Source organism: Propioniferax innocua (genome assembly GCF_006716235.1).
Taxonomy (GTDB): domain Bacteria; phylum Actinomycetota; class Actinomycetes; order Propionibacteriales; family Propionibacteriaceae; genus Propioniferax; species Propioniferax innocua.
On record NZ_VFOR01000001.1, the window covers coordinates 114623 to 172293 of the forward strand.

52 protein-coding genes (2 of these 52 running past the window's edge) are annotated in these 57671 nt (G+C 65.1%); 31 read left to right on the forward strand and 21 right to left on the reverse strand.

Going from position 1 to position 57671, the window contains the following annotated elements; genetic code table 11:
* The 4 genes from FB460_RS00550 to phoA form a co-directional block, all read right to left on the reverse strand.
* Positions 1 to 258, reverse strand: the start of a protein-coding gene (locus FB460_RS00550; RefSeq protein WP_170209888.1) for a sensor histidine kinase. Its footprint begins 1002 nt before the window's first position; only the first 258 of its 1260 coding nucleotides appear in the window; its start codon is at positions 256 to 258; its stop codon lies beyond the left edge, outside the window.
* Positions 259 to 298: 40 nt separating this feature from the next.
* Entirely contained in the window at positions 299 to 1093 is a 795-nt protein-coding gene (locus FB460_RS00555; RefSeq protein ID WP_142092204.1) for an ABC transporter permease, read from the reverse strand.
* 1 nt (position 1094) lies between these two features.
* A complete protein-coding gene (locus tag FB460_RS00560; protein WP_142092205.1) occupies positions 1095 to 2021 on the reverse strand; it encodes an ABC transporter ATP-binding protein in 927 nt (308 codons plus the stop codon).
* 573 nt (positions 2022 to 2594) lie between these two features.
* Positions 2595 to 6023, reverse strand: coding sequence for an alkaline phosphatase (gene phoA, locus FB460_RS00565; RefSeq protein ID WP_142092206.1), 3429 nt, complete (start codon positions 6021 to 6023; stop codon positions 2595 to 2597).
* A 281-nt stretch (positions 6024 to 6304) separates the two neighbouring features.
* On the opposite strand from phoA, the gene FB460_RS00570 reads away from it, so the two are divergent.
* The 4 genes from FB460_RS00570 (at position 6305) to FB460_RS00585 (ending at position 10591) form a co-directional block, all read left to right on the forward strand.
* Positions 6305 to 7447, forward strand: coding sequence for an ABC transporter ATP-binding protein (locus tag FB460_RS00570; protein WP_142092207.1), 1143 nt, complete (start codon positions 6305 to 6307; stop codon positions 7445 to 7447).
* Positions 7448 to 7492: 45 nt separating this feature from the next.
* A complete protein-coding gene (locus FB460_RS00575) occupies positions 7493 to 8776 on the forward strand; it encodes an ABC transporter substrate-binding protein (protein WP_142092208.1) in 1284 nt (427 codons plus the stop codon).
* Between the two features lie 92 nt (positions 8777 to 8868).
* Positions 8869 to 9687, forward strand: coding sequence for a carbohydrate ABC transporter permease (locus tag FB460_RS00580; protein WP_142092209.1), 819 nt, complete (start codon positions 8869 to 8871; stop codon positions 9685 to 9687).
* Positions 9688 to 9703: 16 nt separating this feature from the next.
* Positions 9704 to 10591, forward strand: coding sequence for a carbohydrate ABC transporter permease (locus tag FB460_RS00585; protein WP_211345767.1), 888 nt, complete (start codon positions 9704 to 9706; stop codon positions 10589 to 10591).
* A gap of 19 nt (positions 10592 to 10610) precedes the next feature.
* Here the strand turns inward: FB460_RS00585 and FB460_RS00590 are convergent, their stop codons facing one another.
* Positions 10611 to 11306, reverse strand: a complete 696-nt coding sequence (locus tag FB460_RS00590; protein ID WP_142092210.1) for a TetR/AcrR family transcriptional regulator — start codon at positions 11304 to 11306, stop codon at positions 10611 to 10613.
* A gap of 94 nt (positions 11307 to 11400) precedes the next feature.
* Here FB460_RS00590 and FB460_RS00595 point away from each other — a divergent pair, with 94 nt between their 5' ends.
* From FB460_RS00595 to thpR, 7 genes are all read left to right on the forward strand, one after another.
* Positions 11401 to 12615 (forward strand): MFS transporter, encoded by a 1215-nt coding sequence (locus FB460_RS00595; RefSeq protein ID WP_142092211.1) that lies wholly within the window; start codon positions 11401 to 11403, stop codon positions 12613 to 12615.
* Positions 12616 to 12829: 214 nt separating this feature from the next.
* Positions 12830 to 14239 carry a DEAD/DEAH box helicase gene (locus FB460_RS00600; RefSeq protein WP_246044184.1) on the forward strand — a complete coding sequence of 470 codons (1410 nt, stop codon included), beginning with the start codon at positions 12830 to 12832 and terminating at the stop codon, positions 14237 to 14239.
* A 213-nt stretch (positions 14240 to 14452) separates the two neighbouring features.
* Positions 14453 to 18331 (forward strand): Pls/PosA family non-ribosomal peptide synthetase, encoded by a 3879-nt coding sequence (locus FB460_RS00605; RefSeq protein WP_246044185.1) that lies wholly within the window; start codon positions 14453 to 14455, stop codon positions 18329 to 18331.
* Positions 18332 to 18381: 50 nt separating this feature from the next.
* A complete protein-coding gene (locus FB460_RS00610) occupies positions 18382 to 19698 on the forward strand; it encodes a M1 family metallopeptidase (RefSeq protein ID WP_142092213.1) in 1317 nt (438 codons plus the stop codon).
* A gap of 76 nt (positions 19699 to 19774) precedes the next feature.
* On the forward strand, positions 19775 to 20845 hold the full coding sequence (locus FB460_RS00615) for a ferredoxin reductase (protein ID WP_142092214.1): 1071 nt from the start codon (positions 19775 to 19777) through the stop codon (positions 20843 to 20845).
* Positions 20846 to 20873: 28 nt separating this feature from the next.
* Positions 20874 to 22070, forward strand: a complete 1197-nt coding sequence (locus tag FB460_RS00620) for a fatty acid desaturase family protein (RefSeq protein ID WP_142092215.1) — start codon at positions 20874 to 20876, stop codon at positions 22068 to 22070.
* Positions 22071 to 22141: 71 nt separating this feature from the next.
* Positions 22142 to 22723: an RNA 2',3'-cyclic phosphodiesterase gene (thpR, locus tag FB460_RS00625; protein WP_170209889.1), complete on the forward strand. Its 582-nt coding sequence runs from the start codon at positions 22142 to 22144 to the stop codon at positions 22721 to 22723.
* Positions 22724 to 22758: 35 nt separating this feature from the next.
* On the opposite strand, the gene FB460_RS00630 is transcribed toward thpR, so the two are convergent.
* Positions 22759 to 23646 carry a LysR family transcriptional regulator gene (locus tag FB460_RS00630; protein ID WP_142092217.1) on the reverse strand — a complete coding sequence of 296 codons (888 nt, stop codon included), beginning with the start codon at positions 23644 to 23646 and terminating at the stop codon, positions 22759 to 22761.
* A 97-nt stretch (positions 23647 to 23743) separates the two neighbouring features.
* Here FB460_RS00630 and FB460_RS00635 point away from each other — a divergent pair, with 97 nt between their 5' ends.
* From FB460_RS00635 to FB460_RS00675, 9 genes are all read left to right on the forward strand, one after another.
* The gene (locus tag FB460_RS00635; RefSeq protein ID WP_142093268.1) at positions 23744 to 24808 is read left to right on the forward strand and encodes a TDT family transporter; all 1065 of its coding nucleotides are present in this window, start codon (positions 23744 to 23746) and stop codon (positions 24806 to 24808) included.
* Between the two features lie 50 nt (positions 24809 to 24858).
* Positions 24859 to 25968 (forward strand): homoserine O-acetyltransferase MetX, encoded by a 1110-nt coding sequence (gene metX, locus FB460_RS00640; protein ID WP_142092218.1) that lies wholly within the window; start codon positions 24859 to 24861, stop codon positions 25966 to 25968.
* Complete coding sequence (metW, locus tag FB460_RS00645; protein ID WP_142092219.1) at positions 25961 to 26596, forward strand: methionine biosynthesis protein MetW; 636 nt, start codon at positions 25961 to 25963, stop codon at positions 26594 to 26596. The genes metX and metW overlap by 8 nt, the downstream gene beginning before the upstream one ends.
* 189 nt (positions 26597 to 26785) lie before the next feature.
* Entirely contained in the window at positions 26786 to 29239 is a 2454-nt protein-coding gene (locus FB460_RS00650) for a DMSO/selenate family reductase complex A subunit (protein ID WP_142092220.1), read from the forward strand.
* 3 nt (positions 29240 to 29242) lie between these two features.
* The gene (locus FB460_RS00655) at positions 29243 to 29854 is read left to right on the forward strand and encodes a DMSO/selenate family reductase complex B subunit (RefSeq protein WP_142092221.1); all 612 of its coding nucleotides are present in this window, start codon (positions 29243 to 29245) and stop codon (positions 29852 to 29854) included.
* A 2-nt stretch (positions 29855 to 29856) separates the two neighbouring features.
* The gene (locus FB460_RS00660; protein ID WP_142092222.1) at positions 29857 to 30801 is read left to right on the forward strand and encodes a dimethyl sulfoxide reductase anchor subunit family protein; all 945 of its coding nucleotides are present in this window, start codon (positions 29857 to 29859) and stop codon (positions 30799 to 30801) included.
* 5 nt (positions 30802 to 30806) lie between these two features.
* Complete coding sequence (locus FB460_RS00665) at positions 30807 to 31448, forward strand: TorD/DmsD family molecular chaperone (RefSeq protein WP_142092223.1); 642 nt, start codon at positions 30807 to 30809, stop codon at positions 31446 to 31448.
* Entirely contained in the window at positions 31445 to 32401 is a 957-nt protein-coding gene (locus tag FB460_RS00670) for a 4Fe-4S dicluster domain-containing protein (RefSeq protein ID WP_142092224.1), read from the forward strand. The genes FB460_RS00665 and FB460_RS00670 overlap by 4 nt, the downstream gene beginning before the upstream one ends.
* A 39-nt stretch (positions 32402 to 32440) precedes the next feature.
* Entirely contained in the window at positions 32441 to 33052 is a 612-nt protein-coding gene (locus FB460_RS00675) for a ThiF family adenylyltransferase (RefSeq protein WP_142092225.1), read from the forward strand.
* Positions 33053 to 33342: 290 nt separating this feature from the next.
* Here the strand turns inward: FB460_RS00675 and FB460_RS00680 are convergent, their stop codons facing one another.
* Together FB460_RS00680 and FB460_RS00685 are read right to left on the reverse strand one after the other, a co-directional pair.
* Entirely contained in the window at positions 33343 to 33786 is a 444-nt protein-coding gene (locus tag FB460_RS00680) for an HNH endonuclease (RefSeq protein ID WP_142092226.1), read from the reverse strand.
* Between the two features lie 537 nt (positions 33787 to 34323).
* Positions 34324 to 35256, reverse strand: coding sequence for a 5'-3' exonuclease (locus FB460_RS00685; RefSeq protein WP_211345769.1), 933 nt, complete (start codon positions 35254 to 35256; stop codon positions 34324 to 34326).
* A gap of 48 nt (positions 35257 to 35304) precedes the next feature.
* On the opposite strand from FB460_RS00685, the gene FB460_RS00690 reads away from it, so the two are divergent.
* The 5 genes from FB460_RS00690 (at position 35305) to FB460_RS00710 (ending at position 40421) form a co-directional block, all read left to right on the forward strand.
* A complete protein-coding gene (locus tag FB460_RS00690) occupies positions 35305 to 35865 on the forward strand; it encodes an Lrp/AsnC family transcriptional regulator (protein ID WP_142092227.1) in 561 nt (186 codons plus the stop codon).
* Positions 35862 to 37418, forward strand: a complete 1557-nt coding sequence (locus FB460_RS00695; protein WP_142092228.1) for an amidohydrolase — start codon at positions 35862 to 35864, stop codon at positions 37416 to 37418. The genes FB460_RS00690 and FB460_RS00695 overlap by 4 nt, the downstream gene beginning before the upstream one ends.
* On the forward strand, positions 37415 to 38998 hold the full coding sequence (gene lnt, locus FB460_RS00700) for an apolipoprotein N-acyltransferase (RefSeq protein WP_142092229.1): 1584 nt from the start codon (positions 37415 to 37417) through the stop codon (positions 38996 to 38998). The genes FB460_RS00695 and lnt overlap by 4 nt, the downstream gene beginning before the upstream one ends.
* A 92-nt stretch (positions 38999 to 39090) precedes the next feature.
* Positions 39091 to 39879 carry a polyprenol monophosphomannose synthase gene (locus tag FB460_RS00705; protein ID WP_425466942.1) on the forward strand — a complete coding sequence of 263 codons (789 nt, stop codon included), beginning with the start codon at positions 39091 to 39093 and terminating at the stop codon, positions 39877 to 39879.
* Entirely contained in the window at positions 39879 to 40421 is a 543-nt protein-coding gene (locus FB460_RS00710) for an FxsA family protein (protein WP_142092230.1), read from the forward strand. The genes FB460_RS00705 and FB460_RS00710 overlap by 1 nt, the downstream gene beginning before the upstream one ends.
* 84 nt (positions 40422 to 40505) lie before the next feature.
* On the opposite strand, the gene FB460_RS00715 is transcribed toward FB460_RS00710, so the two are convergent.
* The 3 genes from FB460_RS00715 to FB460_RS00725 all read right to left on the reverse strand — a co-directional run bounded on the left by FB460_RS00715 (position 40506) and on the right by FB460_RS00725 (position 42194).
* Positions 40506 to 40838 (reverse strand): RNA polymerase-binding protein RbpA, encoded by a 333-nt coding sequence (locus FB460_RS00715; protein WP_142092231.1) that lies wholly within the window; start codon positions 40836 to 40838, stop codon positions 40506 to 40508.
* 75 nt (positions 40839 to 40913) lie between these two features.
* Positions 40914 to 41735, reverse strand: coding sequence for a glycerophosphodiester phosphodiesterase family protein (locus tag FB460_RS00720; protein WP_142092232.1), 822 nt, complete (start codon positions 41733 to 41735; stop codon positions 40914 to 40916).
* 36 nt (positions 41736 to 41771) lie between these two features.
* Positions 41772 to 42194, reverse strand: a complete 423-nt coding sequence (locus FB460_RS00725) for a PGPGW domain-containing protein (RefSeq protein WP_142092233.1) — start codon at positions 42192 to 42194, stop codon at positions 41772 to 41774.
* Positions 42195 to 42244: 50 nt separating this feature from the next.
* Between FB460_RS00725 and pdxY the strand changes: the two genes are divergently transcribed.
* Entirely contained in the window at positions 42245 to 43096 is an 852-nt protein-coding gene (gene pdxY / locus FB460_RS00730) for a pyridoxal kinase PdxY (RefSeq protein WP_142092234.1), read from the forward strand.
* Positions 43097 to 43123: 27 nt separating this feature from the next.
* On the opposite strand, the gene FB460_RS00735 is transcribed toward pdxY, so the two are convergent.
* Complete coding sequence (locus tag FB460_RS00735) at positions 43124 to 44650, reverse strand: helix-turn-helix domain-containing protein (RefSeq protein WP_211345866.1); 1527 nt, start codon at positions 44648 to 44650, stop codon at positions 43124 to 43126.
* A gap of 128 nt (positions 44651 to 44778) precedes the next feature.
* Between FB460_RS00735 and lpdA the strand changes: the two genes are divergently transcribed.
* Both lpdA and FB460_RS00745 read left to right on the forward strand, forming a co-directional pair.
* A complete protein-coding gene (lpdA, locus tag FB460_RS00740; RefSeq protein WP_142092236.1) occupies positions 44779 to 46179 on the forward strand; it encodes a dihydrolipoyl dehydrogenase in 1401 nt (466 codons plus the stop codon).
* Positions 46180 to 46183: 4 nt separating this feature from the next.
* Complete coding sequence (locus tag FB460_RS00745; RefSeq protein ID WP_142092237.1) at positions 46184 to 46609, forward strand: NUDIX domain-containing protein; 426 nt, start codon at positions 46184 to 46186, stop codon at positions 46607 to 46609.
* A 4-nt stretch (positions 46610 to 46613) separates the two neighbouring features.
* Here the strand turns inward: FB460_RS00745 and FB460_RS00750 are convergent, their stop codons facing one another.
* From FB460_RS00750 to FB460_RS00770, 5 genes are all read right to left on the reverse strand, one after another.
* Entirely contained in the window at positions 46614 to 47387 is a 774-nt protein-coding gene (locus FB460_RS00750; RefSeq protein ID WP_246044268.1) for a pseudouridine synthase, read from the reverse strand.
* Between the two features lie 137 nt (positions 47388 to 47524).
* On the reverse strand, positions 47525 to 48130 hold the full coding sequence (locus FB460_RS00755; protein ID WP_142092239.1) for a response regulator transcription factor: 606 nt from the start codon (positions 48128 to 48130) through the stop codon (positions 47525 to 47527).
* Positions 48127 to 49197 carry a sensor histidine kinase gene (locus FB460_RS00760; protein WP_142092240.1) on the reverse strand — a complete coding sequence of 357 codons (1071 nt, stop codon included), beginning with the start codon at positions 49195 to 49197 and terminating at the stop codon, positions 48127 to 48129. Before FB460_RS00760 ends, FB460_RS00755 begins: the two co-directional genes overlap by 4 nt.
* 17 nt (positions 49198 to 49214) lie before the next feature.
* Positions 49215 to 49976 (reverse strand): ABC transporter permease, encoded by a 762-nt coding sequence (locus FB460_RS00765; RefSeq protein WP_142092241.1) that lies wholly within the window; start codon positions 49974 to 49976, stop codon positions 49215 to 49217.
* Positions 49973 to 50875: an ABC transporter ATP-binding protein gene (locus FB460_RS00770; RefSeq protein WP_142092242.1), complete on the reverse strand. Its 903-nt coding sequence runs from the start codon at positions 50873 to 50875 to the stop codon at positions 49973 to 49975. The genes FB460_RS00765 and FB460_RS00770 overlap by 4 nt, the downstream gene beginning before the upstream one ends.
* A 221-nt stretch (positions 50876 to 51096) precedes the next feature.
* Between FB460_RS00770 and FB460_RS00775 the strand changes: the two genes are divergently transcribed.
* Positions 51097 to 52716 (forward strand): Na+/H+ antiporter NhaC family protein, encoded by a 1620-nt coding sequence (locus tag FB460_RS00775; RefSeq protein WP_211345770.1) that lies wholly within the window; start codon positions 51097 to 51099, stop codon positions 52714 to 52716.
* 93 nt (positions 52717 to 52809) lie between these two features.
* Here FB460_RS00775 and FB460_RS00780 read toward each other — a convergent pair whose 3' ends face one another.
* The 3 genes from FB460_RS00780 to FB460_RS00790 all read right to left on the reverse strand — a co-directional run bounded on the left by FB460_RS00780 (position 52810) and on the right by FB460_RS00790 (position 55953).
* The gene (locus FB460_RS00780; RefSeq protein WP_142092243.1) at positions 52810 to 53910 is read right to left on the reverse strand and encodes an AAA family ATPase; all 1101 of its coding nucleotides are present in this window, start codon (positions 53908 to 53910) and stop codon (positions 52810 to 52812) included.
* A 63-nt stretch (positions 53911 to 53973) separates the two neighbouring features.
* On the reverse strand, positions 53974 to 54807 hold the full coding sequence (locus tag FB460_RS00785; RefSeq protein ID WP_142092244.1) for a M23 family metallopeptidase: 834 nt from the start codon (positions 54805 to 54807) through the stop codon (positions 53974 to 53976).
* A 453-nt stretch (positions 54808 to 55260) separates the two neighbouring features.
* On the reverse strand, positions 55261 to 55953 hold the full coding sequence (locus FB460_RS00790) for a hypothetical protein (RefSeq protein WP_142092245.1): 693 nt from the start codon (positions 55951 to 55953) through the stop codon (positions 55261 to 55263).
* 51 nt (positions 55954 to 56004) lie between these two features.
* Between FB460_RS00790 and FB460_RS00795 the strand changes: the two genes are divergently transcribed.
* Together FB460_RS00795 and FB460_RS00800 are read left to right on the forward strand one after the other, a co-directional pair.
* Entirely contained in the window at positions 56005 to 56682 is a 678-nt protein-coding gene (locus FB460_RS00795) for a TenA family protein (protein ID WP_142092246.1), read from the forward strand.
* A gap of 10 nt (positions 56683 to 56692) precedes the next feature.
* A complete protein-coding gene (locus FB460_RS00800; protein WP_142092247.1) occupies positions 56693 to 57211 on the forward strand; it encodes a ferritin in 519 nt (172 codons plus the stop codon).
* Positions 57212 to 57304: 93 nt separating this feature from the next.
* Here FB460_RS00800 and FB460_RS00805 read toward each other — a convergent pair whose 3' ends face one another.
* On the reverse strand, positions 57305 to 57671 hold the final stretch of the coding sequence (locus FB460_RS00805; RefSeq protein WP_142092248.1) for an NAD-dependent succinate-semialdehyde dehydrogenase. It continues 1100 nt past the right edge of the window; 367 of the gene's 1467 nt are visible here — the last part of the coding sequence; its start codon lies beyond the right edge, outside the window — the gene reads right to left on this strand; it ends in the stop codon at positions 57305 to 57307.

Genomic DNA, 57671 nt, shown 5'->3' on the forward strand with positions numbered 1-57671 from the left:
CCCGCGTCGGTGCAACTCGTTGCCCGCGTGGATCGCACAGAACACCCGGAGGGCGCCGAGGGCGAGCGTCAGGAGAGCGATCCAGGGGAGGGCATTGCGTGGAGACACCGGAACGCCGGCGAGGATGAGCCACACCGCTGCGCCGCAGGAGACGGCCAACAACGGCAGAGTGACCGTCAGACGCGTGCCGGGGCGCCGCGGTACCGAGCCGTCCACGGGAGCCACCGAGGTGCTCGTCATTCCCGCATGTGATGCCATGTCGCCATCATCTCCTGCGCCCGTGGTGAAACGGCGTGCCTCACTCCCATCGGAACAGTCTCGTGGCCAGAGCCGTCGAGCCGAGCGTCCACACCAGCAGCACCATGAACGGTTGCCATTCGACGCTGCCGGTGGTGCTGGCATCCAGCATGAGCTGTGCGGTGGCCCCTCCCGGGGTGAGGTCGGCGACCGTGCGCAACCAGTCCGGGAATCCGGCTCGTGGGAACCACATGCCGGAGGCCGCCCACATGACCACCGCGATCGCGTTTCCGATGCCGGGGGCGGCCTTCGCGTTCGACACGACCGACGCGATGAGAGCCCCCATGGCCACGAAGCAGACCGTGGAGGAGGTGGCGGCGAGTGCGAACCAGCCCAGATGAGTGGGTATCCCGGCCCCTGAGACCGCCGGTATGCCCATGATGAAGCCGGCCACGAGAAGGGCGAAGCCACTGATGATGGTGATGAGTGCGGTCAACAACGACAGGGGAGACGTCGGTGTGGTGCGGAGTCGACGCAGGACTCCGCTCTCCCGATAGGTGCCGAGGGTGCCGGGAATGATCGTGAGCCCGAGGATCGAGCTCGAGAACAGGATCAGCACCGGCGTGTAGGCGGTGATCACCGACACCCCGCCCATGGACGCCACTGGTTCACGGGCGGCTGGAAACACGCACATCACGATGATCGCGGTCACCGGGAGGATGGCACCGAAGATCAGTGCAGCCGGCTCCCGCGCGTGCAGACGGGTCTCGTTGAGAAGGTGGGCCCGGTAGGCATGCCATTGGCGTCCCTGGAGGAGTGAGTTTCCGGGCGTGGGGCCCACGGTGGTGGTGGTCATGTCACTGCTCCTCGGGTGCTTCTGGTTCGTGGTGGTTGTGTTGCGTCAGCGAGAGGAACGCGTCATCCAAGGTCGGGGTGGTGATGCGGAGTCGTTGTGTCGGGATGCCCCGCTGCGTCATCGCCGCGATCACCTGTTGCGGCGCCTCCTCACCCCCATGGACGATGACGCGACCGCGTGCGACGCTCACGTCGGTGACGGCGGGCAGCTCCTGCAACTCGGTGAGTGGGATATCGGTGCTGGCGTCGAACGAGATCTCCTGGGAGCCACCGGAACCAGCCACCTCGTCCGGGGCGCCTTCGGCGATGATGCGCCCCTCCGACAGGATCACCACGCGATCACACAGGTACTGGGCCTCCTCCATGAAGTGGGTCACCAGAATCATGGTGACGCCGTCGTTCCGGAGCAGTTCGAGGTAGGACCAGATGTCTCGACGGGCCGAGGGATCGAGCCCGGTGGTCAGCTCATCGAGGAATGCGACGCGTGGACGCCCGATCAGTGCGAGAGCCACCGACAACCGTTGTTGCTGACCTCCGGAGAGATTCACAAAACGCGTGCCTCGTTGATCGGCGAGATCGAAGCGTTCCAACAGCTCCTCGTTCGGTCGAGGATCGGTGTAGAACGAGGAGTAGAGTGCGAGCGCCTCACCCACCTTGATCCTGGCCGGCAGCCGACACTGTTGGAGCTGCATCCCCAACAGTTCACGGAGTTCTGCCCCGGCGCCCCGGGGGTCGTGGCCGGCGACGGCGATCTGTCCGGCGTCGGGGGTCCGCAGGCCGCCGATGCATTCGACCGCGGTGGTCTTGCCCGAACCATTGGGGCCCAGGATGCCGACGATCTCACCTTCGTCCACGGCGAGATCGATGCCGCGCAGAACCTGTTTGGGTCCGTAGGACTTGGTGAGCCCGGAGACTTGGATGAGCGCCATGGATCCAGCGTCCCGCCGTGGCGTTCCTCGTACATCGCTCAGGCGGCCGGTTCTGGTCTCCTCCGATCGGATGAGGCCAGAACGGTGCGCCGCCCGTCGACCGTTTCGCCGCGTCAGCCCAGCTGCACGCGCAGGAGCCCGCGGGGCGTTCGTGTGGCGAGGTCCGCAGTGCGATCTTGCGGACGGGGGTGGGGGCCTCCCAGAGTTCTCGCTCCCAGGCCCGTGCGACTTCCACCGAGAACCCATCACCGATTTCGCCGTGCTCTTATCCTGAGGGCTGTGCCGTGAATCGGCATAGATCGTGCCCGTGTTCGAGTTGAGCCACACCGGAGGCGGGTTGTCGCAGGCGGCCAGAGTCAGCCCGAGCTCGCGCGTCGTGTGGGTCCGCGACCGGAAGATCTCGTCGGCGTTGGCCTTGGTGTAGCGACAACTGACCGAACGGCCGGCAGGGTCCACACCCGCGCTGAGGGTCTGCGTCGCTGAATGCGAAGGTCCCGGCGAAGCGTGGCTGCTTCACCGGGACCTTCACCGTGCCGCGATGCTCACCTTCGGCGAAGTATCGCGGGTTTCAACTCACCGCTGACGGCTGCGGCGACGCAGGACGCTGGTGGCCGCCAGCCCCAGCATCGCGGCGACCCCCACGGCCATGGCGAGGCCGGCAGCGTCTCCGGCACCGGTGTTGGGCAGTCCTCCGGGACCCTTGCCGCCTTCGGGGGCGCCGGGCCGTTCGCCCGGACCGGGCGCACCTGCTTCCTCGTCGGAATCAGGGTCGGACTCACCAGGTTCACCGGGCTGGCCCGGTTCGCCGGGCGCAGGAGCCGGATCGCTGGGATCCTCGGGCTCGGGAGCCGGATCACCGGGCTCCTCCGGCTGAGGCGCCGGTGACTCGGGATCCTCCGGTGCCGGAGCCGGCGTGGTCGGATCATCACCGGGCTCCTCGGCAGGAGTGAACGGCACACCCGGTTCCACGTCGGTGTCGAGACCGAGCGCATTCACCACGGTGAAGTGCAGGTCGGTCTGGTCGGTGAAGCCGATGACGTTCTCGGCCGACGGTCCCTCGGCAGCGATGCGCAACTGTGCACCGGTATGCGTCGAGGAAGCACCCTCATTGTCCGACGCAGTCGCGTAGTTCACGCTCATCGGAGCACCGTCGGCCGTGGTCAGCTTCGTGACCAGACCAGCGGTCTCGGCGTCGTTGTAGACGATCTGCGAGGTGTGGGCGTGGTCGGCGGTCACGACGATGAGCGTGGGCTCACCGGATTCGGCCACCCAGTCCCGTGCCACCTGCACGGCCTGATCGAGGTCATCGAGTTCGCCGATCTGGCCACAGATGTCGGATGCGTGGTCGGCCTTGTCGATCGAGGCACCCTCCACCTGCAGGAAGAAGCCCTCCTCGTTGGGCAGGACGTTCAATGCCGCCGAGGTCATGTCGGCCAGGGTCGGCACGTCCTCGGTGCGTTCGGGGTTCTTCTCACAGCGTGCAGGATCCTGCATGGCACCATCGGTGGTCGGCACCGTCTCCAGGAAGTTGCGGGGCAGGTTGCCCTCGTCGAACAGCCCGAGGATCGGGCCCTCGGGATCGGCCTGACGCAGCGAGATGCCCTCGGCCTCGGCCGAACCGGTCGCAGCTTCGAGCTCGGCCTTGTTCGTGACCACCTGGAACCCGTTGGCCTCGGCGTTCTCCAGCACGGTGTCACCCTCGGTCCAGGTGTTGTCGCCGGCTTCACCGCTGACCTGGACGGTCTGCTCGAAGGCCGCCGATCCACCGCCGAGCGTGATGTCGGCGCGGGTGTCGATGAGCTGTTCGGAGATGGACCCGAGGCCGCCGTTCTCGCGGTACTGGGCGTCGAACTCGCCGCCGGTGCAGCGCGGGTTGGCCTCCTCGGTGTTCTCCGGCCCGTAGCACTTGCGGTTCACCGCATGGGCGCCCATGACGGCCGCGGTGGCGTCCTGGATCTCGGAGGTGGTGACATTGCCGGTCTTCATACCGGCGGCTTTGGCCATCTCCAGCAGGTTGGCGTGCGGGGTGCCATCGAGCCCGATGCCGATACCACCGTTGTAGGTCTTGGTGCCGGTGGCCCATCCGGTGCCCGAGGCCGCCGAGTCGGTGACGTAGTCGGGGAGCCCAGTCTCCGGGTTCAGCGCGTAGTGGGTGTACGAGCCGGTGTAGGGCAGTGCATCGACGCCGGGCAGACGTCCATTGGCGCCATAGAGGTAGTTGCGCGCCGAGGTGATCTCCGAGTCGCCCATGCCGTCACCGATGAACAGGATCATGTTCTTGGCCTGCTCGTCGGAGCGCTGCTCGCCCTCGGTGCCGTACTGGGCGCAGTCACCGGGTAGGGGAGCGACCATGTTGCCGTTGGCATCCACCCGGAAGCAGGTCTCGGCCGGATTCGACGCCGCGACCGGCTTGGCCAGACCCGCATCACTGGCCCCGTCGGATTTGTCGGGGTTGAGATCGAGGGCACTGAGCATGGTGTAGAAGAGGTCCGTCTGGTCGGTCTGGCCCAGAACGTTCTCCTCACCCGGGCCATATGCGGCCACACGGAGCTGGGCGCCGGTGTGCTGGGTCGAGCTCTCGCCAGCCTCATCGGCGGGGATGGTGCCGTAGGCGACCGTCATGGGGGTGCCGTCGGCGGTCTCCAGACGCGCGGTGGCCGAAACACTGTCGGCGTCGTCATAGACGATCTGAGTGCTGTGCGAATGGTCGGCGGTCACCACCACGAGGGTGTCGCCATCCTCCTTGGCGAAGTCAAGGGCAGCCTTGGTGACCTCGTCGAGGCGCTCGGTTTCACCGATCTGACCGCAGATGTCCGCACCATGGGCCGACTTGTCGATCGACGCCGACTCGATCTGGAGGAAGAAGCCCTCCTCGGCCTCGGGATCATCCAGCAACTCGATGGCCTTGTCGGTCATCTGCGACAGATCCGGTTCGTCGCCGGTGTCCTGAGGGGTGCACTGGACGGGCTCATCGTGAGCGCCGCCGACGCTGGCGAGGTGCGGTTCGAAGCGAGTGGCCATGTTGCCCTCGGCGAACAGCCCCAGCACGGGCTTGTCCTGATCCGCTTCGGTGATGGCCGACAGTTCGTCGGCGTCGGTGGCCACCTGGAATCCGTTGTTCTCGGCGTTCTCCAGAACGGTGTCACCCTCGGTCCACTCGGTCTGTGTATGGCCCTCGTCTGCGGTCAGGTACGGGTTCCGCCCGGGACCGCCTTCTTGGACGACCTGCTCGAAGGCCGCCGAACCGCCACCGAGGGTCACATCGGCGCGGGTGTCGATGAGCTGTTCGGAGATGGACCCGAGGCCGCCGTTCTCGCGGTACTGGGCGTCATACTCCTCACCGAAGCAGCGACCGTTCGCCTCCTCGGTGTTCTCCGGGCCGTAGCACTTGCGATTCAGGGCGTGGGCTCCCATGGCCGCCGGGGTGGCGTCCTGGATCTCGGAGGTGGTGACGTTGCCGGTGCGCATGCCACCGAGCTTGGCCAGCTCGATCAGGTTGGGCACCGGGGTGCCGTCGATCTGAACACCGACGGCACCGTTGTAGGTCTTGGTGCCGGTCGCCCAGGCCGTACCCGAAGCGGCGGAATCGGTCACGTAGTTGATCGACCCGTCGCGGTTGACCGAGTGATGTGTGTACTGCCCTTCGCTGGTGAGCTCGTCGATGCCCTCGAAGCGGCCGGCGGCCCCCTCGAGGTAGTTGCGTGCAGCAGTGATCTCCTGCTGACCCATGCCATCGCCGATGATGAGGATCACGTTGCGGGCGGTCTCATCGGTCCGCCCCTGGCCTTCTTTCCCGAATTGGGCGCAGTCACCGGGGCCGGGGGCGACGACATTCCCGTCGCCGTCAATGGCCACGCAGTCTTCGGGGCCGTTGTAGCCCCGTGTGGTGTCGCCTTCAGCGGCGGAGGCCAGCGGATTGAACAGAGACATCGAACTGAGGACGGCTGTGACGGCCAGTGTCGCAAGAGATGCGACGCTGCGCCGTGACCGTGGAGACTTCATGGTGTCCTTTCCCTTGAACCGGTCGGGCCCTCTGATCAGACAGTATGAATGTCACCGAGTGGTTGAAATTAGGTGTCCAAAGGGTTAACCGGATCAGAGAAGGTTCGAAATCGATGCTCGGATCATCTGTGGCGAGCGCGTTCCGGAGTCTTTCGAGGAGGGACCTTCAACTGTTCGAGCCTCGTTTCCTCGCACGATGGCCACCGTTCACATGTTGTTAAGAATCGTTTTCGTAGAGTGGCCAGTCAGACGTGTGAACGCTGGAGAAGATGGAGAAGCCCGTGTCGAGCGTGGTGCTACGCGATGTCCGGAAGTCCTTTCCCTCGCGCAGGGGCGGGCAGGTCGCCGTGCTGAGCGGGATCGACACCGATGTCGCCGATGGGGAGTTCTTGGCCATTCTGGGGCCGTCCGGATGCGGCAAGTCGACGCTTCTGCGCATCATTTCGGGGCTCGAGGCGCCCACGAGTGGGTCCATCCACATCAATGGAGCAGACGTGACCGGTACCGCCCCCGAGCGCCGCGAGCTGGCCATGGTGTTCCAGAACTATGCGCTGTTCCCGCACCTCGACGTGCGGGAGAACATCCTCTTCGGGCTGAAATCGCGTCGGGAGCCGCGTGACCTGCAGGGGCGCCGTCTTCGTGAAACCACTGATCTCCTGGGGTTGGACGCACTTCTCGACCGAAAACCCTCCGAGCTCTCCGGTGGCCAGCGTCAGCGCGTGGCACTGGGCCGGGCGCTGGTCTCCGGGCAACGGCTCATTCTCATGGACGAGCCGCTGTCGAACCTCGACGCCAAGCTGCGGGCCGACATGCGCATCGAACTCAAGCGCATCCAGCGCCGCCTTGGGCTGACCATCATCTATGTCACACACGATCAGGTGGAAGCCATGACGATGGCCGACCGGGTCATGATGCTGGCCGATGGGGGTGTGGAGCAGCTCGCGGCTCCGGCGGAGATCTATGCTGCCCCGGCCAGTGTCACCGTGGGTCGATTCATCGGTTCGCCGCCGATGAACATCATCGCTCCATTCGGGCGCGCCGGAGGCGCGCTGCCCCTGCCTGCGGGGGTCGACGCGGGTCGGACGCTGCTTGGGGTTCGCCCCGAGCGGGTCTCGTTGGTCAGCGAGGGGCTTCCCTGCCCCGACGATGAGGTGCAGATCGGGGCCGCAGAGGTCGTGGTCAACGAACTCCTTGGCGCTGACCGAATCGTCACCACCGAGATGGCCGACGGCACCCGTGTCATGGTGCGCGTCACTCCCGATGTCGCTGTGGCCGAGGGCGCAAGGGTCACGCTCTCTGCACCTGCGGACCATCTTCACCTCTACGACCGGACCTCGCGGCGTCGGCTCGAGCAGTCACCTTTTCCGCAGAGTGATCCGGGTGCCGATCCCGCTCCGACGGCCCACATGCCGGAAGTCCGCTGACCCCGACCATCAACCAATCACTTGCTGAGCACTTCGAGGAGTCCCATGAAACGACAGATCCGTACCCGCGCAGGGGCCGCCTTGGCCGCCGCCTCATTGTTGCTCACCGCCTGTGGCGGTGACGGCACGAGCGACGGCGTCACTGAGATCGACTTCTACTATCCGATCGCCGTCGGGGGCCCGTTGGAGTCGGTGATGAACGGCTACATCGACAGGTTCAACGATGAGCACGATGACATCGAGGTCACGCCGGTCTATTCGGGTGACTATGAGCAGACGCTCGCCTCGGTCCAGTCGGCAGCACAAGCGGGCAATACGCCGGCGCTGACGGTGCTCGGCTCGCATGAACTGCTCACTGTCCACGATGCCGGAATCATCAAGCCCATCGAGGAGATCGTCGACGACCCCGAATGGTTCGATGGCTTCTACGACTCTTTCATGCTCAACAGCACGCTGCCCGATGGGACCGTCGCCTCCATCCCCTTCCAGCGATCCACTGTGGTGATGTACTGGAACAAGGAGCTTTTCGAGAAGGCCGGGTTGGATCCGGAGACGGCACCCACAACGTGGGACGAGATGGTCGATTTCGGTAAGCAGGCTCAGGACAGGGGCGGTGCCGACTGGGGAATCCAGATCCCGTCCACCACCTGGGGTGTGTGGATGCTCGAATGCATGGTCATCCAGAACGGTGAGTTGCTGTGGGACGCCGAGAGCGGTGCACACGTCGGATATGACGACCCGGCCACTGCGACTGCACTGCAGAACTGGGCAGACCTGCAGGCCGACGGTCTCGAGCCGAAGGGAACGGTCGAGTGGGGCACGCTGCCCACCGAGTTCTCGAACGGAAACACGGCCATCGCGTGGACGACCACCGGCCAGCTCACCAACATCAAGGACAATGCCGATTTCGAGTTCGGCGTCGCTCCGCTTCCAGCTCAGGACCAGCCCGGATCGGCCACTGGCGGCGGAAATCTCTACGTCATGGACGGCATCGACGATGACCAACAGGACGCAGCGGTGGAGCTTGCCCGCTTCCTGTCGTCGCCGGAGATCCAATCGGACTGGGGAGTGGAGTCCGGGTACGTTGCCGCCGTCGAGGAAGCGTGGGAATCCGAGCCGTTGGCAAGCTACGTCGAGGAGTTCCCACAGGCCGGCGCTGCACGGGACCAGCTGGACGTGGCCGAGCCGGAGTTCGGCACTTACCGGCGTCAGGAGGTCTTTGATGTGATGGCCAACGCCATCGAAGAGGTGATGGGCGGCGCCGAGGTGGAGCCGACACTCGAAGAGGCCCAGAAGCAGGCCGACGAGATCCTCGCCGAGTACCAGTGAATCGGACCCCCTCGGCCACCTGGTCAGGCGCGGCGTCGTCGGATGCCCTCCGGCGGCGCCGCCGTTCTGATGCGGGTTTCGCCTATGCTGCCTTGACGCCGGCGTTCGTGATCCTGGTCGGATTCACCGTCTTGCCCTTCATCATGGCTGCGTGGCGCAGCATCCATGATCGGTCGGGAGAGCTGACGGGGAAGAACTACGAGAGGATGTTGCACGACGGTGTGTTCCACACGGTGATCCAGAACCAGCTCGTCTACACGGCGGTGACGGTCCCGGCCACGGTTGCCGTGTCCTTGGCCCTCGCGCTACTGGGTGCGAAGGTCGTCCGGGCCAAAGCGTGGGTCCGCGTTTCCTTCCTGGCTCCGGCCGTGTTGCCCATCGTGGCAGCCGGAACCATCTGGGTGTACTTCTATCAGCCCAATTTCGGCGTCCTGAACGCGGCCCTGGGCGCCGTGGGGTTGCCGCAGCCGAATTGGTTGGGGCAACCGGATACGGCGCTCGGCGCCATGATGGTCGTTGCCATCTGGCAGCAGGCTGGTCTGTTCGTCCTGTTCTACCTGGCGGCACTGCTGACCCAGGACCCACAACTCCGTGAAGCCGCGCGCATCGAAGGTACTGGCCCATGGATGTTCTTTCGGAGGGTGACCTGGCCGTTGTTGATGCCGACGACGTTGTTCGTCGGCGTGATCGCCACGGCAAATTCCTTCAAACAGGTCGACCTGGTGTTCGTGATGACCCAAGGAGGCCCGGCTGATTCGACGAAGTTGATGCTCTACTACGTCTGGCAGACGGCCTTCGGCCAGTTCCGCCAAGGCTATTCGGCGGCCATCACCGTGGCGCTCGTGGCCATTCTGCTGACCATTGCGGTGGCCCAGATCCGCTTGCTCGACAAACGTATCCACTACCGCTGAGAAAGGCCCAGCGCGCATGAATCGCATATCCGACCCCGTCTCGTCCGGTGACCACGAGGCCTCGTCATCGGAGGCTAGTTCGGAGCAGGTGGCCCGCCCCGCAGCCAGCTTGGGGGACCGGTTGATGGTCGTGTCGGCCTGGGGCATGGCCCTTGTGTGGGTGTTCCCCCTCCTGCTGGTGCTCGTGATGGCGCTTCGCGACTCACCCACCGATTTCTCGCCGTGGGGTGGCTGGACCTTCGAGAACCTCACGCGGGTCTGGAACGCTGCGCCCTTCGGGATCTTTCTGCGCAACAGCTTCCTGCTCGTGGTGGGGTTGACCTCCACACAGGTCGTTCTGGGAGTACTGGCGGCCTACGCGTTCGCGCGTTTCGAGTTCCGCGGCCGGGACGTGCTGTTCTTCGTCGTGTTGGCCCAATTGGTCATCTATCCCGAGATCATGCTCTCGGAGAATTTCTTCATGATCTCGCGACTGGGACTCGACGACACGCTCCTCGGCGTCGGGCTTCCCTATGCCGCCAGCGCATTCGCGATCTTCCTGTTGCGGCAGGCGTTCAAGACCGTTCCCGGTGAACTCGTCGAGGCCGCTGTCATGGAAGGTATGGGGCGGCTTCGGGTGCTGTGGCATGTTTACCTGCCACTGTGCCGGTCCACCGTGGCTGCCTTCGCCATGGTGTCGGTCTCGTTCCACTGGAACAATTTTCTGTGGCCACTGATCGCCACACGGACCAATGACGCCCGTCCGGTCACCGTCGGCGTGGTGCGGTTCATGGCTCCGGAATCGGGTATCGACTACGCGTCGTTGACCGCGGGGACCTTCATCATCGTGACGCCACTGTTGGTGTTCTTCATCATCATGCAGCGTCAGTTCGTGCAGTCCTTCATGCGCTCGGGGATCAAATAGCCTGCCCGTGCCCACGTGGTCAGGAACCGCTCTGGTCCAACATGGTCCGGCTCATGCCCTCCATCAGCGAGGTGATCAGAAGCCGGAAATAACGCTCGCTGGTCTGTTGCCCCTCGTCGCTGAGCAGAGGAGTGAGGAGTTCGTCACGCATCAGCGCCACCGCGTGACTCTGTTCGGCGAGGTCGGCGAGGTTCTGGCGCATGGCCTCGATGTCGTGCCGGCGACGGGCCAGGTGGGACTGGCGGTCCCGCGCCGATATCGCGCCCATCGCCACATTGATGATCATGGCGTGGGCCGTTGTGACATGCTCGCCGAAGCCGGCGGCGGTGAGCTTGTCGATCGCTGTTTCGAACAGGGGTAGTAGATCGGCCGGGAAGTGGCCCGACTCGGAGCGTTCGACGAGGTTCTGCGTCACGCCGTGGTACTGCAGTGACGCCCGGCGCAGGGTGAGCAGTATCTCCATGTACCACTCCTGCCACGGCAGGTCGGCATCCGGCATCTCGACCGTGGCCAGGATCTGGTCGGTGACGGTGTTCTGAACGGCGGCCTTGGTGGGGAAGTAGTGGTAGATCACCGACGGGACCACATCGAGCTCTGTTGCCAGATCCCTGATCGACCAGCCGTGGAGCCCCTTCTTCGCCGTCATCGCCAGCGCACAGGCTCCAACTCTCTCAGGAGTGAGCCCGACCCGACGGGACGTGTCCTTGGCGGTCATGGCTGGAGTGTAACCGGAGCCATGAGCGGCTTGACCGGGATTTAGCTAAGGCTTACCTCTGTTGTAGATCATTGTTCTACTCTTGGAGGGGCTCATGGCGGCGATCGATTCCCGAGGTGAACGACCGAGGCAGGGTCCGCTGCTGTTGGCGATGGTGACTTTGGCCTTCATGGGGCAGATGATCCTGAATCCGGTGATCGCTCCGCTCTCACGCGCCATGGGGCTGCAGGAATGGCATGTCGGCGCGACGATCTCCTGCGCGGCCGTGGCGCTCATGCTCGCCAGCCCCTTCTGGGGGCGCCGGGCGCAACGCGTGGGCGTGCGGCGGGTGTTGGTCGTGGCGATGTCGATCGCCCTGTGTGCTCTGGTGGCTTTCGCGGCGGTCGCGTGGGTCGGAACCCGCGGCTTGGTCGCCGGGCCTGCGTTGATCATCGGGATGCTTCTCACCAGAGGTGTGATCTATGGCGGCGCGATCGCTGCGGTGACGCCGACCGCCCAGGTGCATCTCGTCGCTCACTCCGCCACCGAGAGCGACCGCGTCAAGGCCATCGGGGCATTGGGGGCGATGCAGGGGCTGGCATCGATCCTCGGATCGGTGCTCGGCGGTGTACTTGCGGCGCTTGGTGGGCTGATGTTTCCGGTGACGGTGATGCCGGTCGTGATGCTGGCCGGAATCGTTCTGCTCCTGGCCCGTTTTCGGCCGCAACCGATCGAATCACTGATCCCCGAACCCCGCCGGGTCTCGTTCGCCGATCGCCGTGTCCTTCCGTTCCTTGTCGCTGGATTCGCCCTCTTCCTCGGGCTCTCGGCCGCAACCAGCGTTCTCGGTTTCGCGGTGCAGGACAGGTTCGGCATCGGCGACGGCGGGCAGGTCGCCGGTATCACAGCCGCTCTCCAGTTCACGATGTCGATGGTGATGATGCTGACGCAGGGTGGACTGGTCCGCAGACTTGATTGGGGGCCACGGCGTCTGCTGCGGGTCGGCTTCCTCGTCGCGCTGGGCGGGGCCGTGTCGGTGGCCCTGCACGCGGGGCTCGGGGTGATGTTCGCCGGGTGTGCGCTGATGGGGTTCGGGCTGGGCCTTGCCATGCCCGGATACACCGCTGGCCCGACCGGTGTCGTGGCCGATGATGAACAGGGCGGACTCGCCGGTGTCATCAATGCAACCAATGGCCTGACCTTCGCCATCGGGCCGGTGCTGTTCACCGCGCTCTATGGAGTCGACGCCGATATGCCCTTCCTGGGGATCGCGGCGCTGTTCGGCCTGGGGGCGATGTTCGCCTTCGTGCACCCGAGGCTACGCGGGTGAGGGCCCGATGCTGCTGATTAGGCGTTTTGGGCTGGGCCGATGTTTCGAGTCGGGCCGAACCCGACTCGATGGTGTAGCGTGGCGGTATTGGCCTGCCCAGTCTTGCTGTGGGCCAGTGGTGATCGGAGGTTCTCCTCCGCTGGCCGCGCCGCACCATCATTTGGATGGATCAGGTCGAGCGCGCCGTGCAAGACACCCACAGTTTGGTTTTTTCTTGTCTGATTTTGTTTCGCTGGGTGTTCCCCAGCAGTTCTCCGCTGCGCTCGCTGAGCGTGGTATCACGTCTCCGACGCCGATCCAGCAGGCCACGCTGCCCGATTCTCTCGCGGGTCGCGATGTGCTCGGCCGCGGCCGTACCGGCTCGGGCAAGACGTACGCGTTTCTGCTGCCGATGGTCGCTCGACTGACCGAGGGGCGTGGTCGACGCGCGCCCAAGCAGCCCAGAGCACTCATCCTTGCCCCGACGCGGGAGCTGGCCTCGCAGATCGAGGAGTCCCTCAAGCCGCTCGCGGCGGCTGGGCGGCTCCAAAGCCTCACGATTTTCGGGGGCGTCAACCAGAATCCGCAGGTGCGTTCCCTCGCCAAGGGCGTTGACGTGCTTGTGGCCTGCCCCGGGCGTCTGCTCGACCTGATGGGGCAGGGCGCGGTGGACCTGTCGGCCGTCGAGATCACGATCCTCGACGAGGCCGACCACATGGCCGACATGGGCTTCCTTCCCATGGTCAAGCGCATCCTCGACAAGGTTCCGTCCCGTGGACAGCGCATGCTGTTCTCCGCGACGCTCGATGGCGACATCAACGTGCTCGTCAAGCGTTACCTGCACAAGCCCGTCATCCATGAGGCTGATTCGGCCGAGTCGCCGGTCTCGACGATGGATCACCATCTGATCGAGCTTTCGGCGGGGGAGAAGAACGGCGTCATCGCCGGTCTTGCAGCGGCCCCGGGTAAGACCATTTTCTTCACCCGCACCAAGCATGGCGCGAAGAAACTCGCCAAGGTCCTCATCAACAAGGGCATCCCCGCGGTCGACCTGCACGGAAACCTCGCCCAGAACGCCCGTACCCGCAACATGGAGGCCTTCCACTCCGGGCGCGTCTCGACGCTTGTGGCCACCGATATCGCGGCCCGCGGCATCCACGTCGATGACGTGGACCTGGTGGTACACGCCGATCCGCCGGCCGAACACAAGGCCTACCTCCACCGTTCTGGACGCACCGCCCGGGCGGGCAAGGCCGGTACCGTGTTGACGCTGGTCACCCACGACCAGCGTGGTGAGGTGCGCGGGCTGATGCGCGCCGCCAAGATCAAGCCGACCGTCTCCGGGGCCGATGCTGCCAGTCTCGAAACGCTCGTTCCCGGAGAACGCACCTATGTGAGCGCCGATGAGGCGATGACGATCTCCTACCCGAACCGTCCTGCACAAACTGGACAACAGTCCGGTGGTGGAGCGCGGAAGCCCAGGAACGGCGGGCAACGGCGTCCGGAACAGAATCCGCGTGGTCGTTCCGACTCTCGCCGTCGTGGACCGCGAGGAGGTTCTTCGGGCGCTGCGTCGTCGGGCTCGACGAAGGGGGCCGCAGGATTTTCGCAGGGCGCGGGGCGGCGTCGCACGGGAGTGCGCTGATGGATGGTCGCATGGGAGTGCGCTGATCGGTTGGTCGCACGGGAGTGCGCTGATGGTTGGTCGCGCTCCTCGACCCCGGTGTCGATTCTGTTCCTTGGCCCGTGACGGGACATGTCATCGATGATGGTGTTCATCGATGGTGTGTCCCGCAGGGGTGGGGCACGTTCGGCGCGCCTGAACCCGTTTCCCTTCGAGTTTCGAGAGAGTTCTCACGTGACACACAGCACTTCTGGCGGTTTCTCGGATCCGCTTCTTGCAGGCGATCGTGCACCTTCTCCCCGGACCCTCGTCGACATCTTCTTGGACACCGTTGCGAAGTGCGGTGACTCCCCGGCCTTGGACGCCGGTGGAACTGTGCTGACCTACGGCGAGTTCCACGAGGAATCCGGTGAGGTCGCCGCGGCCCTCAACGACCTCGGTATCGGACGCGGCGACAAGGTCGGCGTCCGCGTCCCCTCCGGGACAGCCGACCTGTATGTCTCCATCATGGGCATCCTGCTCGCTGGAGCCGCCTATGTTCCGGTGGACGCAGACGACCCCGACGAGCGCGCACGCACGGTCTTCTCCGAGGCCGACGTCGCCGCGGTCATCACCGCCGACCGTGTCATCACCCCGCGTGATCCCGATGCGACCGCGCAGCCGGTCGAACCGGCCCCGCCCGACCTCGGCGACGACTGTTGGGTGATCTTCACCTCCGGCTCCACTGGAAAACCCAAGGGTGTGGCGGTGAATCATCGCAGCGCGGCTGCGTTCGTCGACGCCGAATCGCGACTGTTCCTGCAGAAGGCCCCGCTGGGTCCGGGCGATCGCGTCATGGCTGGTCTCTCGGTGGCTTTCGACGCCAGTTGTGAAGAGGTCTGGCTCGCCTGGGCGCATGGTGCCTGTCTGGTTCCCGCGCCGCGTTCCCTTGTGCGTTCGGGCATGGATCTTGGCCCCTGGCTCATCGCCAATGACATCACCATCGTCTCCACGGTCCCGACGCTCGTGTCGTTGTGGCCGGCCGAGGCGATGGATCGCGTCCGTCTCCTGATCGTGGGCGGTGAGGCGTGCCCGCCGGAGCTCGGCGCCCGGTTGGCCAATGAGAACCGTGAGGTGTGGAACACCTACGGCCCCACCGAGGCGACCGTCGTGGCCTGTGCAGCCCAGCTCACCGGCGAACCGCCGGTTCGGATCGGTCTTCCGCTCGATGGGTGGGATCTCGCGGTCGTCGATGACGAGGGGAACCCGGTGCCGGAGGGGGAGAGTGGCGAACTCATCATCGGCGGCGTCGGGCTGGCGCGTTATCTGGATCCGGAGAAAGACGCGGAGAAGTACGCGCCCATGCCGACGCTCGGCTGGGATCGCGCTTACCGTTCCGGTGACGTGGTGGTCAACGATCCCGAAGGGCTCTTGTTCCGCGGACGCGCCGACGACCAGGTCAAGGTCGGTGGGCGTCGTATCGAACTCGGTGAGATCGACGCTGCGCTGCTCGCACTGCCGGGGGTTGCAGGTGCTGCCGCCGCGGTGCGCAAGACCGCCAGCGGCAACTCGCTGATCGTCGGGTACCTCACTGTTGACGACGAATTCGACCGTGCGGCGAGCCTGGAGCGTCTTCGCGCCGACATGCCGGCGGCCCTCGTGCCGCGCCTGGCTGTGGTTGATGACCTCCCCACCCGCACCAGCGGGAAGATCGACCGTGACGCCCTCCCATGGCCCCTGCCCGAGGAAGAGGGCGATGACTCGGCGCTCGGCGAGGTCGGTTCCTGGGTGGCAGACATCTGGAACGATGTGCTGGGTGCCCGACCCACCGACCCCGATGAAGATTTCTTCGACCTCGGCGGTGGTTCATTGACCGCTGCCCAGATCATTGCCCGCGTCCGTGAACGCTATGTCAACGCCACTGTCGCCGATGTGTACGAACACACGACGATCGGCGGTTTCGCGGCGTGGCTCGAAGACTTGGACACGCCTGCGGGGCGCCTCAATGAACAGGTCCACCCGGTTCCCACCAAGACCCAGGCCGGTCAGATCCTGGCCCTTCTGGGTCTGCGGACCATCAGTGGTCTGCGAGCAGTTTTCTGGATCGGGCTCGGCCTGCGTGCGGTCGACGCGCTTGGCTGGGATCTTCCCGGAAGCGTGATTCCACTCGTGCCGTGGTGGGCATTGGCGGTGCTCTGGTTCTTCCTGGTGTTCTCGCCCGGGCGTCTGGCACTCAGCGCGCTTGCGGCCCGCATCCTGCTGCGCGGCGTCGAGCCGGGCCAGTACCCACGTGGTGGACGGATCCACCTGCGGCTGTGGTTGGCCGAACGTTTCGCCGACGAAGCGGGGGCCGGGCTCATCGCCGGCGCCGGAATCGTCCGTTGGTACGCCAAGCTCCTCGGCTGTCGGGTGGGCAAGGACATCGATCTGCATGCCATGCCGCCGATCACCGGTCACCTCGAACTCGGTGACGGCTGTTCGGTGGAACCCGAGGTCGACCTTCAGGGTCATTGGATCGACGGCTCCACCCTGCACATCGGCGAGATCGAGATCGGGGCGAACGCCCGCATCGGCGCCCGATCCACGTTGTTGGGTGGCTCTCGTGTCGGCAAGGCCGCCGAGATCGCACCCGGCTCCACCGTCTTTGGCAAGGTCAAGGCCGGCGGGCGGTTCTCCGGTTGCCCCGCCGTGCGGATCGGCGACGCGCGCGGCCCTTGGGAGAAACGGCCCAGGAGTCGTCCCATCTTCACCGCTCTCTATGCCATGACCGGCGTCGGGATCTCGCTCCTGCCGATCATCGCCATCGTGATCGCCGGTTCCGTGCTCTGGGGGCCGTTGCACCAGACCACGACGCTGGCCTCGGCAGCGACCACGGCTCTGCTGTGGCTGCCGCTTGCGGGGTTGGCCGGTTATGCGTCGCTGGCGCTGATGATCCTGATCCTGGTGCGGCTGTGGGGGCTCGGACTCGAGGGGGGACACCACCCGACACAGGGCGTCCGCGCCCTCCAGGCGTGGGCGACACTCCGACTCATGGATGAGGCCCGCACGTGGCTGTTCCCGCTGTACGCCGGTGCAGCGACCACCTGGTGGCTGCGTGCCCTGGGAGCCCACATCGGCAAGGACGCAGAAGCATCCACGGTGTTGATGATCCCCAGCCTGACCAAGGTCGGTGCCGGCGCGTTTCTCGCGGACGACACCTTGATCGGTGGCTATGAACTCGGAGGTGGCTGGCTGCGCATCGAACGCGTCAAGATCGGTCGCGGAGCCTTCGTCGGAAACTCCGGCATGACCGCTCCCGGGCGCAAGGTTCCCAAGGAATCCCTCGTTGCGGTGCTCTCGGCTGCGCCACGCCGCAAGAAGGCCAAAGCGGGATCGTCCTGGGTGGGCTCTCCGCCGGAGAAACTGCGCCGCACTCATTCCGAGGTCGATGCCTCCCGCACATACGCACCTCCGGCCAGGCTCCGGATCGCACGCGGACTGGTGGAGACCTGCCGTGTCTTCGCTCTCCTGGCCCATCTGTGCCTGCACCTGCTCAACATCACGGTGCTGGTGTGGCTCGCCACGACGCTCGGTTGGGGCGCGGCTGCGGTGCTCTCCGGGCTTGTTCTGTTGGTCTGTGGTGCCCTGGCCGTCGGCATCGCCGTCGTGGCGAAGTGGTTGCTCGTCGGACGCTGGAGGAGCTCGGAGCATCCCCTGTGGTCCAGCTTCGTCTGGCGGGGTGAATTGGCTGACGCCTTCGTCGAAGTGGTCGCGGTTCCCTGGCTGCTGCGTGCGGTGCCGGGCACGGCACTGCTCGGTCTCTATTTCCGTTCGATGGGTTCGACCGTGGGCCGTGGCGTCTGGTGTGAGACGTATTGGTTGCCCGAGCACGATCTCATCGAGCTCGGTGACGGCGCCACGATCAACCGGGGCTGCGTCGTGCAGACGCACCTGTTCCACGATCGCGTCTTGGCGATGGACGCTGTTCGGCTCGGCCCGGGCGCCACGCTGGGTCCGAACTCGGTCATCCTCCCGGCTGCGACGCTCGGCCGCCATGCGACAGTGGGGCCCGGATCGCTCGTGATGCGCGGCGAAGCAGCACCGGACAAGACACGGTGGATCGGCAACCCGATCGGCCCGTGGGCCGAGGGCTAGGGTGGAGCGTTTGCCTTTTCCGCCACTTACTGACTCTGATTGGAGTGCGTATGCACCATCCCGACCCGTATCTGCACGGGCACGGTGACACCCGTTATCGGGTGTCACATTACGAGCTGGACCTTACCTACAAGGTCGCCACGAATCGGCTCGACGAACGGGCGCAGTTGCATGTGGAGATCGTCGAGCCGACGCCGCGCATCGACGTGGATCTCCGTGGCCTGCATGTGGGCAAAGTGCTCCTGGACGGTCGCCCCACCCGTTATCGACGCAAGGCGAACTGCGTCACCGTCGAGGTCGGACGCCGTGAACCGGGGGAGAGGTTCGTCTTGGACCTCCGCGTCTCCGGCAAACCGGGGCCAATCCCCGGTGCCCATGGTGAAGCCGGCTGGGAGGAGCTCAGCGATGGGTCCATGGTGGGATCGCAACCCCAGGGTGCCCCGAGCTGGTTTCCCTGCAATGACGATGCCGCAGACAAGGCCACCTATCGGATCACGGTGACAGCCGACGCCGACTATCACGTCATCGCCAACGGGACGCGGACCGAGTGCACTCGCGTCGGCGGCAACAACCGGTGGACCTATGAGATGAGGCGACCCATGTCTCCGTATCTCGCGACGGTGCAGATCGGTGACTACGTCGAGGACGAACGCAGCGCCGGTGTACCGGTGTCGATCGTGCACCCCGGTGGGCTCGACGTGGGGGAGGGAACCTCGTTCGAGTACCAGGGCGCGATGGTGGACTTCTTCAGCGAGTGTTTCGGCCCCTACCCTTTCGCGGAGTATCGGGCCGTCGTCGTGGAGGATGATCTGGAGATCCCTCTGGAGGCCCAGGGGCTGAGCACGTTCGGCAGAAATTTCGTTCCCCCGGCTTGGGAGAATGAACGACTCGTGGCGCATGAACTGGCACATCAGTGGTTCGGCAATCTCGTCACCGGGCAGCACCTGGCCGATATCTGGCTTCATGAGGGCTTCGCCTGCTACAGCGAATGGCTCTGGTCCGACCATCGCCGTCATTGGTGTGAGAGCGAGACCGTGCAGGAACAGGCTGCCCGCCACCACGCCGGACTGCCGAAGGATCTCGGAGACGTGACCCTTGCTGATCCCGGCATGGATGCCATGTTCGACGACTGGGTGTACAAGCGTGGGGCTCTCACCCTGCATGCGGTGCGGTCGATCACCGGTGATGAGGTGTTCTTCGGGATGCTTCGTGAGTGGACGCGGCTGCAGGCCGACAGCGCCGTCACCACTGGGCAGTTCATCGAACACTGCCGAACTTCCTCGGGTGAACTCGGCGATCAGGTCGTCGAGACGCTCCATGCCTGGCTCCACGAGCCCGCTCTTCCTGATCTGCCGGTCCTGAGCTGAATGGTCGAGGCGCCTTGCCTCGTCTCGGATCCGGACCACTTTCGTAACCTACGGAACCGTAGGTTAGCGTTGGTGCATGCGCCGTTCCCCGAGCAGTCTCCTCGTCGGTGGTCTTCGTCGCGTGGCTCGTGCGCTGGCCTCGCCACGTGACCCGGGCGACTATCTCGACATGTTCAGTCCGCTGCGCCCGGGAGCCGCGCTCCGAGGGCGGATCACCTCGATCGTGCGCGAGCCGACCGGGGCGGTCACCGTCACCATCCGGCCAGGAAAAGACTGGGCGGGGCACCGGCCCGGGCAGTACGTGCGAGTGGGAATCCAGGTGGACGGAGTACGCCAATGGCGTGCCTACTCCATCACCAGTCCCGGCGCCGAGCGGACGCTCACCATCACGGTCAAGCCCGTGGAGGGGGGCGTGGTGAGCAACCACCTCGGCACCCGTGCTCGTGTGGGCGAGTTGGTCAGTCTCGAGCAGGCGGCAGGGGAGTTCGTCCTCCCCGACGCCGTGCCGCCCAAACTGTTGTTCGTGGCGGCCGGTTCGGGCATCACCCCCATCATGGGAATGTTGCGCGGGCATGCCGATGCGCTGACCGATGTGGTGATGATCCACAGTTCGGCGTCCGAGCGGGCTGCGTTGTTCGGCCCGGAGTTGCGCGTTCTGGGTGAGGACCCCCGTGTCCGACTGATCGAACGGCACACCGATACCCAGGAGCGTCTGGGGTTCGACGAACTTGACGAACTCGTTCCGGACTGGACCGATCGGCAGGCGTGGGTGTGTGGCCCGGCAGCCATGCTCGATGAAGCCGAGGAGCATTGGGCTGAGGCCGGGATCGAGGACCGACTCCACATCGAACGTTTTCGCCCGGTCATCCTCGGCGACCCCGAGGATGGGGGCGAGGTGACCTTCCGCGTGAGTGGGCGCACCGTCGACGCTCCCGGAGACCGTCCCCTGCTGGACGTCGGGGAGGAGTCCCACGTGCTCATGCCCTCCGGGTGTCGTATGGGGATCTGCTTCGGCTGTGTGGGGTCCCTGGCGGAGGGGACGGTCCGTCACCTGCGCACCGGTGAACTCATCGAGACGACCGAGGATCCGGTTCAAATTCAGACCTGCATCACAGCGGCTGCAGGCCGCTGCGTCATCGATCTCTGACCGCCCTCACAGAACAGGACGCTGACACATGACCCAGACCATCGCAGCATCGGCCACGTCCGGAACCACGACGACTTCACACAACCTCACCCCGGAGCAGATCGAGGAGCTCGGGCGTGAGCTAGATGAGATCCGTGACGACATCATGAGCACTCTCGGCGCACGGGACGCGGCCTACATCCGCACCGTGATAACCGTTCAGCGGGCCATCGAGCTGAGCAGCCGTGCTGTCCTGCTGTTCTCCAGGGTCCCCGCTGCATGGGTGCTGGGAACCGCCGGTCTCGCCGTGGCCAAGACGCTGGAGAACATGGAAATCGGGCACAACATCCTCCACGGGCAGTGGGACTGGATGCGGGACCCGAAGATCCACTCCAGCACCTGGGAGTGGGATGCCATCTCCCCGGCAAAGCAGTGGCAGTACACCCACAACGAACTGCATCACACGTACACCAACGTCATCGGACGTGACAATGACTTGGGCTACGGCATCATGCGCGTCTCCGAGGACCAGCCGTGGACGCTGTACTCGCTGATCCAGGCACCGGTGAATCTGCTCAACGCCGCGTTCTTCGAGTACGGCATCGCGCTGTACGACATGGAGGCGCTTGAGTACGTCGAGGGGCGCGTCGAGAAGGACGTGTTCGTCGGTAAGGCGAAGGAGGCCGCCCGCAAGCTGGGGCGTCAGGTGGCGAAGGATTACATCATCCATCCGCTCGTCTCCGGCCCGAATGCGCTCTCGACGCTGACGGCGACGTTCACCGCCAACATGTTGCGGAACCTCTGGACCCATTCGGTCATCATCTGTGGGCATTTCCCCGAGGGCGTCGAGACCTTCGAGACCGATTCGATCGAGGGGGAGACTCGAGGTGGCTGGTATCTGCGTCAGATGCTCGGCTCGGCCAATATCTCGGGGCCGTATCTGATGCACGTGATGACGGGCAATCTGTCGTTCCAGATCGAGCATCATCTGTTCCCCGACATGCCCTCCAACCGTTATGCGGAGGCCGCGCCCCGCGTCCGGGAAGTGTTCGATCGGTACGGGCTGCGCTATGTCTCGGGCCCGCTTCACAAGCAGCTCGGGTCGGCCTGGTGGAAGATCATCCGACTGTCGGCTCCGAACCACGACCCGGACCGAACCCGACTGGAGACGATCACCAACGCGGTGCGCGAATCGGTGCGAGGTCTTGGGGGACGGTTGCAGTCGATGCTGGGACGTGGGCGCTGACGCACACCCTGCCCTCGCCGATGATTCGCAATCGGCCTTGAATTCTGGCTCCAGCTCGTATCATGGCTCCCATGGGGGGAAGACTTTTTGCCGCAATTCGTCCGCCTGTCGATGTCGTCGAGCGCATCGACTCGCTCGTCGAGCCCTACCGCGCGTCCGATCCACGTCTGTTGTGGGTCTACCCGCAGCAGTGGCACATCACCACGGTGTTCATGGCCGAGGTCAGCCCGGAGGCGCAGGACCAGCTGGTTGAGGGGCTGAGTGATCTCGCGGCCCGGACGCCGGCCTTCCCCGTGCTCTTGGCACGGGGCGGATGTTTTCCGAACCCGTTCCAGGCCCGGTTGCTGTATCTCGGCGTCGAGACCGGAAACCGTGAGATCGCCGACTTGGGGCGCTCCTGCCGTGGGATCGCGAATCATGCCGGGGCACGCCCCGACGGCTCGCGGTTCGTCCCGCACCTCTCGATCGCCCGGACCCGCAACCCGTTCGATGCGACTCGGTGGATGCACGTGCTCAATGGCTTCGGTGAGATCACCTGGCAGGCGACCGAGATGGAACTCGTCCAGTCCTATCTCGGGGAGGGCCCTCGCCGCACCGCACGGTACGAGGTCATCGAGAAGTTTCCGTTCGCCCAAGCGCGGCGCGCGATCTGACTCAGCCCGCAGGGGCACGAGCCGGTGATGCGCGATCACCCGCGTTCGGAGGCAAGACGCACGAGCGTCGTCGCGTGTTCACCGAGGTGCTGCGGCCCGGACCACACCGCCCGCAGCGGGCGACGGAACGATGCGCCCGCGACCGGCAGGGCGATCAACTGGCCTGCGCGGAGGGCATCTCTGACGGCCAGGTGACTCAATACGGCTGGACCAGCCCCGGCGGTCACGGCGACCCGGACCGCGGTGTTGCTGTTCAGCTCCATCTGCGGCGTCACCGGGTGGGGAAGCGCGTCGTCCAGGACTCGACGTGTGCCCGAACCGCTCTCACGGGTGATCAGGATGCCATCGAGAAGCTGCTCGGCTGCGATCGGCTCATCACGTTGGGCCCACCGATGATCGGGCGAGACCACCAACACCAGTTCGTCGTGTGCCACGATCTGCGCGTGGGCCGAACCGTGGGGCAGCGGGCCCTCGATGAACCCGATCTCGCATGCGCCACTGTGCAGCTGGGCGAGAACTCCGTCGGTGTTCTCGACCCCCACCTGCAGTTGTACCTCCGGATGCACCGAGCGGAAGCGCGTCAGCCAGCCCGGTAGCAGATGCTCGGCGATCGTCTGACTCGCCACCACCGAGAGTCGCCCGCCGTCGGCGTCGTGCAGCGCCGTGGCGTTGGCCACGAGAGCGTCGACCTCGTCCAGGACCTGCCGTGCCCACTCCACCACCAGATACCCCTCGGGAGTGGGGACCGAGCCGGTCGTGGAGCGGTTCAGCAGACGCAACCCGAGACGCCGCTCCAGCGTCGACAACGAACGACTCGCATTGGGCTGGGCCATCCCGACCTCACGTGCGGCGGCCGACATGCTTCCATGATCGGCAACGGCGACGAGCACCTTCAGCGCGATCAGCTCCGGCATCTGTCCCATATGGGAATCATATGGCGGGCTGTGAGATCGGGGTCTACCGGATGTCCCCGCCGTGGCTGATGGTTGTCAGGTGCTCTCCCTGCCCCGATACATCTCCATGCGCCCCACGAGTGAAAGACCTGTAGTGCCGGACGCGCCACCGCGCGCCGTTCGGGTTCCTGCTGGGCCGCCATGGTGGGGGTCGGTGATGGGTACCGGCATGCTGGCGACCCTGACGCATCTGCATGCGGGGGACTCCCCGCTCGGTGCCTGGGGATCGCGGATGTTGGTGGTGGTCGGTTGGTCGCTGGCGGTGACTCTCACCGCGGCGTTCGCTCGACGCATCGGTCAGGATCCCGGTGTCTGGCGAAACTCGGTCACCGGTGTCGGGTCGGCCGCCTGGGGCATGGTGTCGATGGGGATCCTCGCCATCGGGTCGGCGACGGGAGCGATCGTCCCCGCCTGGTCAGCCGAGTCAGCGGACGTGGCCCAAGCGGTGTTCGTCGCGTGCTGGGGTCTCGGCACGCTCATCGGGCTGATCAGCACCTTCGGGTTCTCGGCGGGGCTCGTTCGGCGGCGTCCACCGGATCCACGCCCGTCGTGGGGGCTGGCCGTGGTGCCGCCCATGGTCAGTGCGACGACCGGGGCGACGCTGACATCCGAACTGGGCCTGCCCGGGGCCTTCATCGATGTCCTGATGGCGTGTTTCGTGTGCTCACTGGTGCTGGGCGGGATCATCTTCACCATCGCGTACCGGCACCATGCGGTCGTGGAGGAGATCCCTGTCGCGCTGGCGCCCACGGCATGGATCCCACTGGGCGTCGTCGGCCAGTCGAGCGCCGCAGCGGTCGCGATCGCCGGTCTGTCGGTCGAGCGACTCGGTGCCCCTCACTGGGCCGACGTCGTCGGCGTGGGCTATGCGGCCGGAATGCTGGGGCTCGGTGTTCCCCTGTCGTTGTTCGCGGTATTTCTCACTGTTCGGGGCTTCGTGCGTCGGATGCCGTTCTCGCCGGTCTGGTGGTCGCTGACCTTCCCGATCGGGACGCTCAGCCTGGGCTCGCTCTATCTGTCGCGCCATCTTCCGGCCATGGAACACGTCAGCGTGGCCATCTGGATGGTCCTGATGGGAACCTGGACTCTCTGCGCCACCGCCAGCCTGCGCAGTCTGCGGGGTGGCGTCTGACGGCCGGACGTGGTGCATGGGGCAGCGCGCGGGTCAGTAGCATCGCCTGCATGCTCACTGAATCGGGAACCACGCGTCTGTTCACCTCCGACGCACCCCTGACCATGAGCAACGGCGCCACCCTCGGTCCGGTGGATGTGGCATGGGAACGCTACGGTGAGTTGGCTCCCGACCGCTCCAACGTGGTGTTCATCTGCCATGCCCTCACCGGTGACGCCCACGCTGCCGGACTCCGCGAAGGGGACACCAAACCCGGCTGGTGGGATTCGATCATCGGCCCCGGCAAGCCGATCGACACCGACCGTTTCCACGTGATCTGTGCGAATCTGCTCGGCGGATGTCGAGGCACCACCGGGCCTGCCAGCGTCGACCCGGCGACGGGGGAGAGCTATGGGCTGACCTTTCCCGAGATTCACGTGGCCGACTACGTCAACGTGCACCGTGCCCTGATGAAGGAGTTCGGGATCGAGCGTCTGGCTGCGGTCGTCGGCGGCTCCATGGGAGGAATGCAAGCACTCCATTGGGGTCTCCGCCACCCCGAGGAGTTGCGTTCCATCGCGGTCATCGCAGCCTCCAGCCGCCTCACCGCGCAGAACATCGCCTTCTCCGCAGTGGCACGCGCGGCGATCATGCGTGACCCCGGATTCCATGACGGGCGATACCTCGAACTCGGTGACCAGCCGTCGATGGGCTTGTCGATCGCCCGCATGATGGCCCACATCACCTACCTCTCCGAGGAAGGGATGGCCGAGAAGTTCGGCCGTCGGTTCCAGGAGGGGGATGCCAAGCATGGGTTCGGCGTCGATTTCGCCGTGGAGAGCTACCTCGAGTATCAGGGGCGTACCTTTCTCAACCGCTTCGACGCCCTCACCTACCTGTATCTGACGCGGAGCATGGACTATTTCGACCCGTTCGCCGACGCCGATGCCGCCCACATGATGGCGGAGCTGCAGATCCCGGCTCTGGTGGTGTCGTTCGACTCCGACTGGCGTTTTGACACCGGGCATTCCCGACGCATCGTGCGCGAACTGGAACAGGCCCGGGTACCGGTGAGTTTCCGTGAGATCTCCTGCCCATGGGGGCACGATTCGTTCCTGCTCAGCGACCCCGATTACCACGCCACCGTGCGGGCGTTCCTGCAAGGAGTCCAGTATGTCTGAGTCGATCACCACAGCTTCCTCGGAGTTGCGTGCGGATCTTGCCCTCGTCGCCGAACTGATTCCTCGAGGGAGCCGTGTGCTCGACCTGGGTTGTGGGCGCGCCTCGCTTCTGCGCCACCTCATCGATGAGAAGGGATGCACCGGGACCGGCGTCGATGGAGACCCCGAGCGCCTGGTCACCGCCATCGCGCGCGGCGTGCCGACGATCCAACTCGATCTTGACTCCGAGCTGGGGGAATTCAGCGATGACTCGTATGACGTGGTCGTTCTGAGCAGGACCCTCCAGGCGATCCGGCGCCCCGCGAATGTTCTTGCCGAGATGGGCCGGATCGGCACCCGGTGCATCGTGTCGATGCCCAACTTCGGGTTCTGGCGCAATCGTGTGTCGGTGCTCTTCGGACGGATGCCCGTGTCGCGCCAGCTGCCGTACACCTGGCATGACAGCCCGAACCTGCGCTACACGACGCTCAAGGACCTCGAGGACTTCTTCGCCGCTGCGGGGTACACGGTCGAACGCAGGATAGGCGTCACCGATGCAGGTGTTCCGCTGCCGCGAGGGGAGGTCGCGACGAACCTGCGGGCTGGTGCAGCGGTGTATCTGCTTCGCCGGGATCGTCGGCGGCGTTGAGAGTTCGCCGGGATCGTCGGCGGCGTTGAGAGTTCGAGCCGCTGGGCTGAAGGTTTTTTCGTCTGACGCCTTCGAAGTGTCATATGTCACGGGATCGGACGCGGCACGCGTGAAACCCGAGATGACTTCCTCTGTCGAGCCCCCTAAACTACGCGCTGTAGGACTACAGGTGTCAGAGAGGAGCCCGGCATGAGTGTGGGCGCGATGTCCAGACGGACATTCAACAAATGGGCAGGTGCCGTCGCGGGAACGACGGCATTGGTGGGGGCTGCCGGATGGGAATCTCGACATGCAGCGACGCCGGCCGCTGCCGACGGCCTTGCGTCCGCGGATCGAACCGTCTGGAACGCCTGCATCGTCAACTGCGGTTCACGCTGCCCCCTGCGCGTCCAGGTCAAGAGTGTCGACGGTGAGGATCGCGTCGTGCGCCTGTTGCCGGACAACACTGGCGATGACGAGCTGATGACACGCAACATCAAGGCCTGCGTGCGTGGCCGCAACATGCGTGAACGTCTCTACAGCCCCGACCGGATCAAGTACCCCATGAAGCGCAAGGAGGGAACCAAGCGCGGTGACGGGGAGTGGGAGCAGATCTCCTGGGACGAGGCCGCCACGCTCTTCGCCGAGAAGCTTAAGGGTGTCTACGAGAAATACGGGCCCGAGGCCGTGCATCGCATGTACGGGTCGGGTACATGGAACTCGCACATCAATTACAAAGTGATGTGGCGCCTGCTCAACGCAGCCGGTGGCCAGCTCATGTACTACGGCAACTACTCGTTCTCACAGCTGCACACCGCCAACAAGTATCACTACGGCGAGTACGGCGAGAGTCCTTCCAATTCCTTCGAGGATTCGATCGAGAACTCCAAGCTGTTGGTGTTGTGGGGTAACAACCCGCAGGAGACCCGGATGTCGGGCGGTGGCGCGCTGTTCACCTCGCTGGCGGCCTCCCGCAAGGAGGGGCTGAAGATCATCGTGATCGACCCCATCCACAGCGATACCGCCGCACTCCTCGCCGACGAATGGATCGCACTGCGCCCCGGAAGCGATGCCGCACTGGTGGCGGGCATCGTGCATGTGTTGCTCGAGAACGACCTGCACGATCAGAAGTTCCTCGACAAGTACTGCGTCGGCTTCGATGAGAAGCACATGCCCGACGGCGTCCCGAAGAACCTCTCGTACCGGTCCTACATCGAGGGCAAGGGCGCCGACGGCGTCGAGAAGACACCCGAGTGGGCGGCCGAGATCACCGGCGTCCCCGCCGACACGATCCGTGAACTCGCCCTCGAGCTGGGGAACACTTCACCGGTGAACATCACCCAGGGGTGGGGCCTGCAACGACAGGCCAATGGCGAGGCCAACTGCCGCGCGGTGTACACGCTGGCCGCCGTCCTGGGACAGATCGGTATTCCCGGTGGTGGCAATGGTGGACGCGACGGCTACTTCTGGCCGCTGTCGGAGTCACTGCCGGATCTCGCTGATGACAACACCACCGAAGCACAGATCTCGTGCTTCGGGTGGCTTGACGCGATTCAGTTCGGGTCCACCATGACCGAGACGCAGGATGGCATCCGAGGCGTCGAGAAGTTGTCGACCGACCTCAAGTTCCTCGTCGCCATGGGCAGTAACGTGCTGCAGAGTCAGCATGCCGACGTGCAGCAGGTGCGCGAGATCCTCAAGGACGAGAGCAAGCTCGAATTTCTCGTCTACATCGACAACCAGTTCACGCGTTCCGCGGAGATGGCTGACCTCGTCCTGCCGGACTGCACGCAGTTCGAGCGCTGGGATCTGGTGCCCAGCGAGTACACCGGCGATATGACCTATCTGCTCATGTGTGAGCCGGCGGTGGAGCCTTTGTACGAATCCATGTCCGGCTACGACATGTGCGCCCTGATCGCCGACAAGCTCGGGATCAAGGACAAGTACACCGAGGGCCGCAGCCTGCAGGAATGGACCGAGCACCTCTATGAGCTGAGCCGGGAATCCATCCCCGACCTGCCGTCATTCGAGGAGTTCCGCAAGCAGGGGGTCCACCGTTACTACTCGCCAGATGGCCTGACCGTGAGCATGAAGGACTTCCGGAAGGATCCGAAGGCGAACAAGTTGGAGACCCCCTCGGGCCTCATCGAGATCTTCTCGAAGGATCTGTACGAGATGGACAAGACCTGGACGTTCCGGAACAAGCGCAAGGGAGACCGCATCGCGGCGCTTCCGGAGTTCATCGACACCTGGGAGGGGCCGCTCGAAGCCTCTGCGGGAGGGAAGTATCCGATCCAGCTGATCGGCCACCACTTCAAGGGACGCACGCACTCGACGTACGCGAATCTGCCGCATTCGAAGGCGCTGCACCCACAGGTGCTGTGGATCAACTCCAGTGACGCCGCCGAGCGAGGTATCAAGCACGGCGACATGGTCGAGGTGTTCAACGACCGCGGTCGCGTTCACATCCCCGCGCGTGTGACGCCACGCATCCGCCCCGGTGTCGCTTCGCTGCCCCAGGGCGCGTGGTTCAACTTCGAGGAGAAGAAGGGGATCGACACCGGCGGAGCGGTCAACACGCTGTCGTCACTGCACCCCGCACCGCTCGCCAAGGGCGGCGCTCAACACACGTCGTTGGCCCAGATCAAGAAGGTGGAGGACTGACCCATGCTCGGTTTCTATTTCGACCAGTCCGCGTGCAATGGATGCAAGGCGTGTTCCATGGCCTGTCAGGACAAGCACGACCTGCCGGTGGGGGTTCAATGGCGTCGGATCTATGAGTACACCGGCGGCACATGGAGCGTCGACGGTGCCACGGCCACGCCGAACATCTTCACGTATTACACGTCGATCTCGTGCAATCACTGTGACAACCCGGTGTGCGTCGAGGTCTGCCCGACCACGGCGATGCACCGTGACGATGATGGCGTGGTCTCGGTGGATCCAGACAAGTGCATCGGCTGCCGGTACTGCGAATGGGTCTGCTCCTACAGCGCTCCACAGTTCAACCCCGACAAGGGGATCATGACCAAGTGCGACCTCTGCGCGGACTACCGCGCCGAAGGTCAGAACCCGGCCTGCGTCGACGCCTGCCCCTCCCGTGCCCTGGACTGGGGGCCGATCGATGAGCTGCGTGCCCAGTACGGCGACGCCTCCGGCATCGCGCCCCTGCCCAATCCCGAGGTGACCAAGCCGAATCTCGTCATCACGCCGCACAAGAAGGCGCAGTCGTGGGACGAGGGAACCGGTTCCGTGGCGAACCAGACAAGTGAGATGTGATCATGACCGAAGTGTTCGTCCATGAGTGGCCGCTGATCCTGTTCACCCTGCTGGGGCAGTTGGCCGTGGGATCGTTCATCGTCCTGGGGTTGGTCAACGTTCTGGCGACACCGCGCTACTCCGCGAAAGTCGTGGACCGGGTCGCGGACCCTGCGTTGTATGCGATCGGACCGGCCATGGTGGTCGGGTTGATCATCTCCATGCTTCATCTGGGGAATCCGCTCAATGCCATCAATGCGTTCCGGCACCTCGACACCTCGTGGTTGTCCCGTGAGGTGTTCTTCGGTGCGCTGTTCGCCGGGCTCGGCTTCGTGTTCGCCGTGTTGCAGTGGCGACGCTGGGGGTCGCGCAAGCTGCGTCAGCTTCTCGCCGTGGTGACGGCACTGGTGGGAGTCCTGCTGGTCATCAGCATGGCCTTCGTCTACATGCGTCCGACCCTGCCGTACCTCAATCGTTGGACGACTCTCGTCGGTTTCGGGGTCACCACCATCCTGCTCGGCTGCCTGGCCATGGGAGTGGCCCTCACCGGCTCACCGAAGGTGGGTACCGGCCTGCAGGAACGGCTGTTCCCGAGCTTCGCGCCGTTGAAGGATCACGAGGAGCTGGGGGTCGAGAAGTTGTTGACCAACACACTGCGATGGATCGGCGTCACCACCATGGCGCTGCTGCCCCTGCAGTTGTTGGTGATGATGTTCGCCATCCTGCCGCCGACTGCCCCCGATGCTCAGATGCATGAGTTCAGCATGGTGGGGCTCGTGACTCGTGGAATCCTTCTGATCGTCGGCGCTGGAGTGCTCGGACTGTTTCTGTTCATCGGAGGGCGTGAACAGGCCAGCACCGGGATTCTGCTGGGACTTGTGAGCAGTGCGTTCATCATCACGATCGTGGCGGAGTTCCTCGGGCGGATCATGTTCTACGCGGCCCTGGTGCCGACAGGCGTCGGGTGAGCGACATGGAGGATCGGACTGAAGAGGCCCAAGCCCTCGACGTTGCGGCCCGCGTGGTGTCGAATCTGCTCCTGGGGCCACCCGGGGACGATCTGCGTGCGATGTTCACCGACGCCGATGCTGCGCAGGAATGGCCGCTGCGGGATGAGGGGGCGATGCAGGCGCTCCGCGATGTGGCCGCTGCGGCCCCTGATCCGGAGGACATGCTGCGCAGGGATCATTTTCGACTCTTCGTGGGCCCCGGGCGAGGTTTCGCCTGCCCGTACGAATCGGTGTACACCTCACGGGATCAGTTGGTCTTCGGGGACGAGACACTCGATGTGCGTGCCACGTATGCACGCATCGGGCTCGAGGCGCCCGGCGGTGGCAGCGAACCCGACGATCATCTTGGGTTCGAGATCGCTTACATCGCCGAGGTCGCACACCGCATCGTGCATGCAGCCGATGATGAGCAGACCCAGCACCGACTGCGGTCGGAGCTGGGACGGTTTCTCGTCGATCATGTGAATCGGTACGCCGACCAGGTGATGGCTTCGGTGGCAGAGCACGCCGAGACTGCGGTGTATCGGGCGCTTCCTGCGTTGACACACAGCGTGATCGAAGCGTCCCATGCGCTCGCGGTGCGACATCTTCCCATCGAACGATGAGTAGACCCACCGATCGCCTCGTGGCTCAGGTGGATGGCGACACGGGCACGGTGGTGCTCTCGTGCGCCGCCACCGTGCCACGGGTCCCTCGGCACATGACGCTCGCCCACCTGCGGGTATGTCTGATCGGCGAGGGGATGCACACGGTCCCCGAGATCCTCGCCGCCGGGGCATCCACCGTCTTGGTGGATCCGGCATGTCCACATGACGCCACGGCCCTCGCATCGTGCATCGAACGCTGGCAGGCGTGGTGTGGCCCCGAACGGGTGGGAGTGTGGCAACCCGAAGGTCACTTCTGGCGTGCGGCCACGCCGCTGGATCTGACCAGTCGGGCCGAGGCGCGTAGAGCGGCGTTCGGAGTGTTGACCCGACGCGAGCCCGAAGAGGAAGACCTCGGACGCTCCGATGAAGCGCGCTTGCGTACGGCTCTGCGTGAACTCGGCATCCATCAGGAAAATGGGTCCGATCAGGCCGAGAGAGCCCCAGCAAGCAGAACACAGGCAGCCAGAACACAAGAAGCCAGAACACAGGAAACCAGAACACAGGCAGATGAGGGCATCAGTGCTGCGGCGAGGTTGGAGGTGTCGGACGCCTGCACCGCCTGCGGGGTCTGTATCCGTAGCTGTCCCAATGACGCGTTGTCGTTTGCGCTGGAAGGCGATACGACAGGATTGATGCATGATCCGGGCCGGTGCGAGGGGGAGCAGTCCTGTGTGTCGTTGTGTCCGGTGAGCGCCATCACAACGGATGGTTCGTGGCCGCTGGAGCGTAGCGTCCAGGCCGAATCGGTGTCCCTGATCGAGATGCGGAGCGTCGAGTGCACGCGATGTGGTCAACGTCACCGTGGCGAGGGTTCACTGTGCGAGAGTTGCTCCTATGTCGCTCACCGTGGGCTCGGAGCGGCGATGAGTGTCGAGGAAGTGCTTGCGCTCGGGCGTCCACATCGATATTGAGATCCTACGGTGGGTCCGGAATCACCTAATGTGTCAGCGATGGACGACCAGCTCGAAGGACATGCCATGCCCCTGTCGATTCCACTGCAGTTCCACACCGACGATTCGGTGGAGGGACGTCTGGCCAACGTGCGCGTGCTTGTGGCCGGCGGTAGCCCGCTGGGGCTGCGAGTGGTGTCGATGCTGCAGAAGGTGGGCGTCCGCAACGTGACCGAGGCCTTCGGTGCCACTGGTGATGCCCTGATCGAGACGGTCAACGAGCACGACCTGGTGGTGAACGCGTGCCGGACCGTCGGAGAGATGCTCGAGCTCGCCGATGCCTGCGTCCGTACCGGACGTCCTTTCGTGTGGGGTGAGGTACAGGGCAATGTGCACCGTTCCTCGGTGTTCTGGCCGCAGGCGCCGGGGGAGTGGCCTCTGACGACCCTGCGTCACCTCTACCCGGTGGTTCCCGAAGTGGACCCTGAACCTGCCGATCCTGATCTGGAGATCGTGTGGAGCCGCTTGGCCACCGTGCTCATCACCGAGGTGCAGAAGCTGATCCAGGGGATCGGAGAACCGCTGATCGGACGCCTTCTCGAGGTGGACACCATCGCGGCCGATTGGGACGTGCGGGAGATCACTCCGGCACAGCCTCCTCGGAAATCCTGAGCCGAGTCCCGGAGCGTCCCTGTGTTCGGAGTCGACCTGCGAGGTTGGTTGCTCAATCTGCGAGGTCGGTTGGTTTGGGGCGGTGTCTTGCAGGGGTTGGTCGTACCCCCTGTATGGATGGAAAAACATTGAGGACAGATGTTGACCTCGGTGAACGAGGATCTGTTCCTGAAAAGTGCAGTTGAGGACACGATGCGTCCTCAACGAAAAACGATGTATGGAGCCCCGGTCGGTGGGGCTCCATGTGTGGTGGGGCTCAATGTGTGGTGGGGCTCAGCGCGCAGTGGGGCTCAGCGTGCGGTGAGCTGTGCCCGCGTCGGCACGAATGGCTCGAAACGAAGCTCCATGCCCGCCTCGCGCGGGGTCCGGTCGGCTTTTCGCATATTGCAGGGGCTGCAGGCCGCGATCGTGTTGAGCCATGAATTGGGGCCGCCACGTGACTGTGGGAGCAGGTGATCCACCGTCGTGGCGTGCTGCCCGCAGTAGGTGCACGTGCGTCGATCTCGTATGAGCACGCCACGCTTGGTCCACCCTGGAGGCCGGGTGTACATGAAGTGGGTCTTCACGTAACGGACGAGCCGGAGCACCAATGGCCAGGGGTATGGGCCGATCAGGCGCCCCTCCTGTGCCTCCTCCACGATGGCGACCTCGCGCACCAACATGCCGATGGCGTGCTTGACCGACACCGTGTGCAGCGCGGTGTTATCGGCGTTCAACACCAGTACTCCGTTCATCGGCCCTCCCTCCATCCTGCGTGGACCTTCGAACTGTCGTGGACCTGCAATCGATTCCGACACGTGCTGGGTATGAAAAAACCGTCCAGCGGCACGCTGGACGGTTGACCACTTCGTAGTGACCCGGGCCCGTTGGAACGGGCGCACGTCACTCAGCAGGGACAACCGTCGATGGTGCGGCAGCGCGGGCCGACCCCGGAGGGAGCGCACGTCAGCACATCGCCAGATGTGGCGCAGCGAATCACGGCACAGTCGGTGAGCATCATGATCTGGATGGTCGCGCTGTGATTGCGTCCTGACTGTCGTGACATGCTTCCCCTCCTTCCGATCGTCCGCACGTGTTGCTTTCTCGGATGTGTCATTCCTCACGTGCTGGGACCATCATTTTGCCCCATGGGTAAGGGATGGTGACGACAGGGTGAACTGTCGCCCAACAAATCGGGACGAGCGCCGGATGTCAGATGCCGGGTGTCAGGTGTCGGGTGTCACGTCGGGTGTCAGGCGTGGGGTGTCACGTCGGGTGTCAGGCGTCGAGTGTCAGGAATGGAGCGCCTCGAGGATGCGGTCGGCGCTTTTGCCGAGACCCAGGCGTCGAGACAGGGCTTCGAAAGCCTCGTGGTCGACGCAGCCTGTGCGACTCCCACCTGTTCGGCCCGAGAGCCCCTTGGCGTCCCGGACCACGGTGATGACCTTCTCCGCTGCCCGCAGGTGGTCGGCGGCGTCTTTGATGCGCTCACGTTGCGACTTCGTGAGGCCCGTGGCATCGGGATCGGCAGCCGCGGTGAGGATCGCGTCGAGTGAGCCGAACCGGTCGAGGAGCTGTGCGGCTGTCTTCTCCCCGATTCCGCGGACGCCGGCGATCCCGTCGCTCGGGTCACCGCGGAGAGCAGCGAGCGCCACATACTGACCGGGATCCACCAGGTGCTTGGCTCGGACGGCCGCGGCGTCGAATATCTCCTTCTTCTTGACGCCACCTGCGATCCACACCACCTGCACGCGGCGTTCATCATCGACGAGCTGCATCAGATCCCGATCGCCGGTCACCACGAGCGTTCCGGCGTCATCGTGGGCGGCGAGCGAGGCGATGACATCGTCAGCCTCCAGACCGGGAACCCCGATCACCGGGAAGCCGAGTGCTTCCAGTGCCTCTCTGATCCATGGAATCTGACGGGCGAGATCGTCGGGAACCTGCTCCTCGGCGATTCCTTCGCCGTCGGATGCCACGCGATGAGTCTTGTAGCTGGGCAGTAGATCCACACGCCACTGCGGACGCCAGTCCTCATCCCAACAACAGATCACCTCGCCGGGTGCGAGATCGGTGATCAGATTGGCCAGGAGGTCAAGCACCCCTCGGACGGCATTCACCGGGTGACCGTCCGGAGTCCGGATGCTGTCCGGAACGCCGTGGAAGGCCCGAAAATACAGATAGGACGTGTCCACGAGCATGCGGTCTCCGCGCGTCTCACTCATATGAGAAGAATACGTCCAGTACGAGGAAGTGACTGGCAGGATGGCGTAATGGAAGAAATCGATCGGGAGATCCTGAATCTCCTTGCCGCTGAAGGCCGTATGTCTTTCACCGACATCGGCAAACGCACGGGATTGTCGACATCAGCCGCACAGCAGCGGGTGCGTCGGCTGGAACGACGCGGCGTGATAACCGGGTATCGTGCACTCGTCGACGCTGACGCAGTGGACCGTGGCATCACCGCCTTCGTCCAGGCGGAGCCACTGGATCATGACGGTCGTCTGGGAGAACCGAAGTCACTCGAGGGGATCGACGGGATCGTGTCGTGCTGGAACACGGCCGGGCCCGCGAGCTTTTTGATGCGCGTGCAGGTTCCCTCCACGGCGGCGTTGCAGGAGGTCCTGAATCGCATCAGGACCGAGGCGCTCATGAGTACGCATACGATGCTGGTGTTGGAGACGGTGTTCGAGGACCGTCCCCTGTGGTCCAAGTCCGGTGATGCCCTCACCGAGTCCCCGGTGGATGACTCGGGTGCGGCGGTGCCGCATGCCGAGGCGCAGGGCACTGGACGCAAGAAGCAGCGACACAAGAAGGAGAACGACAAGTCGTGATCGTCCTGACCGGGTGCACTCTGGCTGGTATCGGCCCTGCGGCACTGGCCATCGATGGAGGCCGCATCGCGTGGGTCGGAGATCCGGCCAAAGCGGTGACTCTCGGTGCCCCGGTCATCGATCTGGAGGCGCGACTCGGCCCCACCCTGGTGGCCCCGGCCTTCGTGGATGCGCACGCCCACATCCTGTTGACGGGCCGTGGTCTTGCGGGAGTTCGCTGCGATGATGTGACCTCAGCAGCCGAGCTCCTGGCACGGGTGGCCCAGCGCAGGGAGGAGGAGTCGGGCGGCATCATCACCGGGCAGGGCTGGGACGACTTCGACTGGCCGGAGGGACGCCCACCCACGATGGCCGAGCTTGACCGGGCCGCTGGCGACACACCGGTGATGCTGACGCGAGTCGAAGTGCATTCGGCGTTGGTGAACTCCGCTTTCGTCGACCGGGTGCCCGGGCTCCGTGATGCGGCCGGTTTCCAGAGTGACGGCTTCATCCGGCGTGATGCCTTCCATCTGGCGGGTGAGGGAGCATCGAAGCTCTACACGGCGTCACAGCGCAGCGCGCATGCGGGGTTGGCCATGGATGAGGCCCTTTCCTGCGGTATCGGGACGATCCACGAGATGAGCGCTCCGCACCTGGGGCCGTGGGAGGATCTGACGCTGATCCGCAACGAGGCCGAACAGCGCAGGATGCGCGTCCCCCTGTATTGGGGGGAACAAGCCGATGATGATCTGGTGGCCGAAGCGCTTCGATTCGGGGTGCGTGGTCTGGCCGGTGACCTCAACTGCGATGGAGCTTTGGGGTCACGCACGGCCTGTCTGTCGCACGGTTACCACGACGATCAGGACACCACCGGGTTCCGCTACATCGATCCAGAGCAGCTGGCCGAACACGTGATCGCATGCACCAAAGCCGGTCTTCAGGCCGGATTCCACTGCATCGGTGATGTGGGAGTGTCCTCCTCGGTGGAGTCCATGCGTCGTGCCGCCGACGCGCTGAGCCCTGAACTCGTGCGGCGTGCACGTCACCGCCTCGAACACGTGGAGATGGCCAGTGACGCCGACATCGCCACCATGGCCGAACTCGGCGTCATCGGCAGCATGCAGCCGATGTTCGACGCCTGGTGGGGTGGCCCCGGGGGCCTGTATGACGACCGACTCGGTCCAGACCGTCCGGCTCTGGACCGTATCGGCTCCATGCAGCGTGCCGGTGTGCCGCTCGCGTTCGGCTCGGATGCGCCGGTGACGCCGTTCTCGGGATGGAAGGTGATTCGCGCGGCGGTCAATCATTGGCGAGAAGAGGAACGTGTCAACGTCGCCGAGGCGGTCCACGCCGCCACGGCCGGGGCCCACTTCGCCGGTTTCGAACCCGAATCCGCCGCCGGACTCGGCACTTTCCGCGTGGGGGCGCCGGCGGACTTGGCCATCTGGACCGCGAATGACATGGAAGGGGCGTGGCCGGTGCTCGAGATGAACGCCATGCTGCCGACCTGTGCTGCCACGCTCGTGGCCGGACATCCCGCATATGACGACCGCGGGATCTTCGCAGAGCGATGAGTGAGTCACCGCGAAAAGGCCGCCGAGTGGGGCTGGGCGCGTGGTTGTTCGCTGCTGGACTCGGCGGGCTCGCCGGTCTGGGTTTCGAGCCCACCGCCTGGTGGCCCTGCCACCTCATGGGTCTGGCTGGGCTGTTCGTGCGTCTGCGTGCTGCGAGCACGTGGCGTCAGGCTGCCGGATGGGGGTATGCCTTCGGGTTCGGCATGAACTTGGTCTCCCTGTCCTGGTTGTCGAGTCTGCTGCCCGGCGCCGGTCCTGTGATCGCGGTGGTCCTCGTCGCCTTCATGTCCACCTACTTCGCGCTGGTCGGTGTGGCGGCGCGGTGGGTCTGGCGTCTGCCGTGGCCGGTGGTGGGACTGGCATCGGTCTGGGTTGCGGGGGAGTGGCTCTATTCACGATTCCCGTTCGGGGGGTTCGGGTGGACGCGAACCGCCTACACCATGGTCGACTCTCCCCTGGATGGCTGGTTGCCACTGGTGTCGGTGGCCGGAGTCTCCGGACTGGCCGCGCTGGTCTCGGCGCTCGCGGCGTGGGCGTGGGGGCGACGTCGAGAGCTTTCTGAGCATCGTGTCGCCGTGATCGCGGCCGCGACCACGATCGTTGCCCTGGGGACGGGCGGCTTGGTGCTGCGGGGGGCCGATCTGGTTCCGGAGCATTCGGAGGAATTGACCATCGGCATGGTGCAGGGCAATGTCGACGGCGTGGGTGTCGGCGGCATGGGACGCGCCCGCTCGGTGACCAACAACCACTACTCCGAGACCGTCACGTTGATGGCGAAGGCTCGGGCCGGCGAGGCCGCCGGACCAGACTTCGTGCTGTGGCCGGAGAACTCCACCGATGTGGATCCGATCGAGGATCTGCAGACTCGACGCCTTGTGCAGTCCGCAGCGGAGGTGGCGGACGTGCCGATCCTGGTGGGTGCTGTCACGCGGGGGCCCGGCACCGATGAGCGTCAGACCACGGCCCTGTGGTGGATGCCCGATGGGCGGGTCACCGACAGCTATCACAAGAGGAATCTGGTTCCCTTCGGTGAGTACATTCCCTTTCGTGACCGGTTGCTCCCCCTGATTCCTCTGCTGGAACTCGTGGGAGCGCAGTCGATCCCCGGTACCTCTCCCGGAGTGGTGGACGCCGAACTGGCTGATGGACGTCGGGTCGCGGTCGGAGACGTGATCTGTTTCGAGCTGGCCTATGACGACACCGTGCGTGAGGCCGTCGCGGGTTCGCAGGTGCTGGTGGTGCAGTCCAACAACGCCACCTATCGGGGCACACCACAGATCGATCAACAGTTCGCGATCACTCGGGTCAGGGCGATGGAGGCCCGACGCGAGGTGGTCGTCGCCACCACGAATTCGGTGTCGGGACACATCGATCACCGGGGGCGGGTCCTGGACCGCACCCAGGAGATGCAGGCGGCGTCGGCGTCCTACACGGTTTCCCTCCGGGACACGACCACACCTGCCACGCGGTTCGGTGGAGTGATTGAAGCAGTTCTCACGGTCTTGGGGGCGCTGTCCTGTGGACTCGGCGCGTTGGCTGCATGGCGCCGTGACGGGGCTGGCACAATGGGAGGTCCGTGAGACCGCGCGGATGCTTCATGGCATTCGCCGTACCCCAGTAGACCGATCCCCAGCGGTCGAGCCCGAAGGGTTCGACGAGGAAGAAGGCAGCAGTGGACGAGACACTCACCACAACCGACAGCGACACCACGACGGAGTCGCCCCTGGGCACCGTGCTCGTCATCATCCCGACCTTCAACGAGCGGGAGAACATCCCGCTCATCACTGCGAGGCTGCGGGCAGCGGTGCCCAACGCCCACATCCTCGTGGCCGATGACAACTCGCCCGACGGCACCGGTGAGATCGCCGACGAGCTCGCCGAGAACGACGAGAACGTGCATGTGCTGCACCGTGAGGGCAAGCAGGGCCTCGGTGCGGCCTACATCGCCGGATTTGCCTGGGGCCTGGAGAACGGTTACGGCGTCCTCGTGGAGCACGACGCCGACGGCTCGCACCAGCCCGAGCAGCTGCCCGATCTGCTGGCCGCGCTCGAGAACGCCGACATGGTGAAGGGCTCGCGCTATGTCAAGGGCGGTTCGACGGTGAACTGGCCCAAGTACCGCGAGATGATCTCGCGTTGCGGAGGCCTGTGGACGTGGATCTGCCTCGGCATCAACATCAAGGATCCGACGGGTGGCTTCAACGCCTTCCGCGCCGCAACGCTCCGTGCCATCGACTTCGAATCGGTCCAGTCCGCCGGCTACTGCTTCCAGATCGACCTCACCTGGCGCACCATCAGCCGAGGAATGAAGGTCGTCGAGGTTCCGATCGAATTCAAGGAGCGTGAGTTCGGCACCTCGAAGATGAACCAGTCGATCATCCTCGAGGCCTTCTGGCAGGTCGCCAAGTGGGGTGCCGAGCATCGCGTCAAGCAGATCAAGGGCCTGTTCAAGCGTCGCTGATGAATTCAGCAGATCAGCACCGGACGCCGCCACGTCGCCCGTGGGTCATCCCTGCGGTGCTCGTGGCGATGGTGGGTATGCCCATCATCGAGATCTGGGCACTCATCCGGATCGGTGGTTGGATCGGTTTTTGGCCCACACTGTTGGTGATCCTCGTGCTCACCGGTGTCGGCGGATGGCTGATCTCACGTGAGGGACGCAAGGCTTGGCGTGCCCTGAGCGACGCGGTCTCCCGCGGCATGGATCCGGGGCCGGAACTCACCGATGCCGTGCTGGTGCTGCTTGGCGGAATCCTGCTGCTCCTGCCGGGGTTCCTGACCGATGTGGTCGCGCTCGTCTTCCTGCTGCCGTTCACTCGGGCCCTGCCGCGGCTGTGGCTTCGGAAGCTGACGCGACGCTCGGGGTGGAAGACCACCACGGGCTTTCGTGGCGGCACGGTGATCACCGGGGAAACAGCCGATCCCACATATGAGCACGGTGGGGCGGACGCTGCCGGCACCGTGATCGAGGGCGAGATAGAACCACCTCATCGGGAACCCTGAGTGGAGCAAGATTCCTGACCAGAGCTGATCCGCCCCGCTCGTGTGCTTCACGAGCGGGGCGAGTCGTGTCCGTCGAGTGTGGTGTCAGCCCTTCTGACGCAGGGTGTCGATCCGCTCGGCGAGGAGCTCCTCGAGCTCGGGGATCGAACGCCGTTCACGCAGCATGTCCCAGTGAGTGCGCTGCGGCTTGGTCTCCTTCACGACCTTCGGAACACCATCGGAGCGTTCCGATTCACGGCCGCACCGCGGGCATTCCCACAGAGTCGGCAGCTCGGCCTCCTCCGAGAACACCTTCGTGAAGTGATGCCCCAGGGGGCAGTCGAATCCGATCTCCTGCCGGGGCGCGAATTCCACACTCGTCTCGTCCTCGAAGCTCTTGGCTCCGAGACCGCTACCTCGCAACGTACGATCAGCCATGGTCTACCTCCTCGACAGGAGAACAGCGCAGAAGTCGCAACTGTTCCGACCCGACCCAGAGTAACAACCATGTTCTCACCACAGGCCGCGGGCGCTCAACACATCCTTCAACACATCGGGCCGGTCGGTGACCAGACCGTCGACGCCGAGGTCGATGAGCCGCTCCATTTCGGCGCGTTCGTTGATCGTCCACACATGTACGTGCTGGCCCATGCGATGGGCACGATCCACGAAACGCTCGGTGACGATCGAGACACGGCGACCCCGGACCGTGTGGTGAATGGGTACCTGGAAAGCCTGGCCGTGGGCGCGGAACCGGTGAGGGAGCACCGGGAAGAAAGCTGTTCGGGCGACGCCGGGAGGAGCCACCGAGGTGGCCACGCGCGTACCCATGCGGCGCCGGAACGCGTCGATCGATCGGGTGTGAAAGGAGCCGACGCACACCCGGTCATGAGCGCGATGGTGCTCGATCAAGCGGGCCAGGGGTTCAATCGCCCCGGGTGCCTTGATGTCGATGTTGAACCGGCACTCGGGAAATGACTCGAGGAGTTCGTCCATCAACGGGATGCCTTCTGCCTCACCGTTGGGGCGGAGAATGCGTGCGGCACGGGCCGTGGCCCAGGGTGTCTCGGCAATGGCGCCCCGTTGGTCGGTGACGCGGTCCAGATGCGTGTCGTGAAACGCGACGAGAACCCCGTCAGAGGTCGCGTGCACATCGGTCTCGAGCCATCGGTAGCCAAGACTCACCGCATTGGCGAAGGCCGCCACCGTGTTCTCGATGCCCTCATTGTCTGCCAGGAGAGTTCCACCGCGATGAGCCAGTGCGATGAACGGGGCATCGAAGTAGGGGTGGGTCGTTGCAGGGGAAGGGCTGGGACGGTCCGGGGCGGCTCGCATACCTCGAGTATGCCGAGGCCGGCCATCGGCTGCGAATCACTCCACGTGAGGGAGCAGACGCAGAGCGTCGATCATCTTCTGGGGAAGCCACGTGGGGATCCCACTCCAGCTGAGCCAGGCCCAGATACCCAGCCAGGCGACGACGACCACCACGACCCAGAACAGGTACCGCAGCCATCTGGGCCAGGCGAGGTAATGGTCGAACAGGCGACGGAAGAAGGACCACAGGCGATGCGCCCAGTGGAACTCGGTGGCGAGCACCGCGATGCCGCCGAGGAACAACGGTATGCCACCGGGGCCCGGAAGCGGCCCCAACGCCATTGCCGTCAGCATCAACCCACCACCCAGAACGGCGATGAGGACCTTGCGCACTGGCGTGGGCATGCGTCGGAAGCGGCCGCCACGCTGCGCGGCCGCATCATGAGCGTGGGTGTTCTCCCGCTGCGGTGCGGTCTGCATACCCAGAGGTTACGTGACTGCATACAGGCGCGCGTGGCATCATCGCGCGGGTGACCACCGTTCTTTCCATCCAGTCCCACGTCGCCTACGGCCATGCCGGCAACTCCGCAGCGGTGTTTCCACTGCAACGCAGGGGAGTCGATGTATGGCCGGTGCACACGGTGTGCTTCTCGAACCACACCGGCTACGAGGACTGGGCCGGCCCCCTGCTTCCGGCGGGGGAGATCTCCGAGATCATCGACGGCATCGATCGGCGTGGTGGGCTCGCTCGACTCGACGCGGTGCTCTCGGGCTATCAGGGCGGTGAGGATGTCGGCGCGAGCATCGTGCGAGCGGTGGACCTGGCCAAGGAACGTAATCCCGCCGCCTTGTACTGCTGCGACCCGGTCATGGGGGATGTGGGAGCCGGGTTCTATGTGGGCCCCGGCATTCCGGAGTTCCTCCGGGATCGCGTGGTGCCCCGGGCCGACATCGTAACTCCCAACCACTTCGAACTCGAGTTCCTGGCCGGGCGATCCCTCACCCGGCTCGACGAGGTGCTCGAGGCGGCCGCCCACCTCCGGGATCAGGGGCCGTCGACGATCCTGGTGACGAGCGTCCGGACCACCGATGTCGCCGATCACGAAGTGGCGATGGTCGCCGTCGACGCAGAGGGCGCCTGGCGGGTGGTGACGCCGGCCTTCGATCGGAACTTCACCGGATCGGGCGATCTGACCAGTGCCGTCTTCCTCAGCGAGATCCTGGCCGGGCACGAGCTGCGTGAGGCGCTGGGAACGACCGCCTCGGCGGTGTACGGGGTGCTGAAGGCGACGGTCGCCGCCGACAGCTCCGAACTGGTGCTGGTGGGAGCACAGGACGAGATCGCCCAGCCGGGGACGACCTTCGAGGTCACCGCGGTCTGAGCGATCCCGTCCGGGGCGTGGCCGGCGTCAGTCCTGGAAGACCTCGATGTTGGCGCCGACCTTGTTGAGGCGGTTGGCGAGATCCTCGTAGCCACGGTTGATGACGTACACATCGCGCAGGATCGAGGTGCCCTTCGCCGCGAGCATCGCCAGAAGGATGCACACCGCCGGACGCAGCGCCGGTGGGCACACGATCTCCTGATAACGCCACTTGGTGGGGCCATGGACGATCACGCGGTGCGGGTCGAGCAACTGCACGTTGGCGCCGAGGCGGTTGAGATCGGTCATCCGGATCGCCCGGTTCTCGTACACCCAGTCGTTGATGAGTGTGCGGCCCTCTGCCGCTGCGGCGATGACGCCGAAGAAAGGCAGGTTGTCGATGTTGAGGCCGGGGAACGGCATGGGGTGGATCTTGTCGATCGGCGCGGTGAGTTTCGAGGGGCGCACCGTGAGATCCACCAGGCGGGTCCGTCCGTTCTGGGAGGGGTACTCCTCGGTCCGCGAGTAGTCCAGACCCATCTCGTGGAGGATCGAGAGCTCGATCTCCAGGAACTCGATCGGTGCGCGCTGGATCGTGAGTTCCGAGCCGGTCACGATGGCGGCGGTGAGCAGGCTCATCGCCTCGATCGGATCCTCCGAAGGCGCGTACTCGACGTCCTTGGAGATCTCACCGACGCCGTCGATGGTCAGCGTCGTGGTGCCGATGCCTTCGATCGTGACGCCGAGCTCCTGCAGGAAGAAGCAGAGGTCCTGCACCATGTAGTTCGACGAGGCGTTGCGCAGCACGGTGCGTCCCTGCGTCATCGCCGCGGCCATGAGGGCGTTCTCGGTGACGGTGTCGCCGCGCTCGGTGAGCACGATCGCACGCTGGGGGACGTGGCGTTGGCTGTGAGCCTGGTAGAAGCCCTCGGTGGCCTCGACATCGAGCCCGAATGAACGAAGGACCTGCATGTGCGGCTCGACGGTACGCGCGCCGAGATCGCAGCCACCGGCGTAGGGCAGATGGAAATCCTCGAACAGGTGCATCAGCGGGCCGAGGAACATGATGATCGAACGCGTGCGACGTGCGGCCTTCAGATCCATGGACTCCAGGCGCAGACGGTCGGGGCGACGCAGCGTCAGATCACTGCGATCCTCGGACCAGGTGACCTCCACGCCGATGGACGTCAGCACCTCGACGATGCGGTTGACCTCCTCGATACGGGCGATACCGCGCAGCACCGTGGTGCCCTTGTTGAGCAACGACGCGCACAGCAGCGCGACGGCGGCGTTCTTGGAGGAACGGACGTCGATGGCGCCGCTGAGCTTGGTGGGGCCGGTGACGCGCAGGTGTTCTGGGCCGGTCGGTCCCACGGAGATGAGTTCGCTGCCGAGTGCTGCGGCGATGCGATTCACCATGTCCAGCGAGAGGTTCTGATTGCCCGACTCCATGCGGTGGATCGCGCTCTGGCTGGTGCCGAGGATCTCGGCGAGTTGATTCTGGGTCAGTCCACGATGCTTGCGGGCGTCACGGATGAGGCCACCGATCGTGTCCTTGGCGGGGGTGTTTTCCAGGGGTGTGTCAGTCACGCGCATCACGGTAACTCACATACGAGATAATTCAAGGAACCAGGCGGTGCCGTGTCGAACTTCCGACGGGGTGCCCCGAGCGAATGTCGGGGCACCCCACTAGAGTTGCGTCCATGAGTTCACACTTTGACGTCGTCGTGTTGGGAGCCGGCCCCGGCGGGTACGTGGCTGCGATCCGAGCAGCCCAGCTCGGGAAGAACGTGGCCATCATCGAGAAGAAATACTGGGGTGGCGTGTGCCTGAACGTCGGGTGCATCCCGACGAAGGCCCTCCTGCGCAACGCGGAGCTCGCCCACCTGGTCACCAAGGAAGCCGACACCTTCGGTATCAGCGGCGACATCAGCGTCGACTACGGCAAGGCCTTCAAGCGCTCGCGTCAGGTCTCGGAGCGCATGGTCAAGGGCATCCACTTCCTGATGAAGAAGAACAAGATCACCGAGATTCACGGCTGGGCGAACTTCAAGGACGCCAAGTCGCTCGAGGTCGAGCTGAACGACGGCGGCACCGACACCGTCACCTTCGATGACTGCATCATCGCCACCGGCGCAACCACCCGGATGCTCCCCGGCGTCGAGGTGAGCGAGAACGTCGTGACCTACGAAGAGCAGATCCTCGCCGACGGCGTGCCGAACTCCATCATCATCGGTGGCTCGGGTGCCATCGGCATCGAGTTCGCCTACGTGCTGAACAGCTACGGCGTCGACGTGACCGTGGTCGAGTTCCTCGATCGCATCGTCCCGTCGGAGGACGAGGAGATCTCCAAGGAACTCCTCAAGGCCTACAAGAAGCTCGGCGTGAAGGTGATGACCTCCACCAAGGTGGAGAAGGTCGTCGACAACGGCGATTCGGTCCAGGTCACCGTGTCCCCGGCCAAGGGCGGCGAGTCGCAGACCCTTCAGGCCGACAAGATGCTCTCCGCGATCGGTTTCGCGCCGCGCACCGAGGGCTACGGCCTGGAGAACACCGGCGTGGAGCTCACCGACCGCGGCGCCATCGCGATCGATGACTACATGCGCACCAACGTGCCCGGCATCTACGCGATCGGTGACTGCACCTCCAAGCTCATGCTGGCCCACACCGCCGAAGCCCAGGGCGTCGTGGCTTCGGAGACCATCGCCGGCGCCGAGACCATGCCGATCAACTACGACATGATCCCGCGTGCCACCTACTGCCAGCCGCAGATCGCCTCCTTCGGTTACAGCGAGAAGCAGGCCAAGGAGAAGGGCTACGACGTCAAGGTCGCCAAGTTCCCGTTCTCTGCCAATGGCAAGGCCTGGGGCCTCGGCGACGCCACCGGTTTCGTCAAGCTCGTGGCCGATGCCACACACGGCGAGATCCTCGGCGCAGCGATGATCGGCCCCGATGTCACCGAGCTGCTGCCCGAGCTGACGCTGGCCCAGCAGTGGGACCTCACCGCTCACGAGGTGGCCCGCAACATCCATGCGCACCCGACCCTGTCCGAGGCCCTCAAGGAGACCGTCGAAGGCATCGCGGGGCACATGATCAATTTCTGACGTCATGACACGTCAGTTGGTCGCCGCCGGGCTGGTCGTCGACGACCTCTTCGCCCCCACGCAGGTGGTGGTCGGTCGACGCATCAGCCCTTGGGAACTCGCCGGTATGTGGGAGTTCCCGGGCGGCAAGGTCTTCGAAGGAGAGGCTCCCGAGGTCGCCGTCGAGCGTGAACTCATGGAGGAGCTCGGCTGTGCGGTCCATCTGGGTAGCGAACTTCGTAACCCCGGTGGGGGAGCGTGGCCCATCAATGACGCACTGGAGATGCGTCTGTGGTGGGTCACGCCCCTCACGGGGATCGACGCGGTGATCCCCGAACACGGGCCCAGCCACGATGAGATCATCTGGGCCGACGCTGCGCGACTAGGCACCCTTTCGTGGGTGCCGGCCGATCACCACGTGGCGCAGGTCGTCGCCAACCACCTGCGCTGACGCATCATGGGCTCGGCGCCTCGGCCAGGCGTCGGTGCGAGGTGAAGATTCGCGGCTCATCGGTGAGGGGATCGGTGAACTCGAGCCGATGCGCGAGCAGCTGCAGTGGTGCGGAGAAGTCGTCGAGACGCCAACCGCTCACCGTGGGGTAGAGCGGGTCGTTGATGATCGGAAGCCCCAGTCGCAGGAAGTGCAGACGGATCTGGTGCGTCTTCCCGGTGTGGGGGACCGCCTCGTACAGGCCCCGATCACCATCTGAGTCCAGAAGCCTGATGGTGGTGGACGCGTTGGGCTCGGCGTCGGGCACCTCGCGGGCCTGCCACACGCCCCGGTCCTTGACGATGTGACTGCGTACCGTGACCGGGTCCCGCAGCGTCGGATCCGCCGCAGCGACGACCCGATAGGTCTTCGACGCGCGTCGATACTCGAAGACTTGTTGGTAGGGAGCACGGAACTCGCGGCGGGTGGTCAGCAGCAGGACGCCGGCCGTCACCCTGTCCAGCCGGTGAGCCGGCGACAGCTCCGGCAGGTCCAGTTCCTGGCGCATACGCACCACGACGCTCTGCCGCACGTGATTGCCGCGGGGGATGGCGGCGAGGAAATGTGGCTTGTCGACCACGACGATGCGGTCATCGCGATACAGCACGTCGACGGCGAAGGGCACCTCGACCTCGTCGGGAAGATCACGGTGGAACCAGACGAAGCGATTCGGCACGAAGGGCGCGTCGGCAGGTAGGGGATCGCCCTGCTCATCACACCAGCGCCCTTCGGCGAACATCTCATCGATGCGCGTGGGGCTCAGCTTGGGGATGCGGTCCACCAGATGGTCACGAAGAAGTGTCCATCCGCCCGATGACGGAGTGCGGATCCACGCGGCGTCGAGACCGTCGCGTTGGGGGAGAGGGGATCTGGGCATCAGAGCCAGCCGTTCTGTACCGCCACGCGTGCAGCAGCGGCACGATTGGGGGTACCGGTCTTGGTGATGGCCGCCGAGAGGTGATTGCGGACCGTGCCGGGGGAGAGATGGAGGTCGGCGGCGATGGCCCGGATCGGGCGACCATCCAGGCTGGCCTCGAGCACGTCACGTTCGCGAGGGGTCAACGGGGAACGCCCGGTGAACAGCGACTCGTTGGCCAACTCCGAATCGATCACATGGAGCCCCTGGGCCACCTTGCGGATGGCTTCGGCCAGGGCATCGGGCTCGGCGTCCTTGGCCACGAAGCCACTGGCGCCCGCGTCCACGGCACGGCGAAGATAACCGGGGCGCTCGAACGTGGTGAGGATGATGACGCGGACCTCGGGGAGTTCGGTGCGCAACGGCTCACACACATCGAGGCCGGTGCCGCCGGGCATCTCGATATCCAACAGGGCGATGTCGGGGCGATGCTCGCGGGCGGCGGGCAACACCTCGTCGCCGCGACCGACGGCGGCGGCGACGCTGAAATCCGGCTCGAGCGTCAGCAGGCTGGTCAGCGCGGTGCGGAACAGGGCCTGGTCGTCGGCCAGGAGGATGCGGATCATGCGAACTCCAGAACCACGTGAGTGCCGGTGTCCCCGGTGACGGTGAGGCGGGCGCCGAGTGTCCTCGCGCGGGAACGCATGCTGCGCAGACCGTGTCCGAGGGTCTCCTTGGCCTCGTCGAAACCCAACCCATCGTCGATGATCTCGACTCCATGGGCGGTCAGGGTGATGTGACACCGCTCCGCGTGCGCGTGCCGTACAACGTTCGTGGTCGCCTCCCGCAACACCCATGCGGCCAGTCGGCGTCCGCTCTCTGGGACGTCCTCCGGCGAACCGGACACCGTGACCTCGACGCCCGCCGACTCCAACCCATTGCGTGAAAGCTGAAGTTGCCGGGCCAGATCGGGGGCGCTGAGTTGCTGCATCGTGGCACGCACCTCATCGGTGGCTTCACGCGACAGGCCGGTGATCTCGGTGAGCTCGCGGGATGCGGCGTCGGGGTCGGAATGCACGAGACGGCGTGCGAGCTCAGCCTTGACCGTGATGAGCGACAGGGAATGGCCCAAGAGATCATGGACGTCGGAGGCCACACCCTCGCGGGTCTCGGCGCGAGCCAGCTCGATCTGCAGGGCGGTGGCACGGGCCTCGGTGCCCGCGGCGAAGCGGCTCACCATCAACGCAAGGGATGTCCACAGCAGCGGCAGCCAAGCCCAGGTGACCTCGTGGAGAGGAAACCACAGCCCGGCCAGCACGATGGAGATGGAGACCAGAAGAACGGTGAGGACGAACGCGATCACAGTCGGCGTGAGGAACACGGTCGTGGCGACGATGTAGGTCACCATCGGCAGGGCTCCGACCTTGAGGGCGGGCGTCATCGCCGCGGTCGCGAGCATCTGCAGAACCATGAGCGTCGCCGTGGGCCGGACCCACTTCCGGCCGTGATCCACAAGGTCGATCCGGCTCATCATCGCCAATCCGATGGCGAAGAGCACGACGTGGCCGAGGAGCCCCAACCAACCGAGGACGGTGGCCGGCAGGGGCGCCGGTTCGACGATGAGGAAGTAGGCGGGGATGATCGCGAACAGCAGCCAGACGAGCTGGGCCCGCAACGGACCCAGCTCGCGCAACCAGGAACTCAAACGGGTCACTGGCGTGCGGTGCCGCGCTTCAGCCCCAGCGCGGTCAGGAGTGCGAAGATCAGAGCCCACGCCCCCATGTTCGCAGCAAGGAACCAGAGGGGGTCGGTGGCGTCCGGATCGATGATGCCTTCGAGTACGGGGTAACGAGCCAACCCGATCAAACCGTATGCCGGGGTGAAGCGTCCGATCTCGAGCATCAGCCCACTCAGGGGCAGGAATCCGTTGCCGAGGAAGAACAGGACCACGAGCAGCCCGCTTGCCAACCCCACCGCCTCCTCCGAGCGGAACCAGGTCGCGATGGCCAGCCCATAGAGCGAGAACACCATGGCACCGAGCATGCACAGGCCCCAGATGGCGGGCCAACGCCACCAGGCAGCCAACTCGGCATTGGTCACCGCGCCGGTGAGCAGGACCACGGTGACCGGCAGAGCGGCCACGCTCATGGCCATGAGCACCTTCCCCGCGATGAACTGGGCCGAGGTGTAAGGGGTGAGCGCGAGTTGTCGTCGCCAGCCGGTCTGTTGTTCGAGAGCGGCCGTCCCGGCCAGCGATGACGTGGCGGTGACCGCGCCGTAGACGGCCATCGAAGCCATCATCATGGCCGAGACATTGCCGTGCAGCGTGGCTTGGGTCGCATAGTCCTGAGTGACGCCGAACACCACGTACATGACCGTTGGAAGGATGATGGTGAAGAACAGATTCACCGGCATACGCAACTGGCGGGCGAAATCCAGCCACACGTAGCGTGGATTGATCAAGGTGCTCATGCCGTGGCTCCTGTCGTTGTGGTGCGGGTCAGTGCGGCGAAGGCGGAGTCGAGGTCCGCGGTTGTGATCTCGAGGTCGGTGGCGGCGGTGCTGGTGAGCAGGTGGAGCGCCAGTGCGTCGGAATCATCGGCCCACCAACGGACACGTTCTCCCTCGCGCTCATGGTGAGTGACCCCGGGCAGCGAGATATCCGGCGTCCAACCCGGCCAGTGTGCGCTCACCGAGCGTCCCGCACCGAGACGACGGATCTCATCGACCGTGCCATCGGCCACGATGCGGCCTTCGGCGATGAGGATGATGCGGTCGGCGAAATCCTGGGCCTCCTTGAGGTAATGGGTCGCGAACAGGACGGTCTGCCCATTGGCGGCCTCCTGATGCGTGGTGGCCCAGAACTCCGCTCGAGCATTGACGTCCATGCCGGCGGTGGGCTCGTCGAGGATGAGGATGTCGGGATCGGGTATCAGAGCCAGAGCGAACCGCAGGCGCTGGCGTTCGCCTCCGGAACAGTGGCTGACGCGCCTGGACGCCAGCGGGGTGAGGTTGGTTCGACGCATGAGTGTGTCGAGATCGATGCGTCCGGGATGCAGGGTCGCGATCATGGTGAGCGTCTGGTGCACGGTGAGGTCGTCGAGCAGCCCTCCGCTCTGCAGGATGGCGCCGATCCTCCCGGCTTGCACCGCCGCGCGCGGCGAACCGCCGTGCACCTGGACCGTGCCGTGCGTCGGGTCGGTGAGCCCGAGCATCATGTCGATGCAGGTGCTCTTGCCAGCGCCGTTCGGGCCGAGGAAGGCCACGACTTCGCCGGGGTCGAGCATCAGGTTCACATGATCGACGGCACGGACCGGACCATCGCCGGTGGGGAAATCCTTGACCACATCACTCAGGGCAATCGCTGTCATGGTTCGACCATCTCGCGGTCCGGATCGCGCGAGAAGTCGACGATGTCACGTATCGATGCGTGACCGATGTCATGGATGCGGTTCCCTCGTGGTGCATCAGCGTTCGGAGGCGCGAACCGGGCCGGACACGTGGTGCGTGATCAGGTTGGAAAACTCCCCAGGCGAGAGCGTACTGAGGTAGATTTTCGGGCTGGCAGTTGTCGGCTTTGATCATCGAACGAGTGAGGCGAACCATGGTGGAGCAGTGGCCGGTCCTGACGTTGCTACCACCGGTGGTGGCCATCATCCTTGCGATCTGGACACGCAAGGTGCTGCTGAGCCTAGGCATGGGCGTGGTCCTGGCGGCGTTGCTCGTCAGCAATTTCGGCCCGGTGGGTTTCCTGAGGCAACTGTGGGCCGCGTTCGCGGGGATCTTCTGGGCTGAGGGAGCGGTCAACACCGGCAGCGTGTTCATCCTGCTGTTCCTGCTGATTCTCGGCATGATCACCGCTCTGGTGCTCATGGCCGGCGGTAGTGAGGCGTTCTCCGACTGGGCCGCGCAAAAGATCACCTCACGTCGTGGCGCGAAGTCCCTCGCTGCGGGACTGGGCATCGTGCTCTTCATCGACGACTACTTCAACGCACTGGCCGTGGGGCAGATCGCCAAGCCGGTCACTGACAGATTCCGAGTCTCCCGCGCGCATCTGGCCTACATCATCGACTCCACGTCGGCGCCGGTCTCGGTGCTTGCGCCGTTCTCGAGCTGGGGTGCCAGCATCATCGGGCTCATGGCACCGATCATCATGGCCGGGGGAGTGGCGTCCAACGATGTGCTGGGCTTTCTCGGTGCGGCTGCATCCAACTACTACGCGATCGCTGCGGTCGTCGCGGTGATTCTGGTGATCTGGTTCGGGTTGGAGATCGGTCCGATGCGCAAGGAGGAGCGTCGGGCGCTGAAGAAGAATCGGATGTACGGCAAGAAGGCGGAGATCCCCGGAGAGCTTTCGGAGGATCTTCCGGTGCACCGGCCGGGGGCCATGAGTTCGATCATCGTCCCCTTCGTGGCGCTGGTGCTGGGCGTCATCGCCTCGATGTTCGCCACCGGTTATGCAGAGTCCGGCAGCGCTGCTCCCATGGACATGCTCGCCAACACCGTGGTGGCCGATTCGCTGCTGTACGGATCTTTGATCGGGCTGGCCGTCGCGTTGGGGTATTACCTGCGCCACACCCGCAACAATGACCAGTTCAAGGGAGCGACCCTCATCAACGGACTGCGTCAGGGGGCGGCCTCGATGCTGCCCGCGATCTGGATTCTCATGCTCGCGTGGATGCTGGGGGCTCTGGTTGGGGAACTCGGCACGGGGGAATTCCTGGGCGGGTTGGTGACCGAGGCAGGTCTTCCGACACAGTGGCTCATCCCCATCATGTTCCTCGTGGCCACCGGTATGGCGTTCTCGACCGGGACCTCGTGGGGCTCGTTCGGCATCCTCATTCCGCTCGCCGGTGACATCCTGCTGCACGTCCAGGCCGATGAATACCTGATCCCCGCGCTGGGAGCGGTTCTCGCCGGCGCGGTGATGGGGGACCATTGTTCGCCGATCTCGGACACGACGATCCTGTCCAGCACCGGTGCCGGCTGCGATGTGGTGACCCACGTGCGCACACAGCTTCCCTACGCGCTTGCAGCCGGAGGCGCATCACTGCTGGGTTATGTGGTGCTCGCGTTGACCGCCTGGGTGTGGCTGGGGCTGATCGTCACGCTGGTGGTGCTGGCTGGTTCGATCGTCATCGCGACCCGGCGGATAGACGGGTTGGAAGAGAAATATCCACTGCCTGAGACCGAGGCGAGCAGCAAGGCCTAGTACACCTAGTCGTGGCGTGCGCAATGCAGCGTTTGATCCATGATCGTTGCGCTGGAGAGCGCGAGGGCTCGTGAAACGCTGCACTGTGACAGGTCATTCCTCTTCAGCCAGCAGTCGGTCCCGCAGGTAGGGGAGGCAGAACTCCACGACACCACGTGCGGGCGCGGAAATCAGCCCCTGATCGATCAGGCGCCGCCGATACATCCCGGCGTGCCCTGCGGTGACACCCAGCCGTTCGGCGACCTCACCGGTACGTGAGGGACCGTCGTCGCTGGCCATGGCGCGCAGATACTCCATGTCCTTGGGGGAGAGTGCGGCCAGAGCGGTGTCGTGGACGTTACGGGTGAGAATGCGCCGGGCTCGCGGGATGGCCGAACGGACATGGCGCTCGTTGATCTCGCTGGAGTGGTCGACCTCGGCTGCACGGAAGGATTCGGAGCCGACGAGTTGAACGAGGAAGGGATACCCCTGAGCACCGGCGACGGCTTCGGCCGCGCCCTCGCGGGAGAAAGGGAGTCCGGCATCCCGGGCCGGTTCGAACAGAGCGCGCCGAACGGCGTGGTCGGGGAGGCGGTCCAGGTCGAAGCGGCTGGCTCGCCGCAGGAAGGTGAGCACATCGTCGTGGAGCAGATCGGAGACAGATGTGGGCAGCCCGGCGGCCACGAAGACGATCGACCGTTCCTCGCGGATCGCGTGCTGCACGAGCACGGTGAGCTGGCGCAGATCATCGGCAGCATGACGATGGATCTCGTCCACAGTTATGACAAGCCCGGTGCGTTCGGTGATCTCATTGATGTACCGGCGCGCATCCCAGCCCACGGGGCGCTCGTTCTCCACCTCGGATCGCACACTTGCGCTGACTCCGAGCGCACCGACCGAGGCACCCGAGACGGACCGACGATGGCCGGGGCCCGCCAGACCATCGAGGATCTGGGGGAGTTCGCTGCTGGTGAGTCGATCGAGCAAGCCGGGAAGGGATGTCTCACTGATCACGGCCCAGCCGGCGTTTCTTGCGATGCGCTCGAACTCGTTGAGCATGACGGTCTTGCCCATGCCGCGGGCTCCGGTGATGAGGCCGACGCGCGCCATTGCGCCGGGATTCTCCAGCGCGTAGGCGAATTCGTCGAGATGGTCCTGTCGGCCTGCGGTCACCGGAGGCGTGCGGCCGAACGATGGAGTGAAGGGGTTTCCCATGGGCCCACGCTAACCTTCTTTATAAAGATAAAGAAGGGAAACGGGGCCCATGGGCGGAAATGGTCAGTTGCCAGGGTTCTGGCTGGTCGGGGCGGTGCCCGGCTGGAAGTTCTGGCCGGCCTCCGGGGTGTTGGGGACTTCGAGGGAGTCGCGCGTCTGGCAGTTGACGATTCCCCAGTGCAGGTGCGGGCCGCTCGAGTAGCCGGTGTTGCCCGAGGTGCCGATCGCGGTGCCTGCTTCGACCTGGGTGTTGACGCTCACGTCCAGCGTGTCCATGTGTGCGTACTGGGAGCAGCGGTTGTCGCCATGGTCGATGAGGACCATGTTGCCGTAGCCCGTCTGATCCTCGCCGGAGAAGACGACGGTGCCGGGGGCTGACGCGTACAGGCCGGTGCCCACCGGCATGCCGAAGTCGACGGCGTAACGGTTCCACTGGTCGTAGTGCGAGAAGCCGCCGCCGGGGCCCTGCGTCACCTGGTGGGAGCTTCCCTTTGCGAAGGGAAGGAAGTAGGTGCCGTCGCCGGGGTTGGGCTGCTCGGGGGTGGATTCGCCACCTTCGTCGCATTTCGGCACGCCGTCGATGTAGCCGTTCGTGCCAGTGTCGACCCAGCCGTCGGAGACATATCCGCCGTTGACGCGATTCCAGATCTCTGTCGAGCCCCAGTTGCCGGTGACGGCCTGGCCTGCGCTCTGGCATTCGATGGTGACCTGCGAGCCCTGCGCAGCCCAGCTCTTGATGGTCGATGACGTGTTGGGGGCCTCGCGCACGGCGAGCTGTGGGGCCACGACGGTGGCCGTGGTGCTGGCTGCCTGCGCGTCGGGCAAGGCGATGGTGCTCCCGGCGGCGATTGTTGCGGCTGCGGCGGCAGCTGCGGCGAGCAAGCGCTTGTGAATCATGCTGACGTCCTTGTGTGTCTCGTGGGGGTGGCGACGCGATGCGTCAGCTCGGACGCAATCACATGAGATGCGGGACGGAAATGCCGTGTGGGCTGGAAATTTCCACTGCGTGCAGGTTCTGGGGCTCCTGCAGCCTCATTGCAAGAGTCCGATAATCAGCATTATGTCATTATGGGTGTGGATGGGCGCCCTCTCAAGGTGGATGCCCTCGCAAATCGTCAAACCATGCACGACCCCACGCCTCTGATGACGTCCTCTCGCCCCCTGTGCTGCCGGAATGGGATACAAGTGCGACGTGACCGCCGTCTCTCGCGGGATTCCGCGAGAGGACATCTGGAGGCACCCAGCTGGTGGCCCCGACTCTGCCGCCGCGGCCGTGCAGCGGTTCGTTCGGCGTGGAACGCCCTGTGGCTGAACCTGACCGGTGATGGCACAGTCCAGCGCGGGTGGCTCTTAGCGTGGATGAGGCCCTGTCGCTGCTTTCCCACTGCGGCGCGCTGAACGCCGGGCATAGGTCAGGCACCCAGGGAGCCAGGCCAGATACAGCAACACCATGCCGACGATGACGATGCTCAGTGATGTCGTGCTGTCCACCTCGCTCGCGAGCTGATTCTCCAGCCGACCGGACGGATCGATCAGCAGCGTGGTCCTCCCGCCCTCGTACACGCCGTCATAGCCACCGTCGCCGCGGTAGATGAGCGGTTCGGGCTGCGGTCCGCCATCCAGTCGCGTGAACGTGTAGGTGTAGGTGACCACCTGCCGCGACCCGCCCTCGGTGTTTCGCCGCCGCTCCACCTTCCGTGTCACATCGGTCACCAACACTTCGACCGGCTCCCCCGCCGATTCCAGCGCCATGTCGGGCCCCAGGTCGGCGGTCCCGGCCATCAGGAACAGGCCGGCCAGCCCGATCGGTATGCCCGTGAGGATCCTGGAAAGCCATCCGGTCGTGAGCGCGATCCACGTGGTGAAGCACACGATGATGCATGCGGCGATCGCCACGATGATCGACACATTGCGGTTGTGCGGGATCAAGAACCCGACGGCGACCGGAACCGCCATCAACAGCGCCATGAGGACGGTCCAGATCGCGAAGAACCGGCGGCGGGCCGGATGGAGCCGTGGGCGTTCCGGTGGCGCGAAATGCATGGGCACCGGTGTACCACTGGGGTGGTCACCGGTCGGGTAGCGTCCGGTGGCATGAGTGCATCCACCGAGCCCACGACCACCCTGTTCGGCGAGCTCAAGAAAGCCATCGCCGACGATTGGCACGACTACACCCATCACGCCTTCGTCGAGCAACTGGGCGCTGGCACGCTCTCCCTCGACGCGTTCAAGGATTACCTGGTGCAGGACTACCTGTTCCTCATCCAGTTCTGCCGTTCCTATGCTCTGGCCGGGTACAAGGGCGAGAACCTCGATGACATCCAGGCCTCCATGGAGGGTCTGCAGGTGATCCTCGATGAGACCCGCCTGCACGTGAAACTGACCGCGTCCTGGGGCATTGAGGAACAGGAACTGCTCAAGGCTCCCGAGAAGGTCGGCACCGTGGCGTACACCCGTTACGTGCTCGACGCCGGCATGACCGGCGATCTGCTCGACCTGCACGTGGCGCTGGCCCCCTGCGTCATCGGCTACGCCGAGATCGGCGAGCGCCTCGCTCCCCTGCTCGAAGGACGCGATGACCACCCCTACCGTGAGTGGATCTCCACCTATGCCTCCGCCGAGTTCCAGGAGGGTGCTCGCAAGGCTGTGGAGCAGCTCGACGCGCTCCATGACAGGTTCGGCTCCCCCGCGCGCTTCGAACAGTTGGCCCATGTGTTCCGCACCGCCACGCGCATGGAGTCCGGGTTCTGGCAGCAGGCACTCGAGAAGTAGTCTTCACGCCATGAAGATGTCGGAAAAGCTTGAGAAGACGTTCAACGACCAGATCACGCTCGAACTGGAGTCGTCGATGGTCTACCGCCAGCTGGCCATCGAGTGCGATGCCCAGGACCTGCCCGGGATGGCCGCATGGTTGCGTCACCAGGCTGACGAAGAGACCGTGCACGCCAACAAACTGATTGATCACCTGCTGGATCGTGGCAACCACCCGGTGATCGGAGCCGTTTCCGCTCCGTCGATCAAGCCCGAGATGACGCCCCTTGATGTGTTCGAAGCAGCGCTGGAGCACGAGAACAAGGTCTCGGCCGCCATCCGCGAACTCTGGAAGGCCGCCGACAGCGATGGCGATCTCGACGCCCGCCCGCTGCTCACGTGGTTCCTCTCCGAACAGCTCGAGGAGGAAGCAACCGTGAGCGAGATCGTGGGCCGTCTCAAGCTCACCGGCGATGACGGTTCGGGCCTGCTGCGTCTGGACGAGGATCTCGCAACGCGTCCGGTCGCCACCACCGAATCCGGCGCCTGAGGCTCACTCCCCCGGGGCGTCCTCGCCTGTGCCTGCGTCCGAATGGCCGCAGCCAGGCGGGGCACCCGGCGGCCGGGTTCTGCATGCGCAGGTCTATGCCAGTCCCAAGCCGATGTACTTCGTCTCGAGGTACTCCTCGATGCCCGCGAAACCACCCTCGCGGCCCAGCCCGGACTCCTTCACGCCGCCGAACGGGGCCGCGGCATTCGACACCACGCCCTGGTTGAGCCCGACCATGCCGGTCTCCAGCGCCTCGCTGACGCGGATGCCGCGGGCCAGATCCGTGGTGTAGACGTACCCCACCAGACCGAAGGGCGTGTCATTGGCGGACGCGATCCCTTCGGCTTCGGTGTCGAACTCGCTGAGCGCAGCGACCGGTCCGAAGATCTCGGTCGAGGTGATCTCGGCCTCCGTGGGCACACCGGTGAGCAGCGTCGGCTCGTAGAAATGGCCGTCTCCG

Bases quoted from the DNA above. Each gene is read 5' to 3' on its own strand.
- FB460_RS00555 (WP_142092204.1), bottom strand. From the start codon at position 1,093: ATGACCACCACCACCGTGGGCCCCACGCCCGGAAACTCACTCCTCCAG.
- FB460_RS00560 (WP_142092205.1), bottom strand. From the start codon at position 2,021: ATGGCGCTCATCCAAGTCTCCGGGCTCACCAAGTCCTACGGACCCAAA.
- phoA (WP_142092206.1), bottom strand. From the start codon at position 6,023: ATGAAGTCTCCACGGTCACGGCGCAGCGTCGCATCTCTTGCGACACTG.
- FB460_RS00575 (WP_142092208.1), top strand. From the start codon at position 7,493: ATGAAACGACAGATCCGTACCCGCGCAGGGGCCGCCTTGGCCGCCGCC.
- FB460_RS00585 (WP_211345767.1), top strand. From the start codon at position 9,704: ATGAATCGCATATCCGACCCCGTCTCGTCCGGTGACCACGAGGCCTCG.
- FB460_RS00590 (WP_142092210.1), bottom strand. From the start codon at position 11,306: ATGACCGCCAAGGACACGTCCCGTCGGGTCGGGCTCACTCCTGAGAGA.
- FB460_RS00595 (WP_142092211.1), top strand. From the start codon at position 11,401: ATGGCGGCGATCGATTCCCGAGGTGAACGACCGAGGCAGGGTCCGCTG.
- FB460_RS00610 (WP_142092213.1), top strand. From the start codon at position 18,382: ATGCACCATCCCGACCCGTATCTGCACGGGCACGGTGACACCCGTTAT.
- FB460_RS00615 (WP_142092214.1), top strand. From the start codon at position 19,775: ATGCGCCGTTCCCCGAGCAGTCTCCTCGTCGGTGGTCTTCGTCGCGTG.
- FB460_RS00620 (WP_142092215.1), top strand. From the start codon at position 20,874: ATGACCCAGACCATCGCAGCATCGGCCACGTCCGGAACCACGACGACT.
- thpR (WP_170209889.1), top strand. From the start codon at position 22,142: ATGGGGGGAAGACTTTTTGCCGCAATTCGTCCGCCTGTCGATGTCGTC.
- FB460_RS00630 (WP_142092217.1), bottom strand. From the start codon at position 23,646: ATGGGACAGATGCCGGAGCTGATCGCGCTGAAGGTGCTCGTCGCCGTT.
- FB460_RS00635 (WP_142093268.1), top strand. From the start codon at position 23,744: ATGCGCCCCACGAGTGAAAGACCTGTAGTGCCGGACGCGCCACCGCGC.
- metX (WP_142092218.1), top strand. From the start codon at position 24,859: ATGCTCACTGAATCGGGAACCACGCGTCTGTTCACCTCCGACGCACCC.
- metW (WP_142092219.1), top strand. From the start codon at position 25,961: ATGTCTGAGTCGATCACCACAGCTTCCTCGGAGTTGCGTGCGGATCTT.
- FB460_RS00650 (WP_142092220.1), top strand. From the start codon at position 26,786: ATGAGTGTGGGCGCGATGTCCAGACGGACATTCAACAAATGGGCAGGT.
- FB460_RS00655 (WP_142092221.1), top strand. From the start codon at position 29,243: ATGCTCGGTTTCTATTTCGACCAGTCCGCGTGCAATGGATGCAAGGCG.
- FB460_RS00660 (WP_142092222.1), top strand. From the start codon at position 29,857: ATGACCGAAGTGTTCGTCCATGAGTGGCCGCTGATCCTGTTCACCCTG.
- FB460_RS00665 (WP_142092223.1), top strand. From the start codon at position 30,807: ATGGAGGATCGGACTGAAGAGGCCCAAGCCCTCGACGTTGCGGCCCGC.
- FB460_RS00670 (WP_142092224.1), top strand. From the start codon at position 31,445: ATGAGTAGACCCACCGATCGCCTCGTGGCTCAGGTGGATGGCGACACG.
- FB460_RS00675 (WP_142092225.1), top strand. From the start codon at position 32,441: ATGGACGACCAGCTCGAAGGACATGCCATGCCCCTGTCGATTCCACTG.
- FB460_RS00680 (WP_142092226.1), bottom strand. From the start codon at position 33,786: ATGAACGGAGTACTGGTGTTGAACGCCGATAACACCGCGCTGCACACG.
- FB460_RS00685 (WP_211345769.1), bottom strand. From the start codon at position 35,256: ATGAGTGAGACGCGCGGAGACCGCATGCTCGTGGACACGTCCTATCTG.
- FB460_RS00690 (WP_142092227.1), top strand. From the start codon at position 35,305: ATGGAAGAAATCGATCGGGAGATCCTGAATCTCCTTGCCGCTGAAGGC.
- lnt (WP_142092229.1), top strand. From the start codon at position 37,415: ATGAGTGAGTCACCGCGAAAAGGCCGCCGAGTGGGGCTGGGCGCGTGG.
- FB460_RS00710 (WP_142092230.1), top strand. From the start codon at position 39,879: ATGAATTCAGCAGATCAGCACCGGACGCCGCCACGTCGCCCGTGGGTC.
- FB460_RS00715 (WP_142092231.1), bottom strand. From the start codon at position 40,838: ATGGCTGATCGTACGTTGCGAGGTAGCGGTCTCGGAGCCAAGAGCTTC.
- FB460_RS00720 (WP_142092232.1), bottom strand. From the start codon at position 41,735: ATGCGAGCCGCCCCGGACCGTCCCAGCCCTTCCCCTGCAACGACCCAC.
- FB460_RS00725 (WP_142092233.1), bottom strand. From the start codon at position 42,194: ATGCAGACCGCACCGCAGCGGGAGAACACCCACGCTCATGATGCGGCC.
- lpdA (WP_142092236.1), top strand. From the start codon at position 44,779: ATGAGTTCACACTTTGACGTCGTCGTGTTGGGAGCCGGCCCCGGCGGG.
- FB460_RS00745 (WP_142092237.1), top strand. From the start codon at position 46,184: ATGACACGTCAGTTGGTCGCCGCCGGGCTGGTCGTCGACGACCTCTTC.
- FB460_RS00750 (WP_246044268.1), bottom strand. From the start codon at position 47,387: ATGTTCGCCGAAGGGCGCTGGTGTGATGAGCAGGGCGATCCCCTACCT.
- FB460_RS00755 (WP_142092239.1), bottom strand. From the start codon at position 48,130: ATGATCCGCATCCTCCTGGCCGACGACCAGGCCCTGTTCCGCACCGCG.
- FB460_RS00765 (WP_142092241.1), bottom strand. From the start codon at position 49,976: ATGAGCACCTTGATCAATCCACGCTACGTGTGGCTGGATTTCGCCCGC.
- FB460_RS00770 (WP_142092242.1), bottom strand. From the start codon at position 50,875: ATGACAGCGATTGCCCTGAGTGATGTGGTCAAGGATTTCCCCACCGGC.
- FB460_RS00780 (WP_142092243.1), bottom strand. From the start codon at position 53,910: ATGGGAAACCCCTTCACTCCATCGTTCGGCCGCACGCCTCCGGTGACC.
- FB460_RS00785 (WP_142092244.1), bottom strand. From the start codon at position 54,807: ATGATTCACAAGCGCTTGCTCGCCGCAGCTGCCGCCGCAGCCGCAACA.
- FB460_RS00790 (WP_142092245.1), bottom strand. From the start codon at position 55,953: ATGCATTTCGCGCCACCGGAACGCCCACGGCTCCATCCGGCCCGCCGC.
- FB460_RS00795 (WP_142092246.1), top strand. From the start codon at position 56,005: ATGAGTGCATCCACCGAGCCCACGACCACCCTGTTCGGCGAGCTCAAG.
- FB460_RS00800 (WP_142092247.1), top strand. From the start codon at position 56,693: ATGAAGATGTCGGAAAAGCTTGAGAAGACGTTCAACGACCAGATCACG.